This is a genomic window from Methylobacterium sp. D54C (assembly GCF_053345595.1).
Genome location: NZ_JBKFAK010000002.1, coordinates 715395 through 768192 on the forward strand (window position 1 = coordinate 715395; position 52798 = coordinate 768192).

Annotated in this window: 62 protein-coding genes and 2 tRNA genes; 47 read left to right on the forward strand and 17 right to left on the reverse strand. The window is 70.5% G+C overall.

Features of this window, described 5'->3' with window-relative positions; all coding sequences use genetic code 11:
- Nucleotides 1-94 precede the first annotated feature (94 nt).
- The 4 genes from aroA to ACLBYB_RS08745 all read left to right on the forward strand — a co-directional run bounded on the left by aroA (nucleotide 95) and on the right by ACLBYB_RS08745 (nucleotide 2660).
- Nucleotides 95-1444 carry a 3-phosphoshikimate 1-carboxyvinyltransferase gene (gene aroA, locus ACLBYB_RS08730; RefSeq protein ID WP_447698510.1) on the forward strand — a complete coding sequence of 450 codons (1350 nt, stop codon included), beginning with the start codon at nucleotides 95-97 and terminating at the stop codon, nucleotides 1442-1444.
- A 5-nt stretch (nucleotides 1445-1449) separates the two neighbouring features.
- Nucleotides 1450-2088, forward strand: a complete 639-nt coding sequence (cmk, locus tag ACLBYB_RS08735) for a (d)CMP kinase (RefSeq protein ID WP_051123743.1) — start codon at nucleotides 1450-1452, stop codon at nucleotides 2086-2088.
- A gap of 92 nt (nucleotides 2089-2180) precedes the next feature.
- Nucleotides 2181-2256: transfer RNA gene (locus tag ACLBYB_RS08740), tRNA-Lys, on the forward strand.
- Between the two features lie 116 nt (nucleotides 2257-2372).
- Nucleotides 2373-2660 carry a hypothetical protein gene (locus tag ACLBYB_RS08745; protein WP_012322505.1) on the forward strand — a complete coding sequence of 96 codons (288 nt, stop codon included), beginning with the start codon at nucleotides 2373-2375 and terminating at the stop codon, nucleotides 2658-2660.
- Between the two features lie 73 nt (nucleotides 2661-2733).
- On the opposite strand, the gene ACLBYB_RS08750 is transcribed toward ACLBYB_RS08745, so the two are convergent.
- Entirely contained in the window at nucleotides 2734-3672 is a 939-nt protein-coding gene (locus ACLBYB_RS08750) for an alginate O-acetyltransferase AlgX-related protein (RefSeq protein ID WP_447698511.1), read from the reverse strand.
- Between the two features lie 262 nt (nucleotides 3673-3934).
- Between ACLBYB_RS08750 and ACLBYB_RS08755 the strand changes: the two genes are divergently transcribed.
- Nucleotides 3935-4114, forward strand: a complete 180-nt coding sequence (locus tag ACLBYB_RS08755) for a hypothetical protein (protein WP_020092863.1) — start codon at nucleotides 3935-3937, stop codon at nucleotides 4112-4114.
- Nucleotides 4115-4132: 18 nt separating this feature from the next.
- Here the strand turns inward: ACLBYB_RS08755 and ACLBYB_RS08760 are convergent, their stop codons facing one another.
- A complete protein-coding gene (locus tag ACLBYB_RS08760; protein ID WP_020092862.1) occupies nucleotides 4133-4423 on the reverse strand; it encodes a PilZ domain-containing protein in 291 nt (96 codons plus the stop codon).
- Nucleotides 4424-4830: 407 nt separating this feature from the next.
- Here ACLBYB_RS08760 and ACLBYB_RS08765 point away from each other — a divergent pair, with 407 nt between their 5' ends.
- Entirely contained in the window at nucleotides 4831-5874 is a 1044-nt protein-coding gene (locus ACLBYB_RS08765; protein ID WP_447698512.1) for a hypothetical protein, read from the forward strand.
- Nucleotides 5875-5890: 16 nt separating this feature from the next.
- On the opposite strand, the gene ACLBYB_RS08770 is transcribed toward ACLBYB_RS08765, so the two are convergent.
- Together ACLBYB_RS08770 and ACLBYB_RS08775 are read right to left on the reverse strand one after the other, a co-directional pair.
- Nucleotides 5891-6232, reverse strand: coding sequence for a hypothetical protein (locus ACLBYB_RS08770; RefSeq protein ID WP_020092859.1), 342 nt, complete (start codon nucleotides 6230-6232; stop codon nucleotides 5891-5893).
- Nucleotides 6233-6314: 82 nt separating this feature from the next.
- Nucleotides 6315-7178, reverse strand: coding sequence for a formyltransferase family protein (locus ACLBYB_RS08775; protein WP_091681999.1), 864 nt, complete (start codon nucleotides 7176-7178; stop codon nucleotides 6315-6317).
- Between the two features lie 200 nt (nucleotides 7179-7378).
- On the opposite strand from ACLBYB_RS08775, the gene ACLBYB_RS08780 reads away from it, so the two are divergent.
- Nucleotides 7379-8977: a cryptochrome/photolyase family protein gene (locus ACLBYB_RS08780; protein WP_447698513.1), complete on the forward strand. Its 1599-nt coding sequence runs from the start codon at nucleotides 7379-7381 to the stop codon at nucleotides 8975-8977.
- Here the strand turns inward: ACLBYB_RS08780 and bcsS are convergent.
- Nucleotides 8944-9669 carry a cellulose biosynthesis protein BcsS gene (gene bcsS / locus ACLBYB_RS08785; protein ID WP_447698514.1) on the reverse strand — a complete coding sequence of 242 codons (726 nt, stop codon included), beginning with the start codon at nucleotides 9667-9669 and terminating at the stop codon, nucleotides 8944-8946. The two genes, ACLBYB_RS08780 and bcsS, sit on opposite strands and share 34 nt — an antisense overlap.
- A 293-nt stretch (nucleotides 9670-9962) precedes the next feature.
- Between bcsS and ACLBYB_RS08790 the strand changes: the two genes are divergently transcribed.
- Nucleotides 9963-10565 (forward strand): exopolysaccharide biosynthesis protein, encoded by a 603-nt coding sequence (locus tag ACLBYB_RS08790; RefSeq protein WP_267965786.1) that lies wholly within the window; start codon nucleotides 9963-9965, stop codon nucleotides 10563-10565.
- 9 nt (nucleotides 10566-10574) lie between these two features.
- Here ACLBYB_RS08790 and ldtR read toward each other — a convergent pair whose 3' ends face one another.
- Nucleotides 10575-11087, reverse strand: coding sequence for a transcriptional regulator LdtR (gene ldtR / locus ACLBYB_RS08795; RefSeq protein WP_447698515.1), 513 nt, complete (start codon nucleotides 11085-11087; stop codon nucleotides 10575-10577).
- Nucleotides 11088-11247: 160 nt separating this feature from the next.
- A complete protein-coding gene (locus ACLBYB_RS08800; RefSeq protein WP_026604878.1) occupies nucleotides 11248-11706 on the reverse strand; it encodes a DUF6163 family protein in 459 nt (152 codons plus the stop codon).
- Between the two features lie 211 nt (nucleotides 11707-11917).
- Here ACLBYB_RS08800 and hemB point away from each other — a divergent pair, with 211 nt between their 5' ends.
- The 9 genes from hemB (at nucleotide 11918) to ACLBYB_RS08845 (ending at nucleotide 20828) form a co-directional block, all read left to right on the forward strand.
- Nucleotides 11918-12976, forward strand: coding sequence for a porphobilinogen synthase (gene hemB, locus ACLBYB_RS08805; RefSeq protein ID WP_026604877.1), 1059 nt, complete (start codon nucleotides 11918-11920; stop codon nucleotides 12974-12976).
- Entirely contained in the window at nucleotides 12973-13341 is a 369-nt protein-coding gene (locus ACLBYB_RS08810; protein ID WP_020092850.1) for a hypothetical protein, read from the forward strand. The genes hemB and ACLBYB_RS08810 overlap by 4 nt, the downstream gene beginning before the upstream one ends.
- A 98-nt stretch (nucleotides 13342-13439) precedes the next feature.
- Entirely contained in the window at nucleotides 13440-13928 is a 489-nt protein-coding gene (locus ACLBYB_RS08815) for an RDD family protein (protein ID WP_042672022.1), read from the forward strand.
- 124 nt (nucleotides 13929-14052) lie between these two features.
- The gene (locus tag ACLBYB_RS08820; protein ID WP_091925038.1) at nucleotides 14053-14799 is read left to right on the forward strand and encodes an arginyltransferase; all 747 of its coding nucleotides are present in this window, start codon (nucleotides 14053-14055) and stop codon (nucleotides 14797-14799) included.
- A gap of 119 nt (nucleotides 14800-14918) precedes the next feature.
- Nucleotides 14919-16226: an adenylosuccinate lyase gene (gene purB / locus ACLBYB_RS08825; RefSeq protein WP_447698516.1), complete on the forward strand. Its 1308-nt coding sequence runs from the start codon at nucleotides 14919-14921 to the stop codon at nucleotides 16224-16226.
- Nucleotides 16227-16305: 79 nt separating this feature from the next.
- A complete protein-coding gene (locus ACLBYB_RS08830) occupies nucleotides 16306-17163 on the forward strand; it encodes a D-amino-acid transaminase (protein WP_447698517.1) in 858 nt (285 codons plus the stop codon).
- A gap of 112 nt (nucleotides 17164-17275) precedes the next feature.
- Nucleotides 17276-17572: a hypothetical protein gene (locus ACLBYB_RS08835; protein ID WP_091681985.1), complete on the forward strand. Its 297-nt coding sequence runs from the start codon at nucleotides 17276-17278 to the stop codon at nucleotides 17570-17572.
- A gap of 157 nt (nucleotides 17573-17729) precedes the next feature.
- The gene (locus tag ACLBYB_RS08840) at nucleotides 17730-19022 is read left to right on the forward strand and encodes an adenylosuccinate synthase (RefSeq protein WP_091925032.1); all 1293 of its coding nucleotides are present in this window, start codon (nucleotides 17730-17732) and stop codon (nucleotides 19020-19022) included.
- A gap of 279 nt (nucleotides 19023-19301) precedes the next feature.
- Entirely contained in the window at nucleotides 19302-20828 is a 1527-nt protein-coding gene (locus ACLBYB_RS08845) for a histidine kinase (protein WP_447698518.1), read from the forward strand.
- Nucleotides 20829-20903: 75 nt separating this feature from the next.
- Here ACLBYB_RS08845 and rpoH read toward each other — a convergent pair whose 3' ends face one another.
- Nucleotides 20904-21797, reverse strand: a complete 894-nt coding sequence (gene rpoH, locus ACLBYB_RS08850) for an RNA polymerase sigma factor RpoH (protein WP_042672026.1) — start codon at nucleotides 21795-21797, stop codon at nucleotides 20904-20906.
- Between the two features lie 237 nt (nucleotides 21798-22034).
- On the reverse strand, nucleotides 22035-23039 hold the full coding sequence (locus ACLBYB_RS08855; RefSeq protein WP_447698519.1) for an RluA family pseudouridine synthase: 1005 nt from the start codon (nucleotides 23037-23039) through the stop codon (nucleotides 22035-22037).
- Nucleotides 23040-23142: 103 nt separating this feature from the next.
- On the opposite strand from ACLBYB_RS08855, the gene ACLBYB_RS08860 reads away from it, so the two are divergent.
- Nucleotides 23143-23218, forward strand: a tRNA-Glu gene (locus ACLBYB_RS08860).
- Here ACLBYB_RS08860 and ACLBYB_RS08865 read toward each other — a convergent pair.
- From ACLBYB_RS08865 to ACLBYB_RS08875, 3 genes are all read right to left on the reverse strand, one after another.
- On the reverse strand, nucleotides 23178-23999 hold the full coding sequence (locus ACLBYB_RS08865) for a tyrosine-type recombinase/integrase (protein WP_447698570.1): 822 nt from the start codon (nucleotides 23997-23999) through the stop codon (nucleotides 23178-23180). The genes ACLBYB_RS08860 and ACLBYB_RS08865 overlap by 41 nt on opposite strands.
- 341 nt (nucleotides 24000-24340) lie before the next feature.
- The gene (locus tag ACLBYB_RS08870) at nucleotides 24341-24598 is read right to left on the reverse strand and encodes a helix-turn-helix transcriptional regulator (RefSeq protein WP_447698520.1); all 258 of its coding nucleotides are present in this window, start codon (nucleotides 24596-24598) and stop codon (nucleotides 24341-24343) included.
- Nucleotides 24588-24905, reverse strand: coding sequence for a hypothetical protein (locus ACLBYB_RS08875; RefSeq protein WP_447698521.1), 318 nt, complete (start codon nucleotides 24903-24905; stop codon nucleotides 24588-24590). The genes ACLBYB_RS08870 and ACLBYB_RS08875 overlap by 11 nt, the downstream gene beginning before the upstream one ends.
- Nucleotides 24906-25095: 190 nt before the next feature.
- Here ACLBYB_RS08875 and ACLBYB_RS08880 point away from each other — a divergent pair, with 190 nt between their 5' ends.
- Both ACLBYB_RS08880 and ACLBYB_RS08885 read left to right on the forward strand, forming a co-directional pair.
- The gene (locus tag ACLBYB_RS08880; protein WP_447698522.1) at nucleotides 25096-25641 is read left to right on the forward strand and encodes a hypothetical protein; all 546 of its coding nucleotides are present in this window, start codon (nucleotides 25096-25098) and stop codon (nucleotides 25639-25641) included.
- A gap of 117 nt (nucleotides 25642-25758) precedes the next feature.
- Nucleotides 25759-25965 carry a hypothetical protein gene (locus tag ACLBYB_RS08885; RefSeq protein WP_447698523.1) on the forward strand — a complete coding sequence of 69 codons (207 nt, stop codon included), beginning with the start codon at nucleotides 25759-25761 and terminating at the stop codon, nucleotides 25963-25965.
- 2 nt (nucleotides 25966-25967) lie between these two features.
- On the opposite strand, the gene ACLBYB_RS08890 is transcribed toward ACLBYB_RS08885, so the two are convergent.
- Entirely contained in the window at nucleotides 25968-26273 is a 306-nt protein-coding gene (locus ACLBYB_RS08890; protein WP_447698524.1) for a helix-turn-helix domain-containing protein, read from the reverse strand.
- An 87-nt stretch (nucleotides 26274-26360) separates the two neighbouring features.
- Between ACLBYB_RS08890 and ACLBYB_RS08895 the strand changes: the two genes are divergently transcribed.
- Nucleotides 26361-26618 carry a hypothetical protein gene (locus tag ACLBYB_RS08895; RefSeq protein ID WP_447698525.1) on the forward strand — a complete coding sequence of 86 codons (258 nt, stop codon included), beginning with the start codon at nucleotides 26361-26363 and terminating at the stop codon, nucleotides 26616-26618.
- A gap of 41 nt (nucleotides 26619-26659) precedes the next feature.
- Here the strand turns inward: ACLBYB_RS08895 and ACLBYB_RS08900 are convergent, their stop codons facing one another.
- Nucleotides 26660-26893, reverse strand: coding sequence for a hypothetical protein (locus ACLBYB_RS08900; RefSeq protein WP_447698526.1), 234 nt, complete (start codon nucleotides 26891-26893; stop codon nucleotides 26660-26662).
- Nucleotides 26894-26972: 79 nt separating this feature from the next.
- On the opposite strand from ACLBYB_RS08900, the gene ACLBYB_RS08905 reads away from it, so the two are divergent.
- From ACLBYB_RS08905 to ACLBYB_RS08960, 12 genes are all read left to right on the forward strand, one after another.
- On the forward strand, nucleotides 26973-27617 hold the full coding sequence (locus ACLBYB_RS08905) for a hypothetical protein (protein WP_447698527.1): 645 nt from the start codon (nucleotides 26973-26975) through the stop codon (nucleotides 27615-27617).
- Nucleotides 27614-27781 carry a hypothetical protein gene (locus tag ACLBYB_RS08910; protein ID WP_447698528.1) on the forward strand — a complete coding sequence of 56 codons (168 nt, stop codon included), beginning with the start codon at nucleotides 27614-27616 and terminating at the stop codon, nucleotides 27779-27781. The genes ACLBYB_RS08905 and ACLBYB_RS08910 overlap by 4 nt, the downstream gene beginning before the upstream one ends.
- 72 nt (nucleotides 27782-27853) lie before the next feature.
- Nucleotides 27854-29056: a DUF7146 domain-containing protein gene (locus ACLBYB_RS08915; RefSeq protein ID WP_447698529.1), complete on the forward strand. Its 1203-nt coding sequence runs from the start codon at nucleotides 27854-27856 to the stop codon at nucleotides 29054-29056.
- Nucleotides 29053-29253 carry a hypothetical protein gene (locus tag ACLBYB_RS08920; RefSeq protein ID WP_447698530.1) on the forward strand — a complete coding sequence of 67 codons (201 nt, stop codon included), beginning with the start codon at nucleotides 29053-29055 and terminating at the stop codon, nucleotides 29251-29253. The genes ACLBYB_RS08915 and ACLBYB_RS08920 overlap by 4 nt, the downstream gene beginning before the upstream one ends.
- Before the next feature lie 130 nt (nucleotides 29254-29383).
- Entirely contained in the window at nucleotides 29384-30844 is a 1461-nt protein-coding gene (locus ACLBYB_RS08925; protein ID WP_447698531.1) for a primase-helicase family protein, read from the forward strand.
- A 397-nt stretch (nucleotides 30845-31241) separates the two neighbouring features.
- Nucleotides 31242-31889: a transcription termination/antitermination protein NusG gene (nusG, locus tag ACLBYB_RS08930; protein WP_447698532.1), complete on the forward strand. Its 648-nt coding sequence runs from the start codon at nucleotides 31242-31244 to the stop codon at nucleotides 31887-31889.
- 130 nt (nucleotides 31890-32019) lie between these two features.
- Entirely contained in the window at nucleotides 32020-32343 is a 324-nt protein-coding gene (locus tag ACLBYB_RS08935) for an HNH endonuclease (protein WP_447698533.1), read from the forward strand.
- Between the two features lie 115 nt (nucleotides 32344-32458).
- Nucleotides 32459-33061: a phage terminase small subunit P27 family gene (locus ACLBYB_RS08940; protein ID WP_447698534.1), complete on the forward strand. Its 603-nt coding sequence runs from the start codon at nucleotides 32459-32461 to the stop codon at nucleotides 33059-33061.
- A complete protein-coding gene (locus ACLBYB_RS08945) occupies nucleotides 33061-34716 on the forward strand; it encodes a terminase large subunit (RefSeq protein ID WP_447698535.1) in 1656 nt (551 codons plus the stop codon). Before ACLBYB_RS08940 ends, ACLBYB_RS08945 begins: the two co-directional genes overlap by 1 nt.
- Nucleotides 34716-36029, forward strand: coding sequence for a phage portal protein (locus tag ACLBYB_RS08950; RefSeq protein WP_447698536.1), 1314 nt, complete (start codon nucleotides 34716-34718; stop codon nucleotides 36027-36029). Before ACLBYB_RS08945 ends, ACLBYB_RS08950 begins: the two co-directional genes overlap by 1 nt.
- 19 nt (nucleotides 36030-36048) lie before the next feature.
- Nucleotides 36049-36969 (forward strand): HK97 family phage prohead protease, encoded by a 921-nt coding sequence (locus ACLBYB_RS08955; RefSeq protein ID WP_447698537.1) that lies wholly within the window; start codon nucleotides 36049-36051, stop codon nucleotides 36967-36969.
- Nucleotides 36966-38270, forward strand: a complete 1305-nt coding sequence (locus ACLBYB_RS08960; RefSeq protein ID WP_447698538.1) for a phage major capsid protein — start codon at nucleotides 36966-36968, stop codon at nucleotides 38268-38270. Before ACLBYB_RS08955 ends, ACLBYB_RS08960 begins: the two co-directional genes overlap by 4 nt.
- A gap of 25 nt (nucleotides 38271-38295) precedes the next feature.
- Here the strand turns inward: ACLBYB_RS08960 and ACLBYB_RS08965 are convergent, their stop codons facing one another.
- Entirely contained in the window at nucleotides 38296-40368 is a 2073-nt protein-coding gene (locus tag ACLBYB_RS08965; RefSeq protein ID WP_447698539.1) for a protein kinase domain-containing protein, read from the reverse strand.
- A gap of 102 nt (nucleotides 40369-40470) precedes the next feature.
- Nucleotides 40471-40701: a hypothetical protein gene (locus tag ACLBYB_RS08970; protein ID WP_447698540.1), complete on the reverse strand. Its 231-nt coding sequence runs from the start codon at nucleotides 40699-40701 to the stop codon at nucleotides 40471-40473.
- An 87-nt stretch (nucleotides 40702-40788) separates the two neighbouring features.
- Here ACLBYB_RS08970 and ACLBYB_RS08975 point away from each other — a divergent pair, with 87 nt between their 5' ends.
- From ACLBYB_RS08975 to ACLBYB_RS09010, 8 genes are all read left to right on the forward strand, one after another.
- Nucleotides 40789-41064 carry a hypothetical protein gene (locus ACLBYB_RS08975; protein ID WP_447698541.1) on the forward strand — a complete coding sequence of 92 codons (276 nt, stop codon included), beginning with the start codon at nucleotides 40789-40791 and terminating at the stop codon, nucleotides 41062-41064.
- Nucleotides 41065-41076: 12 nt separating this feature from the next.
- Nucleotides 41077-41556 (forward strand): head-tail connector protein, encoded by a 480-nt coding sequence (locus ACLBYB_RS08980; protein ID WP_447698542.1) that lies wholly within the window; start codon nucleotides 41077-41079, stop codon nucleotides 41554-41556.
- Entirely contained in the window at nucleotides 41556-41888 is a 333-nt protein-coding gene (locus ACLBYB_RS08985) for a head-tail adaptor protein (protein WP_447698543.1), read from the forward strand. The genes ACLBYB_RS08980 and ACLBYB_RS08985 overlap by 1 nt, the downstream gene beginning before the upstream one ends.
- The gene (locus tag ACLBYB_RS08990; RefSeq protein ID WP_447698544.1) at nucleotides 41885-42472 is read left to right on the forward strand and encodes a hypothetical protein; all 588 of its coding nucleotides are present in this window, start codon (nucleotides 41885-41887) and stop codon (nucleotides 42470-42472) included. The genes ACLBYB_RS08985 and ACLBYB_RS08990 overlap by 4 nt, the downstream gene beginning before the upstream one ends.
- Nucleotides 42469-42930 carry a DUF3168 domain-containing protein gene (locus tag ACLBYB_RS08995; RefSeq protein WP_447698545.1) on the forward strand — a complete coding sequence of 154 codons (462 nt, stop codon included), beginning with the start codon at nucleotides 42469-42471 and terminating at the stop codon, nucleotides 42928-42930. The genes ACLBYB_RS08990 and ACLBYB_RS08995 overlap by 4 nt, the downstream gene beginning before the upstream one ends.
- Before the next feature lie 10 nt (nucleotides 42931-42940).
- On the forward strand, nucleotides 42941-43387 hold the full coding sequence (locus ACLBYB_RS09000; RefSeq protein ID WP_447698546.1) for a hypothetical protein: 447 nt from the start codon (nucleotides 42941-42943) through the stop codon (nucleotides 43385-43387).
- The gene (locus ACLBYB_RS09005) at nucleotides 43384-43830 is read left to right on the forward strand and encodes a gene transfer agent family protein (RefSeq protein WP_447698547.1); all 447 of its coding nucleotides are present in this window, start codon (nucleotides 43384-43386) and stop codon (nucleotides 43828-43830) included. The genes ACLBYB_RS09000 and ACLBYB_RS09005 overlap by 4 nt, the downstream gene beginning before the upstream one ends.
- A 350-nt stretch (nucleotides 43831-44180) precedes the next feature.
- Nucleotides 44181-45893 carry an amidohydrolase family protein gene (locus tag ACLBYB_RS09010; RefSeq protein WP_447698548.1) on the forward strand — a complete coding sequence of 571 codons (1713 nt, stop codon included), beginning with the start codon at nucleotides 44181-44183 and terminating at the stop codon, nucleotides 45891-45893.
- A gap of 57 nt (nucleotides 45894-45950) precedes the next feature.
- Here the strand turns inward: ACLBYB_RS09010 and ACLBYB_RS09015 are convergent, their stop codons facing one another.
- Nucleotides 45951-46799, reverse strand: coding sequence for a DUF6998 domain-containing protein (locus tag ACLBYB_RS09015; RefSeq protein WP_447698549.1), 849 nt, complete (start codon nucleotides 46797-46799; stop codon nucleotides 45951-45953).
- 317 nt (nucleotides 46800-47116) lie between these two features.
- Here ACLBYB_RS09015 and ACLBYB_RS09020 point away from each other — a divergent pair, with 317 nt between their 5' ends.
- The 6 genes from ACLBYB_RS09020 to ACLBYB_RS09045 all read left to right on the forward strand — a co-directional run.
- Nucleotides 47117-49369: a hypothetical protein gene (locus ACLBYB_RS09020; RefSeq protein WP_447698550.1), complete on the forward strand. Its 2253-nt coding sequence runs from the start codon at nucleotides 47117-47119 to the stop codon at nucleotides 49367-49369.
- A 15-nt stretch (nucleotides 49370-49384) separates the two neighbouring features.
- Nucleotides 49385-49966, forward strand: coding sequence for a hypothetical protein (locus ACLBYB_RS09025; RefSeq protein ID WP_447698551.1), 582 nt, complete (start codon nucleotides 49385-49387; stop codon nucleotides 49964-49966).
- Nucleotides 49936-50397, forward strand: coding sequence for a DUF6950 family protein (locus tag ACLBYB_RS09030; RefSeq protein WP_447698552.1), 462 nt, complete (start codon nucleotides 49936-49938; stop codon nucleotides 50395-50397). The genes ACLBYB_RS09025 and ACLBYB_RS09030 overlap by 31 nt, the downstream gene beginning before the upstream one ends.
- The gene (locus ACLBYB_RS09035; RefSeq protein WP_447698553.1) at nucleotides 50397-51833 is read left to right on the forward strand and encodes a hypothetical protein; all 1437 of its coding nucleotides are present in this window, start codon (nucleotides 50397-50399) and stop codon (nucleotides 51831-51833) included. The genes ACLBYB_RS09030 and ACLBYB_RS09035 overlap by 1 nt, the downstream gene beginning before the upstream one ends.
- A gap of 7 nt (nucleotides 51834-51840) precedes the next feature.
- Nucleotides 51841-52533, forward strand: coding sequence for a hypothetical protein (locus ACLBYB_RS09040; RefSeq protein ID WP_447698554.1), 693 nt, complete (start codon nucleotides 51841-51843; stop codon nucleotides 52531-52533).
- A gap of 45 nt (nucleotides 52534-52578) precedes the next feature.
- On the forward strand, nucleotides 52579-52798 hold a 220-nt coding region (locus ACLBYB_RS09045; RefSeq protein WP_447698555.1), incomplete at its 3' end, for a hypothetical protein.

The window sequence follows — 52798 nt, forward strand, 5'->3', positions numbered from 1 at the left end:
GCGCGGCGATTTCACCGTCCGATTGCAGCGCCGCGGCAGGGCCGCGCGACGCGCCGGATCCAGGCCCACGTCTCAGAGCCCGAACGGACGTCCCGTGTCGCACGATTCGACCCCCCAGCCCCTCACCGCCGCGCCGGGCGCCCCGCTGCGCGGACGCCTGCGCCCGCCCGGCGACAAGTCGATCTCGCACCGGTCGATGATCCTCGGCCTGCTCAGCCAGGGCGAGACGCGGGTCGAAGGCCTGCTGGAGGGCGACGACGTCCTGCGCACCGCCGCCGCCGCGAAGGCGCTCGGGGCACGGGTCGAGCGCCTCGGGGCCGGGAGCTGGCGGGTCCGGGGCGTCGGGATCGGCGGCCTCGGCGACCCGGCCGAGGTTCTCGATTTCGGCAATGCCGGCACCGGTTCGCGGCTGATGATGGGCGTGGTCGGCGGGCAGCCGGTGACCGCGACCTTCGACGGCGACGCCTCCCTGCGCTCGCGGCCGATGCGCCGCATCCTCGACCCGCTCACCCGGATGGGCACGCAGGTCCTGGCCGAGGCCGAGGGCGGCCGCGTGCCCCTGACCCTGCGGGGTCCCAGGGAGGCGATCCCGATCACCTACGAGACCCCGGCGGCCTCCGCGCAGATCAAGTCGGCGGTCCTGCTCGCCGGCCTCAACGCCCCCGGCGTCACGACCGTGATCGAGGCGGCTGCGACCCGCGACCACACCGAGCGGATGCTGCGCCTGTTCGGCGCCGCGGTCAGCGTCGAGCCGCACGGTCCGGGCGGCCACGGCCGCAAGGTCGCGCTGACGGGCCAGCCGACCCTGCGCGGCACCGACGTGGTGGTGCCGGCCGACCCGTCCTCGGCGGCGTTCCCGCTGGTGGCGGCGCTGATCGTGCCCGGCTCCGACGTGGTGATCGAGGGCGTGATGATGAACCCGCTGCGCATCGGGCTGATCACGACGCTCCTGGAGATGGGCGCGCAGATCGAGCGCGTGGCCGAGCGGGAGGAGGGCGGCGAGACCGTAGCCGACCTGCGCGTGCGCGCGAGCCGCCTGACCGGCGTCGACGTTCCGGCCGAGCGGGCGCCCGCGATGATCGACGAGTACCCGGTGCTGGCGGTGGCGGCGAGCTTCGCCGAGGGCCGGACCCGGATGAACGGCCTGCACGAGCTGCGGGTGAAGGAATCGGACCGCCTCGCGGCCGTGGCGGCCGGGCTCGCCGCCAACGGCGTCCGCCACGCGGTCGAGGGCGACGACCTCGTGGTCGAGGGCGACGGCACCGCGGCGCCGGGCGGCGGGACGGTGGCGACCCACCTCGACCACCGCATCGCCATGGCGTTCCTGGTGATGGGGCTCGCGGCGCGGAACCCGGTCACGGTGGATGACGGCGCGATGATCGCCACGAGCTTCCCGAGCTTCCTTCCGACCATGCAGGCCCTCGGCGGCCAGATCGGGGCGTGACCGACATGCCGCTCGTCATCGCGATCGACGGACCGGCCGCGTCCGGCAAGGGTACCCTCGCCAAGCGTCTGGCCGACCATTACGGCCTGCCGCATCTCGACACCGGGCTCCTCTACCGGGCGGTGGCGCTCGCCCTGATCGATGCCGGCCTGTCGCTGGACGATGCCGCCGCCGCGGCGCGGGCGGCCCAGGCCCTCGACGCCGGTCGGCTCGACGATCCGCGCCTGCGCGAGCGGGCGATGGGCGAGGCGGCCTCCCGCGTCTCGTCGGTGCCGGAGGTCCGCGCCGGACTGCTCGCGTGGCAGCGCCGCTTCGCCGCCGACCCGCAGGGGGCAGTGCTCGACGGGCGCGACATCGGCACGGTCGTGTGCCCCGAGGCCGCGGTGAAGCTGTTCATCACCGCCTCGTCCGAGGAGCGTGCCCGCCGTCGCCACCGCGAGCTGGCCGGCCGCGGCGAGGCGGCGACCTTCGCGGCGATCCTGGCCGACATCGAGGCCCGCGACGCCCGGGACGCGTCGCGCAGCGCCGCGCCCCTGCGCATGGCCGAGGACGCGGTCCGGCTCGACACCACCGAGCTCGACGCGGACGCGGCCTTCGACGAGGCCCGGGACATCGTGGAGCGGACCCGCGGCGACGCGGCCTGAGGGTTGTCCACCTCCGTCGTGTTGACCCCCCGGTCCCGCTCACCTATTGCGGACGCGCCGTCCCCGACGGGCCGCCGCGCGGCCCGGGACGCGAGCGCGTAGCTCAGCTGGTAGAGCAACGGACTTTTAATCTGTAGGTCCTGGGTTCGAGTCCCAGCGCGCTCACCACATTCTCGATTCTCACTTTTGACATCCGGCGCGGTCGGCGCCCTGCCCACATGAAAATCGGAACCCCTGGTTGCGCTTTGGGTTGGGGTCCCAACGCAACTGCGAAGGAGTCACCGATGCGCAAGCTCGCTCTCATCTCCGCCGTCACCCTGTCCCTCGGCGCGCTCGGCGCCACCGGCGCCCAGGCGCAGGGTTATGGCTACGGCTACGGCGGCCACCACGGCTACGGCTACGGCCGCGGCTACGATCGCGGCTACGGCCACCGGCGCGATTTCGGCTACCGCCGTCACCGCGGCCTGTCGACCGGGGCCGCCATCGGTCTCGGCATCGCGGGCGCGGCCGCCGGCGCCGCCGCGGCGGGCGCCTTCGACCGGGGCCCGGGCTATTACGGCCGCGGTTACTGAGCCGCCGCGCACCTGAGGGAGCAGAGCCCCGCCGCCACCGCGGCGGGGCTCTCGCTTTTAGAAGCGGCCGGGTTCAGCGCAGCCAGCGCCGGATCCGCTCCCGGAGCGTCGGGCGGACGGCCCGCCGCGCGCGCGACGCCGCGAAGCGATCGATGCGGATCCGGTCGTTCGGAACCTGCCGCAGGAACCGCTCGGCGATCTCGAAGACGACGATGTCGGGCCGGACATCCTCGACGTAGGCCCAGTCGATGTTCGCCGACCAGATCGCGTGCACCTCGGCGAAGGTCTCCGCCAGCATCGCCGTGAGCCGGGCGCCCGGGCTGTAGATGTAGGAATCGCCGAACAGCACCACGCGGCGCCGATCTGGCGCTTCCGGGTTCCTCAGGACGACGCGGGATCCGACGAACAGTCCGCGCGGCCGCACCGCCCGGCCGGATTCCCGCACGGCCACCAGGGCGTTCGCGTCGATCCGAGCCGCGCGGCGCGCGAAATCGTAGGCGACATACGCCTCGTCGACCGGCGGGACGAGCTTCTCGCCGAGGTCGAAGGTGAAGCGCTCGGTCGCGCCGGTCCCCGCGAAGACGTGCGCCGCCACCGGCGCGTCCAGGGCCTCGCAGAGCGCGCGGTACGCCGTCAGGTAGCCGCGGTAGGTCCAATGCGTGTCCGTCCGCAGGTAGACGGGCTCCTCGGCCCGCGCCGCCAGCAGCGGTGCCTGCAGGTCGACCATCGGGGCCCCGCTGTCCCCGGCGACCAGCCGGGCGAGCCGAACCCCGGGCGGATCGTCGAGCCCCGGGAAGGGGCGGCCGAGCAGGTCCGGATAGATCGCGAGCTTGTCGGGGACGACGGTGTGCACGTGCCGGATCCCGAGGTCGTCGAGGCGCCGCGCGCGCCGCCCGATGAGCCGCGTCCAGCGCTTCAGGATCCGCCGCGAGGTCGCGGTGTCGCCGTAGAAGGCTTCGACCTCGCGGGCGCGTCCGACCCAGTACAGCCAGCCATCGTGTCCGACGGCCACGCCGTTGCCGCTCGTCTTCAAAGCTTCCGGCCTCCCGCCGCCCGCGACAATCCCGTCGATGACGCTGGGCTCCCGCCTCGACGGATCCGCGCGGGATTGCAACCCCTTCGTCCCCGGGAGAGGCGGGAACGCGCCGGCGGCGTTCCCGGCGCGCCGTCGCTTTCGCCGGCGTATCCGCGCCGCGGTGAAACTTTATGGCCGCGCCGCGGGTACTCCCGCCAGGCGCATCACACGGCGCGGCGTTGCGAAGAAGGGTCGACCCATGTCCGCGCTTGTCACGTTCGTCGGCTGCGGCCTGGTCCTGTCCGGGTTCGCGGCCGAGAAGTTCGCCGAGCGTCGCTGGCTCGCGGCAAGCCGGCCCGCACCCCTCGACACCCTCGCGGTCCTGGCGCTGGCGCTGCCGGCCGTCGGGCTCACGCTGATGGCGACGCTCGCGGTCTGAGCCCGCAGGGTCGACCTCTCACACGGCCTCGCCGCAGAACAGGACGCCGACCGTCCGCTCCTTCCGCCAGACGAGCTGGACCGCGTAGCGCATCTCGGCGCTCGCCAGCACGAGGTCGAACACGTCCTCCAGCAGCACCGCCTGCGAACCCAGGAACTCCAGCATCGCGCCGCGATCGGAGATGTTCATGACCTGGCAGGGATAGCGCGCGCCGTCCCGTTGCTGGGCGAAGGCCAGCAGGGCGGTGGGTCTCCGCTCGGTCGCCCGGCGTTCCGCGACGGCGGCAGGGGTGCTGGCGTTGCGGGACACGGCCGAAGTTCCTGCCCTGGTCGGCCGGTATGGCGCGATATCAGTAAAAATGCGCCGGATTCGCTAACATGTTATTGATGATCGACATCCGAGCGTCAGAATAGAGAGTCGCGCTCTGTCTATCGGACCGGTCTCCGGTAATCACCGCCGGTCTCGTCTCGGCGGCCCTTCGCCGGCCTTGATGAACCGGCCGATCAGGAGGCCGAGCGGGATCGACACCAGGAACCAATTGCGCAGGAATCGCAGGGCGGTCATCGGCTCGCTCCCATGGCGCGGCGGGTGCCGCATCCGCGGGCGCCCGTGGCCGGCGTCGCCGATGCGATGCTGTAACCTATCTGGTCCCGCGGGCGGGTTCTGCCAGTGCGATCCTGGGCGAGGCCGCGCCGAGAGGATATCCGGAGACGATCATGCGCATCCGCCCCGGCACCGCCCTGATGGCGTGCTTCGCGATCGGCGTTCCGACGGTCGCGGCCGCCGAGGCGCCCGGACAGCCGCCGCGCGCCGCGCCGGCGACGGATCCGGCGTCCGCACCGCAGCCGTGGCCGCCGAATTTCTCCCGCAGCGTGCAGGGGACCGGGGTGATGGGCCTCGATGGCGGCCACGTCTTCCTCTGGAACCGGCCCCAAGGCTTCGATCCGGTCTCGACGCTGCGGGTCGACCGGCACGTGCCGGAGGGGTCGGGCGAGGCCACCCACACCTACAAGGCGCTCTGGGCGCTGGGCTCCACCGGCCCGCACAATGCCGGCTACGAGTGGACGATCACGGGCGAGCTGCACAACCGCGCCCTCGCGAGCACCGGCGCGCAGAACGTCGCGGTCAACGGCACGATCTTCAAGGAGCCCAACGGGCTGGGGCCGGTCGGGCCCTCCTGGGCCGGCAATTTCAACTGTGTCGACATGACCGACGAGGCCGATCCGGTCGCATCCTGCATCGGCGCCGAGATCGACGTCTCGGCGCAGTCGCCGACCACCGACCGCAACCGCCAGCGGGTCGGACTGCAGATCTCCACCGGCGGCGTTCCGGGCGCCCATACCGGCTACGGGATCCTGATGGGCAACCTCACCGGCTCCATCACCGACCGGGCGATCTCGTTCCAGGGGGAGGGGACCTACGGCATCGGCATCGACGCCGCCGCCGCGCGCTTCACCGGCGTCCCGATGCTGCTCGCGGCCGGGCAGGCGATCGGGCTCGACGGCAACCGCGAGGGCGGCTTCTCCCGCAGGCTCGGCTTCGACGGGCGCGATCTGGTCTACGGCACGGCGGCCGGGCCGGTCATGCGCGTGAGCGACAACGGGCAGATCGAGGCCGCTTCCCTCCGCGAGAGCCTGCCGCGACCGCCCGCGAGCAGCCGCGCGCCCTGCACCCCCGGCGACCACGCCTGGGACGAGGCCTACGAGTACCGCTGCGTCGCGCCCGACCGCTGGAAGCGCGCGGTGCTCAGCGACTGGTGAGCGCCGCCGCCGGCCGTCAGCGGTCCAGGATGCGCACCACCGCGCGGGTGTCGGGATCGACGACCACGATCTTGTCGCCCGGCGCCACGAAGTAGCCGAAGCGGCGCAGGCGCGGGTTCGGGGCCTCCGTGAAGGGCGCGAGCCGCACGTCGGGCGGCACGATGCTGCCGGGCCGCAGCGGGATCGATCCGACGATCGGGCCCGGACCCACCGGCCGGCGCACGATGTAGTCGCGCACCACGACGTCGTCGTCGGGGCCGAACTCGTCGGGCGTGACGATCACCGCCTGCGCGAGGGCAGAGCCGGTGAACAGCGCGGCGAATCCGAGGGCTGCGGCGAGGCTGGCGCGGGTCGACATGGCGGGCTCCCGTGGGGCCCCGGCGGAGTGCCCGGGCCGCCGGAAACATCGGGGTCGGCGTTCGGGTTCCCGGACGGGCCGGTCAGCGGCCGATCTGCCCGGCCTCCGCGAGGGGAACCGGCGACCAGCGGGTCAGCTGGACGTACCCGTCGAGGGCCGCCACCACGACGTGGCGGCGGTGGCGGTGTACCACCGCTCCGGGCGTGTGCGCGTGGCGCTCTTGCCACCCCTGCGCCTCCGCCACGTAGACCCGGGCATCGCCGAGCCGCGCGATCGTCTCGACCGTGCCGAAGGCCCGCACCCGGCGCAGGACCGTCTCGACGTCCTGCCGGAAGTCGAGCGTCCGGTCGGCGTCGGTCGCGCGCGGCCAGTAGGAGCCGTCACCCTGCGGCTCGGAGCGCCGCCAGCGGTTGGGCAGGTCGCGGCCCAGCGGGCCCGCGGCGAGTCGGCGCGCCGCCATCTGGCACTTGGCGAGCAGCGTCTCGTGGCTCTCGCGGGGGCTCAGGGCGAAGATCTCCTGCGCCAGGATATCGCCGGTGTCGAACCCGTCGGCGAGCACGTGCGCGGTGACGCCCCAGGTCTCGTAGCGGTCGAGGACGGCCCGGAACAGCGGGTAGGGGCCGCGGCCCGTCGGGAGCGGAGAGGGGTGGAAGTTGAGGCCGTAGGCGGCGCGGCCCTTCCAGCCCTTGATGAGCCAGGGATAGCCCGCCACCACGAGTGCCCAGTCGCGCCCGTGCTCGGCCTGGAGCGCCTCGATGTCCCGCTCGCGGATCCGCGAGAGCTGGATCGGCAGCCGCAGGGACCGGGCGCGGGCGACGACGACCTCGTTGTGGTCGTAGACCCCGTCGCAGGGGCGCGTGAACAGCTTCACCGGCGTCCAGCCGGCGTCCAGCAGACCCTCGAAGACCCCGCCGAGGAAGTCGATGCCGGCGAACGCGAACTTCATGCTTGCCGCCTGCGACCTTGTGCACGTGGAGGGCGCGGGTCCGCCGCCTGCCCGGCCGCGTCCCCGGGCCTACCTTGATTGGGCCGGCGGCGGTGGCAAGGGGGAACGGCGTGGTTCGGGTGATCTTCGACGGCGGGACCGGAGGGTTCGGCCGCGCCGCGGATGGCGGCCGCTCCGCCCCGGACGGGAAGGTCTGAGGCATGGCCGGGAAACGCCGCGCCGCCCCGTCCGGAACGCTGCGCTTCGTCCTCGGCGATCAGCTGACCCGCCGGGTGTCGAGCCTCGTCGGCCTCGACGCCGAGCGCGACGTCGTCCTGATCGTCGAGGTCCGCGACGAGGCGACGTATGTCCGCCACCACAAGCAGAAGATCGCCTTCCTGTTCGCCGCCATGCGCCACTTCGCGGCCGAGCTGGAGGCGGAGGGCATCACGGTCGCGTACGTGCGCCTGACCGACGCGGGCAACACCGGCAGCTTCACCGGCGAGCTGGAGCGCGCCGTGGCGCGCCACCGGCCGGAGCGGGTCGTGGTGACCGAGCCGGGCGAGTGGCGCGTCTGGGAGATGATGCAGGACTGGCGCGAGACCCTGGCGATCCCGGTCGAGATCCGCGCCGACAACCGCTTCCTGTGCCCGCGGGAGGATTTCGCCCGCTGGGCGGAGGGCCGGCATCACCTGCGGATGGAGACCTTCTACCGGGGCATGCGGCGCCGGACCGGCCTCCTGATGGACGACGGCGAGCCCGCGGGCGGCCGCTGGAACTACGACCCCGAGAACCGCAAGCGCCTGCCCAGGGGGCATCGTCCGCCGGACCGGATCGGTTTCCAGCCCGATTCCGTCACGCGCGCGGTCATCGCCCTCGTGGAGGCCGAGTTCAGAGACCATTTCGGTGATCTCACCGGCTTCTCCTGGCCGGTGACCCGGGCCGACGCCCTCGCGGCGCTCCGGCACTTCCTGGCCGACGCCCTGCCGACCTTCGGCGACTATCAGGACGCGATGAAGACCGGCGCGCCGTTCTTGTACCACGCGCTCCTGTCGCCCGCCCTCAACGCCGGGCTGCTCACCGCCGAGGAGGTGTGCTGGGCCGCCGAGCGCGCCTACCGCGACGGCGCGGCGCCACTCCACTGCGTCGAGGGCTTCATCCGGCAGATCCTCGGCTGGCGGGAATACGTGCGCGGCCTCTACTGGGCCCGGATGCCCGCCTACCGCGACAGCAACGCCCTCGGCGCGGACCGCGACCTGCCGTGGTTCTACTGGTCCGGCGAGACGGCGCTGAACTGCGTCGCGCAGGTCGTCGCCGAGACGCGCGCCCACGCCTACGCCCACCACATCCAGCGCCTGATGGTGACCGGCAACTTCGCCCTCATCGCCGGCCTCGACCCGGCTCAGGTCGAGGAATGGTACCTGATCGTGTTCGCGGACGCCTACGAGTGGGTCGAGCTGCCCAACGTCCACGGCATGGTGCTGTGGGCCGACGGCGGCGTCATGGGCTCCAAGCCCTACGCGGCCTCGGGCGCCTATATCGACCGGATGTCCGATTACTGCGCGTCCTGCGCGTACGACGTGAAGGTCAAGGCCGGGCCGGAGGCGTGTCCGTTCAACTATCTCTACTGGAACTTCCTCATCGAGAACGAGGACCGGCTGGCGGGCAATCAGCGGATGGCCATGCCGTACCGGACGCTCCGCGGGCTGGGCGACAGGCGCCGCGCCGAGATCCGCCGCGACGCGGCCGCGTTCCTCGACACCCTCGAGGCCCGGCCGGGCGCCGATCAGAGGGGCGACCAGACGGACAGGCTCAGGTAGGGGCAGGCGCGGCCCCGGCCGCTCTCGGACTGGAGGCCCGCCGACGCGCGGAAGCTGTACCGGCCGAGGGCGAAGTCGGTCCCGTGCAGGCCGAGGCTCCACTTCGCGTAGCCGGTTCCGTCCGTGTAGAGGGCGGCCTCGGGCCCCAGATAGGTCTCCCAGAGCCGGTAGCCCCAGGCGAGGCGCGCCCACAGGCTGTCGCGGGACGACCCCGCGATGGCGCTCGCCTGGAGCAGCGTCGCCTCGCTCGGGCGCGCCCAGACCTCGCCGTGGAGCCGGAGCCCGAAGCGCGTCGGCAGGGCGTCGAAGAGCGGCCCCGCGATCAGCATCTCCCGCGCGATCTCGGGCCCGGCAAAGGCCGCGACCGCGCCCCAGTCGAAGACCCACTGGTACCCGGCCAGGGCGGCGGCGGCGACCGTGTAGCGCGTGCGGGGGCCGTCCGGACCGGACTCCGCGTGCCGCCCGCCACCGACGCTCGCCAGCGCGGTGAACCCGTCCTGCGCGAGGGAGGTGAGGCCGGCCTTCGCCCCGACGGTCAGGAAGGTGTCGCCGCCGGCGTCGAGGCTGCCGAACAGCAGCGTGTCGATCTCGCTGCCGCCGGCGGGGTGCGAGACGGCCGCCTGTCCCGCGAGCAGAACCGCGAGAACGGGCGCGCGTCCAGCGATCTTCGGGCGAGGGCGCTGGTTCGGCACAGTCGAGCCTCCGACGTTTACGGACGAAGGTAAGAGAAAATTAACCGCGTTTCATCGCGATCCGCTCGCGATCCCCCGGAATTGTCGGATTCGCGCGCCGATCTTCGGGTCGCAGGGACGAGGTTGCTTCGGAAAGGTGCGTCGGCGCGCGCGCTGTGCTGGCCGGGACTTCGCGAGCCGTCCGCCGCGCGTCCGCCCGCGGGGCGCCATCGCGCTGTCGCGAATCTGCCGTGCTTGGCGTGCCAGATGTTCTCGGCTAGAGCCCCCGCGGGAAAGCGAAGGTTGGCAGATCCTTGACCTCCGGTGCACGAACGTCGGACGTCCTCACCGTGCTGGCGAGCCAGGAGGGCGAGCGCCTCACCGTGGGCGACATCGTCGCGGTCCTGCGGGACCGTGCCTTCGCGCTGCTCGTGGTCCTGCTCGGGCTGCCGAACTGCCTGCCCATGCCGCCGCCGATCCCGCTGATCTGCGGCCTGCTCCTGCTCCTCGTGGCGATCCAGATCGCCGCCGGGATGTCGGCGCCGTGGCTGCCGCGGATGCTCCTCGGCCGCTCGATCGCCCTGACGGATGTCCGGCGCGCCGTCACCCGCGCGGTGCCGATCCTGCGCCGCCTGGAGCGCTGGTCGCGCCCCCGCGTCAGCGTGTTCGAGACCGCGCTCGGCATGCGCGGCATGGGGATCGTCCTGCTCGCCCTGGCGCTGGCGCTGATCGTGGCCGCGCCCATCGTCGGGCAGATCCCGCTGGGTCTCGCCGTCTGCCTGGTCGGGCTCGGTCTCGTCGAGCGCGACGGTCTGGTCGTGCTGGGCGGTCTCGTGATCGGGATGTTCGGCGTCGCCATCAACGCCGGCTTCGCCTACGCGGTGATCGCCGGGATCATCGGCCTGCTGAACCTCTGAAGGCGCGCCTCAGAGGCGGTAACGGATCTGATCGGTCCAGAAGCGCTCCAGACGGGTGAGGGCCTGGTTCAGGCGAATGAAATCCTCCTCCGAGATCCCGCCGATCGGCGTGATCGTCCGGGCATGCTTGTCGTAGAGCCCCTGGATGATCTCGTGGACCTGGCGGCCCTTGTCGGTCAGGCTGATCCGGACGGCGCGCCGGTCGGTCTTCGAGCGGGCGTGGTGGAGATAGCCGGCCTCGACAAGCTTCTTCACGTTGTACGAGACGTTGGAGCCCAGGTAGTAGCCCTTGGTCCGCAGCTCGCTCGCGGTCAGCTCCTTGTCGCCGATGTTGTACAGGAGCAGCGCCTGGACGCTGTTGACGTCCTCGCGGCCGCGGCGCTCGAACTCGTCCTTGATCACGTCGAGCAGCCGGCGATGCAGACGCTCCACGAGGTGCAGCGCCTCGAGGTAGGAGCCCTTGGTGGAGGCGGCTTCCTCGGGGGCCTCGATCTGCGCGACTCGGGCGTTCTGGGTCTTCATCTCTGCCTCGCCATCCGATGATCCGGCACCCGTTGGATGCGGCGCCGTTGATGATGGCTAAGCTAGGGCTCGGGAATGAAAGGCGATTTAAGCGACAGGATGAATTCGCGATTTACTCTTCGCGGTAAAGACAAACTGAATGAAGACAAGAACGGTTCGTTCACCGTGCTTCCTGCGCGGCCAGCCAGGACAGCAGGAAGTACAACGTCACAACACAGCCTCCGAATACGAGCAGCGGCACCGATAACGGCAAGAGTTGCGGTGTCAGGACAGCGAGCGTCATCGCCGACGTGACGGCGAGCAACCAGATCACGCCGCCCCAGGCGCTCGTCAGCCACAATCCGATCGCCGCCGCGGCGTCGATCACCGCGAAGTAGACGATCGCGGATTGGCGGCCGAACGGCTCGGCCTCGAAGGGGCGCACGCCCGGCAGGACGTCGAGGATGGTCGCCCAGGCGAAGACGCTCTTCAGCAGCCAGACGAGGGCCGTGAGCCGCATGAACCAGATCAGCACCGTGTCCCACGTGCCGGACGCGGGGCCCTGCGCCCGCTCGATGCGGTCGCTCGGGATGCCGCCCGGCCGCGGCGTCCTGCGCCGGATCGGAAAGTAGCTGGGCACTATCGAGCGCTCGCGGATGGTGGGGGCCGGTTCATGGCGAAGGGCCGGGATCCTGATCGATCGGGCGGGGGTCGCCGGGTTGAAGCGGTTCCGCCGTCCGGCGTCAACGGTCGGGTTTCGTTGCGCCGGCCCGGTGTGGTAGTCGATCGCCTCCGGCGCACGGGCGCCGCGCGATCCGCGGCGTGGTCCGCGCGAACGGTAGCGAAGCCGCATGTCAGACACCCTGCCAGAGCCGCGCCCTCTCGCCGTGGAGGCCGCCCGCGAGGGCGCCCGCGTGGAGGGTCTGAAGATCACCCAGCGCCCGCGCCGGAACCGGAAGGCCGACTGGTCGCGCCGCCTCGTCCGCGAGCACACCCTGACTGTCGACGACCTGATCTGGCCGATGTTCGTGATCGACGGCGAGGGCCGCCGCGAGCCGGTCGCCTCGATGCCGGGCGTCGAGCGCCTCTCGGTGGACGAGATCGTCCGCGACGCGGAGCGCGCCGCGAAGCTCGGCATCCCGGCGGTGTCGTTCTTCCCCTACACGGAGGTGTCGCTGCGCGACCCGACCGGCTCGGAGGCGCTGAACGCCAACAACCTCGTCTGCCGGGCGGTCCGCGCCGTGAAGCGGGCCGTGCCCGAGATCGGGATCATGACCGACGTGGCGCTCGATCCCTACACGAGCCACGGCCACGACGGCCTGATGCGGGACGGCGCGATCCTCAACGACGAGACGGTCGCGGTCCTCGTCGAGCAGAGCCTGATCCAGGCCGAGGCCGGGACAGACATCATCGCGCCCTCCGACATGATGGACGGGCGCGTCGGCGCGATCCGCGCGGGCCTCGACAAGGCCGGCTTCCTCGACGTGCAGATCATGGCCTACGCGGCGAAATACGCCAGCGCCTTCTACGGGCCGTTCCGGGACGCGATCGGCACCAAGGCGGCGCTGGTCGGCGACAAGCGCACCTACCAGATGGATCCCGGCAACTCGGCCGAGGCCCTGCGCGAGGTCCGGCTCGACCTCGACGAGGGCGCGGATTCGGTGATGGTGAAGCCGGGCCTGCCCTATCTCGACATCATCCGCCGGGTGCGGGACGAGTTCCAGGTGCCGACCTTCGCCTACCAGGTGTCGGGCGAATACGCGATGATCGAGGCGGCCGCCCGCAACGGCTGGCTCGACGGCGACCGCGCGATGGTCGAGGCGCTCCTCGCCTTCAAGCGGGCCGGCGCCGACGGCGTCCTCACCTATCACGCGCCGCGGGTCGCGGAGCGCCTGCGCAACCATCCGTGAAGCGCGGGCACCGCTGGCTCCTCGGGGCCGCGGTCGTGGTCGGCTTCCTCGGGGGGCTCGTCGCCTGCCAGGACACCCTGCGCCGGGATCGCGTCGCCACCTGCCGCCGGGCGCTCCCGGCGGTCGCGCCGCAGGACGGGATCCGGCTCCTGCGCGCGGCGCCGGGGCCGTCGGCGAATTCGGTGCGCGTCGACTACGCCGACGGGAACCGGCAGCACTGGCTGACCTGCCGCTTCGATGCCGGCACGACCCTGGTCGCCCTCGCCACCGAGGCCAGCACCCTGTCGGGCCCGTCCCTCTACATGCTCAAGCGCTTCTACCTCGACACGCCCGACGCCGCGGCCGGAGACCCGGCCGGGCGCTGAGGCGCGCCCACGCCCGCGTCTCCTCGCGGATCCCCTTGCGGCATCAGGCGTGCGCACCCACCTTCACGTCCGCAGCCTCGCTTGCAGGACGCGACACCATGCAGAACCCACAACCCGGATACGCGCAGCGCTTCGAAGCGCCCGGCTACGCCACCGCGTTGCCGATCCCGTTCGTGCGGGCGAGCCTGGGTGGCCGGACGGTCGCCTATCTCCTCGACATCCTGTTCATCTTCGGCTTCACGGCCCTGCTGACCCTCGCGATCACCGTGATCGGGGTGGTCACCTTCGGCCTCGGCTGGACGCTGTTCGCGGTCCTTCCGGCGAGCGGCATCATCTACAGCGCGATCACGGTGGGCGGGCCGAAGCAGAGCACGATCGGCCAGCGGATGATGGGCCTGCGGACGGTCGCGCCCGAGAGCGGGGCGCGGGTCGACGTCATCACGGCCGCGGTCCACGCGCTGCTGTTCTACGTGGCGATCTCGACCTTCCTGCTCTGGTGCGTCGACATCGCGTTCGGGCTCATGCGCTCCGACCGCCGCCTCGGGCACGACCTGCTCCTCGGCCTCGCCGTCGTCCACGCGCGCTGAGCCGCGATTCCGCTGATGAAAATCTGACGGTGCGACCGGCCGGGCCATTGAGCCCCGGCCGGTCGCCTGTACACTGTCACGCCGGCGCCGCGAGGATGAACCCGGCGCAGGGTCTGTGAGAAGCGTGACCAGCCACCCGCGCGACACACCGCAATTCTACCTCACCGCCCCCTCGCCGTGCCCCTACCTGCCGGGGCAGGAGGAGCGGAAGGTCTTCACCCACCTGGTCGGACGGCGCGCCCGCGACCTGAACGAGATCCTGACGCAGGGCGGTTTCCGCCGCTCGCAGACCATCGCGTACCGGCCGGCCTGCGAGACGTGCCGGGCCTGCGTCTCGGTCCGCGTGGTGGTCGACGAGTTCGAGCCGAGCGCCAGCCAGCGGCGCATCCTGGCGCGCAGCGCCGACTGGGTCGGCACGCCGGAGCCGAACCGGCCCGCCTCCGAGCAGTACGCCCTGTTCCGCCGCTACCTCGACGCCCGGCACGGCGACGGCGGCATGGTCGACATGACCGTGCTCGACTACGCCATGATGGTCGAGGACAGCCACGTCGACACGCACCTCGTGTCTTATCGCCGGCACGGGCCGGACACGGCGATCACCGGCCGCGGCTCCGGACCGCCGCTCGCATTCTGCCTGACGGACGTCCTCTCGGACGGCCTGTCGATGGTCTACTCGTTCTACGATCCCGCGGAGGCCGCGCGCTCCCCCGGGACCTTCATGATCCTCGACCATATCCGCCGGGCTCGCGGGCTCGGGCTGCCGTACCTCTATCTCGGCTACTGGGTCGAGGGCTCGCGCAAGATGGACTACAAGTCCCGCTTCCGGCCGCAGGAACGGCTGATGGGCCAGGGCTGGGTGCGGATCGACTGAGCCCGGTGCGGCGCGCGTTTCACGTCGGTTGCCGTCCCGGCATGCCCGATGCGCATTGAGCGGCCGGCCCGGCGCATGCTACCGGCCACGCACGCAATCCGGACCGTGCCGAGGCTTCCATGATCCCCCGCTATAGCCGCCCCGCGATGACGGCGATCTGGTCGCCCGAGAGCCGCTTCCGGATCTGGTTCGAGATCGAGGCCCACGCCACCACGGCGCTCGCCGAGATCGGTGTCGTGCCGCAGGCGGCGGCCGAGACGATCTGGACCAAGGGCAAGGACGCGGTCTTCGACGTCACCCGCATCGACGCGATCGAGGCGGTGACGAAGCACGACGTCATCGCCTTCCTGACCCACCTCGCCGAGATCGTCGGTCCCGAGGCGCGCTTCGTCCACCAGGGCATGACCTCCTCGGACGTGCTCGACACCTGCCTCAACGTGCAGTTGGTGCGGGCCGCCGATATCCTGATCGCCGACGTCGACTCGCTGCTCTCCGCCCTGAAGACCCGGGCCCTGGAGCACAAGCTCACCCCGACCATCGGCCGGTCGCACGGCATCCACGCCGAGCCGGTCACCTTCGGTCTGAAGCTCGCCCAGGCTTACGCCGAGTTCGAGCGCAACCGCCGCCGCCTCGTCGCGGCCCGCGAGGAGGTCGCCACCTGCGCGATCTCGGGCGCGGTCGGCACGTTCGCCAACATCGACCCGCGGGTGGAGCAGTACGTCGCCGAGAAGATGGGCCTGACCGCCGAGCCGGTCTCGACCCAGGTGATCCCGCGCGACCGGCACGCGATGTTCTTCGCCACCCTCGGCGTCGTCGCCTCGTCGCTGGAGCGGCTGGCGATCGAGATCCGGCACCTCCAGCGCACCGAGGTCCTCGAGGCGGAGGAGTTCTTCTCCGAGGGGCAGAAGGGCTCCTCGGCGATGCCGCACAAGCGCAACCCGGTCCTCACCGAGAACATCACGGGCCTCGCCCGGATGGTGCGCGGCTACGTCACCCCGGCCCTGGAGAACGTCGCCCTCTGGCACGAGCGCGACATCTCCCACTCGTCGGTGGAGCGGATGATCGGCCCCGACGCCACCGTCACCCTCGACTTCGCCCTGGCGCGGATGACCGGGGTGATGGAGAAGCTGCTGGTCTACCCGGCCAACATGCAGAAGAATCTCGACCGGCTCGGCGGCCTGATCCACTCGCAGCGCGTGCTGCTGGCGCTGACCCAGGCCGGGGTCTCCCGCGAGGATTCCTACCGGCTGGTCCAGCGCAACGCGATGCCGGTCTGGCGCGGCGAGGGCGATTTCCTGGCGCTGCTCAAGGCGGACCCCGAGGTCGCCGCGGCGCTCCCGGCCGAGCAGATCGAGGCGTGCTTCGATCTCGGCTACCACTTCAAGCACGTGGACACGATCTTCGGGCGGGTCTTCGGCGACCGCTGAGATCCCGCACGATTCCTGCTTCGACCCGCGCTCGCGGGCCCGCGTTTCCGGGCCCGCGCCGAACACAGGACAGCTCCCCGTGACCGCTCCCCGCATCGTCTACCTCAACGGCCAGTTCCTCCCCTACGAGGAGGCGCGCGTGCCGATCATGGACCGCGGCTTCCTGTTCGCCGACGGCATCTACGAGGTCTCGGCGATCATCGACGGCAAGCTCGTCGACAACGCCGCGCACCTCGCGCGCCTCGACCGCTCGCTCGGCGAGATCGGCATCCGCAACCCGCACGACGCGGCGGGCTGGGAGCGCCTGCAGACCGAGCTCGTCGCCCGCAACGGCGTCACCGAGGGGCTCGTCTACATGCAGGTGACCCGCGGGGTGGCCGAGCGCGACTTCGCCTTCCCGAAGGCCGGCACCGAGCCCACCGTGGTGATGTTCACGCAGGCCAAGACCGTGCTCGCCAACCCGCTCGCCGAGAGCGGCGCCCGGGTGATCACCGTCGAGGACCTGCGCTGGAAGCGGCGGGACATCAAGTCGGTGGCCCTGCTGGCGCAGGTGCTCGCCAAGCAGCAGGCGGCCGAGGCCGGCGTCGCCGAGGCCTGGATGGTCGAGGACGGCGCGGTCACCGAGGGCTCCTCCTCGACCGCGTTCATCATCGGCCGCGACCGCGTGCTCGTGACCCGGCCGCTCTCCACGGCGCTCCTGCCGGGCATCACCCGGGCCTCGGTGTTGCGCCTCGCGCAGGAGGCCGACCTGCGGATCGAGGAGCGGCTGATCCCCGTGGACGAGGTCTACGCGGCGCAGGAGGCCTTCTACACCAGCGCCTCGGCCTTCGTGATGCCGGTGGTCGAGATCGACGGGCGCGCGATCGGCGAGGGGCGGCCGGGCGCGCTGACCCGGCGCCTGCGCGAGCTCTACATCGAAGCCGCCCGCCAGGGTTGAGACCGCTCTATCCCGTCCACAGGACGGGACATCGGACCCCGCCGCGGACAGGAACGGATCCCGTCCCCGGCTGTTCCTCCCCGAATTCGTGAATCGAATCGGGGAGGCCCTCGTGCCGAACAAGACCCTGCTCGCCGCCCTCGCGACGACCCTAGCGGCCGCCGTCGCGGCGGCGCCCGCCCGCGCCCAGACGACCAGCCCGGCGCCGCCCGAGCGCGTGCGCCCGAACGCGGACGCGCCGCCGCAGGACCAGTCGCTCAGCGACAAGCTCCAGAAGAACGACGGCGTGATCAAGCCGCCGGATTCCGGCACGACCGGCACCGTGGTGAAGCCCGACCAGTCCGGCTCCATGCCGGTGATCAAGCCGCACGAACTGCCCGGTCGGGACCCCGGCACCGAGGCCAAGTAGGCCGGTCGCGGCGAGGCCGAGAAGACCGCCATGCGGTCCGATCATGCGGCCCCTTGCTTGATTTCGCTGGCCGGATCGCGGAAACGGCTCACGACGTGCGCCGCCTGCACCCGTGGGCCGCGCCGTCCCGGTTTCCGTCGCGGGTAAGCAGGCAGGCATGGCCAACGTCGTCGTTGTGGGCGCCCAGTGGGGCGACGAGGGCAAGGGCAAGATCGTCGACTGGCTCTCCGAGCAGGCCGACATCGTGGTCCGTTTCCAGGGCGGCCATAATGCCGGCCACACGCTCGTCATCGACGGCGTGACCTACAAGCTGGCGCTGCTGCCGTCGGGCGTGGTCCGCGGCGGCAAGCTCTCGGTCATCGGTAACGGCGTCGTCGTCGATCCCTGGCACCTGATCGACGAGATCGAGCGGATCAAGGCGCAGGGCGTGGACGTCTCGCCGTCCTCCCTGCGGATCGCCGACAACGCCACGCTGATCCTGCCGCTCCACCGCGAGCTGGATCATTTCCGCGAGACGGCCAATGCCGGACTGAAGATCGGCACGACCAAGCGCGGCATCGGGCCGGCCTACGAGGACAAGGTCGGCCGCCGCGCGATCCGGGTCGTCGACCTCGCCGACCCCGACGCGCTGCCGGCCAAGATCGAGCGCGTGCTCACCCACCACAACGCCCTTCGGCGCGGCCTCGGGATCGACGAGGTGAATGCCGAGGCGCTGCTGACCGAGCTGAAGGCGATCGCGCCGAAGATCCTGCCCTTCGCCGACACCGTGTGGTCGCTGCTCGACGAGGAGCGCCGGGCCGGCAAGCGCATCCTGTTCGAGGGCGCGCAGGGCGCGCTGCTCGACGTCGACCACGGCACCTACCCGTTCGTGACCTCCTCCAACATCGTAGCCGCGCAGGCGGCGACGGGCTCGGGCCTCGGCCCGGGCGCGATCGGCTACGTCCTGGGCATCGCCAAGGCGTACACGACCCGCGTCGGCGAGGGACCGTTCCCCACCGAGCTGTTCGACGAGATCGGCGAGACCATCGGCAGCCGCGGGCGCGAGTTCGGTGTCAACACCGGGCGCAAGCGCCGCTGCGGCTGGTTCGACGCCGTGCTGGTGCGCCAGACGGTCCGGACCTCCGGCATCCACGGTATCGCGCTGACCAAGCTCGACATCCTCGACGGCTTCGAGGAGATCCGCGTCTGCACCGGCTACATGCTGGACGGCCAGCCGATCGACCATCTGCCGGCGAGCCAGGCCGCGCAGGCCCGGATCGAGCCGGTCTACGAGGTGATCCCGGGCTGGTCGGAGACGACCGCGGGGGCCCGGTCCTGGGCTGACCTGCCCGCGCAGGCGATCAAGTACGTGCGCCGGATCGAGGAGCTGATCGGGGCGCCGGTGGCGCTGCTGTCGACCTCGCCTGAGCGCGACGACACGATCCTCATGCACAACCCGTTCGAGGATTGACCCTTCGCGCGCTATCCCGTTGACGACGCGTGTTTTCGGCGGCCCTGCCTGTATCCAGTCCGCGCGGGCTTGATCTAGAACGGGCGGGCGGCCGGGCGGCCCGTATCGCGATCCGCCCGCCGTCTCGAAGGCAACCGGCGCGCGGGCCCTGATCCGCGCGGCGGGATACGACAAACCGGCCGACGGCCGCGACCGGACCTGTCGGGCGGGCGCGGACCTCGGTCCCCGGCCTCCGACCGGCTTTGCCGGACGGCGGCCGAAGGGGCGGACCAGAGTATCATGGCCGATTACTACCCGCTTCTGGCCCGCGCGCTCGACGCGCTGCCGGACCGAACGCCCGCCCTGCGCAAGGCGGTCTACGACCGCGCGCGCAACGCCCTGATCAGCCAGTTGCGCTCCCTCGATCCGCCGCTGTCGGAGGCCGATATCGATCTCGAGCGTCGGGCGCTCGACGCCGCGATCGAGCGGCTCGAGGTCGATCACGGCGGCCTCCCGGCCCCCGCCAACGATTCCGCGCAGGCGCCCGGGACGCCCGCTCCGGCCCCGGCCCCGGCCACTGTTTCGGCGCCGGCACCAGCACCGGCCGTCTCCGCACCCGCCGCGCCAGAACCCGCCGTCCCCGAGCCGATCGTCCCCGCGGCGACGGAGCCGGAGATCCCGGAGCCGTCCCCGCCGGAGCCGGGATCCGGTCCCGCGCTGGCGCCCATCCTCCCGTCGGCGAAGCCGCCCTTCGCGGTGGCGACCCGCGACGGGGATCGGGAGGCCGAGGACGGGCCGCGCGAGGCACCGATCCCGATCGCGCCGCCGCGCCCGGGCACGCCGCAGACGGCCGCGCCCGACACGGCCCCGCCGGTTGCCGAGACGTCCGGCGCTGGGACGTTTGCCGCCGAGGCGCCCGCCGTCGACGACCCTGACGCCGAGGCGGCCGAGGGCGCGGGCGGGCGTCAGCGTCCGCGGATCGAGGTGGTCCCCCCGCGCACCGGTCGGTCGCGCGTGCTGCGCAACGTCTTCGTGGGCGGTGTCCTGGCTGTGGTGATCGGCCTGATCGCCGTCGCGGCCTTCCTGCTGCGCGACCGGCCGCAGAACCTGCCGTCGAACGGCACGGAGACCGCGGACACGCAGCAGCCGGAAGGTGAGACCAAGTTCGGCGACCGGGTCGGCGGCGACGCCGCCCCGGCCCCCAAGGCCCCGACGCGCGTCGAGAACGGCGCGCCGGCACGGGCCGCGGCCACGCCCGCGCCGGCCGACGCGGGCGTCGCGGTCGCGCAGAGGGCGGAACTCGTCGAGGAGGCGACGGGGGCCGAGGGCGGTCAGCCGACCGTGACGCCGGGGCGGGTGACGTGGCGGCTCGAGACCGTCAACGGGGATCAGGGGCAGCCGGTCCAGAACGCCGTCGTCGCCACCGTGACCATCCCGGATGCCGGCCTGACGCTGGTGATGACCATCCAGCGCAATCTCGATGCGACCCTGCCGGCCTCCCACACGGTGAGCTTGGCCTTCAGCCAGAGCGGCAGCAACGCCGCGTCCAGAACCGTCCAGGATGTCGGGTTGCTCCAGGCCAAGGACGAGCAGAGCGCCCGCGGCTCGCCGGTCTCGGGCCTGCCGGTTCGGGTCCGCGACAACCTGTTCCTGATCGGCCTGTCGTCGCTGCAGAACGACGTCGAGCGCAACACCGACCTGCTCCTGCACCGGAACTGGTTCGATATCGCGCTGCGCTACACGTCCGGCCGCCGGGCGGTGCTGACCTTCGAGAAGGGCGCCGCCGGCGCCCAGGTGATGCAGAACGCCTTCGACGCCTGGCAGTGATCGGTCGACGGCGCCCGCCGTCCGAGCCCTGACCCGAACCGGCGCGCCCGGCGCGTCGCGCGCCGGGCGCGCGGCTCAGCGGGCCTCGATGCCGGTCCGGGGCAGCTCGCGGCTCGCGATGTTGCGCTTGACCGCTTCCTGCACCTTCTCGAAGGCGCGGACCTCGATCTGCCGGACGCGTTCGCGAGACACGCCGAACTCGCCGGAGAGGTCCTCCAGGGTGATCGGGTCCTCGGCGAGGCGCCGGGCCTCGAAGATGCGGCGCTCGCGCGGATTGAGCACACCGAGAGCGTCCTTGAGCGCGGAGAGGCGGTTCTGACCCTCCTGCTCCCGCGCCAGCACGGTCTCCTGGCTCGGGCTGTTGTCCACGAGCCAGTCCTGCCACTCGCCCTCGCCCTCCTCGCGCAGGGGCGCGTTGAGCGACGTGTCGCCGGACAGGCGCCGGTTCATGTCGATCACGTCCTGCTCGGGCACGCCGAGACGGGTGGCGATCTGCTTTACCTGATCGGGCTTGAGGTCACCCTCGTCGAGGGCCGAGATCTTGCCCTTGGCCTTGCGCAGGTTGAAGAACAGCTTCTTCTGGTTCGCGGTCGTGCCCATCTTCACGAGCGACCACGAGCGCAGGATGTATTCCTGGATCGCCGCCTTGATCCACCACATCGCGTAGGTGGCCAGGCGGAAGCCCTTGTCGGGATCGAAGCGCTTGACCGCCTGCATGAGGCCGACATTGCCCTCCGACACGACTTCGCCGATCGGCAGGCCGTAGCCGCGGTAGCCCATGGCGATCTTGGCGACCAGGCGCAGGTGCGACGTCACGAGGCGATGCGCGGCCTCGCGGTCGCCGGCGTCGCGCCAGGCCTTCGCCAGCGTGAACTCTTCCGACGGCTCCAGCATCGGGAACTTGCGAATCTCGTCGAGGTAGCGCGAGAGGCCACCTTCGTTGGCGAGCACGGGCAGCGTACCGGCCATGGCATTCTCCTGGACCTTATGTCCCCCTGTCGGGCGGACGCGACGGACAACAGTGCCGTCCACTCGGGCCGCTCTTGAGCCGACCCTGCCGGCCCCCCATCTCGTACGGGACGCCGGGGAGCCGGTCGCGGTCGATGACACCCACGTCGTCAACAACGCGCCACCGGCGATTTTGGTCGTACCATGTCACGATGTGACGCGGTACGGCGTGATCTTTCGCACGCCGCGACGCGGCGGTTACGGGCGCGGCGGCCCGTCCTCTTCCGCCCTCAGGGCCTGCACCAGCGCGGCCATATCGGGCGGTAGCGGGCTCTCGAACCGCAGCGTCGCGCCGGTCCGCGGGTGGCTGAAGCCGAGCAGTTCCGCGTGGAGTGCTTGGCGCCCGAGCGCCGCGAGGGCGGCGCGGGCCTCCGGCGTCAGGCGGGCCGCCTTGGTCCGGAAGGCGCCGCCGTAGACCGTGTCCCCGAGCAGGGGGTGTCCGCGATGGGCGAGATGCACGCGGATCTGGTGGGTGCGGCCCGTCTCCAGGCGGCAGCGCACGAGGGCGGCCTCGCGATACGCCTCGGCCACGGCGTAGTGGGTGACGGCGTGGCGCCCGCTCGCGTCCGAGACGACGGCGATCTTCTCCCGGTGGAAGCGCGACCGCGCGAGGCTGGCCTGGATCGTCCCGGCCCGTGGCTGGGGCAGGCCCCAGACCACGGCGGCGTAGGCGCGTTCCAGCGGTCCGGACCGGCCGTGATCGGCGAACTGGGCGGTGAGGCCCTGGTGGGCCACGTCGTTCTTGGCGACGACGATCAGGCCACTGGTATCCTTGTCGAGGCGGTGGACGATGCCGGGCCGGCGGACGCCGCCGATGCCCGACAGGCTGGCCCCGCAATGAGCGATCAGGGCGTTGACCAGCGTGCCGCTCTCGTGGCCCGGGGCGGGATGGACCACGAGGCCGGCGGGCTTGTCGATGACGATCAGGTCGTCGTCCTCGTGGACGATCGGAAGATCCGCGGCCTCGGCCACCGGCTCCGCCGGGGCTGCGGGGGGCACCGTGACCACGATGCGCGCGCCCGCGGCGACCTTGGCGGCCGGGTCGAGCGCCGGGAGACCGTCCCGCTGAACCTGGCCGGTGCGGATCAGATCCTGCAGCCGGGCCCGGGACAGATCCGGGAACAGCGCGACCAGCGCCCGGTCGAGCCGCACGCCTCCCTCGGCCACGATCCCGGCCCGCTCGTCCTGCACGTTGTCCACCACGACCGCTATTCGCCCCCGATCTGACCCGCCGCGGCGGATTTCCTGACGAAGGCACTTGCTCCCCCGCCGAGTGGTGGCTATAGCAGCCCCGCGCCGCCGGAAAGCTCCCATCGTCTAGCGGTCTAGGACGTCGCCCTCTCACGGCGAAAACAGGGGTTCGATTCCCCTTGGGAGCGCCACCGGCGCAGTTTTAACAAGCTCTGCAAGTACCTTATCGGAAGTGGGACCCGAACCCGCTTCCGCGGTGGGACCACGCCGTCCCTCGGCGAAGCGTTTCCAGGCCTTGTCGGCGAGCCCCGGACGCTGCGCCTCGCGCGTGTAGCGCTCCACTTCCTCCAGCGTCTGATGGCCCGTGACGGCCATGATCTCGTGAGGCGTGCAGCCGCGTTCGGCGAGGCGTGCCGCCGTCGCTTTCCGCAACCCGTGCGCCGAGCAGTGCGGCAAGCCGGCCTGATCGCACCACGCGCGGAAGCGGTTGCCGAATCCCGCCACCGAGAACGGCTTGCCGTAGTCCGTGACTAGGAAGGTCAGGTGCGCGGCGGGCAGGGCGGCGATCGCCTCGGCGAGATCCGGGAACACCGGCACGTCGACCGAGATGGGCTTGCGGTGCTCGTTCTTGGCCTGGACGTAGCGCAGGCGGCCGTCGCGGATGTGCTGCGGGCCGAGGCGCGTCGCGTCCTCGCGTCGGCAGGCCGTGTAGAGCAGCAGCGCGAACGCGAGCCGCGGCTTCGAGCCGAGCGGGTGCCGGCGCTCGAACCGCTCGACCTCGTCCAGCGTCCAGGTGTGGTGCCCCTTGGTGACGTATTGGGCGCGCTTCACGTCCCGGGTCGGGTCCGCGTCGACGATGTCCTCCTCCATGGCCCACTGGAACAGAGCCCGCAGCGCCTTCAGCATCGTGTTGGCGGCGGCCGGTGTGTCGGCCTTCTCATCTCGCAGGCGCCGCACGTGGCGCGGCTGCATCAGGGCCAGCGGCGCCGTACCCTTGTCGCTCGCGGCGATCGCGTTCAGGGCGCGCTTCTGCCAGCCCTGCGTCGAGGCATCGAGCTTCCTGAACGGCGCGCTCGCGAGGTAACGTTGCGACACGTCGATGAAGGACCCGATGACTGGGCGGCTGCCCTTTTTCGGCGACGCCTCCGGAGCGCGGTCTCGGGCCGCTTCGTAGGCCTTCTGAAACTCGGCTGAGCCGGGCTTGCCGTGGAGCCGCACCTTCTTCTCGGGCCGCCGGCGGAAGTAATACCGCACGTTGCCGTACCGATCCGTATCGGCCACCACGAACGGCAGATCGATGCTGACCACGGCGCTCAGTCCCACGGATTCGGCGTTCCATCATCGCCGCCGAGGGCGTCCCATGCCAAGTCGAGGCGGCGCAGGTCCCAGACGACGCAGCCGTCGATGCGCTTCGGCTTCGGCATCCGTCCGTCGCTCACCAGCGCGTCGAATTTCGACGGGCTGACCCCGACATAGCGCGCCGCCTCCCCGCGTCGCAGGCCGCGCCGAGGGCTCACCTCGATCCGGGCCGCCGGTAGGAGGGCGCTGTCCTCCTCGCGACTACGTGGCACCGCCATCTCCCGAACAATCCTCCATCCGGCAGCGCTTCGCCTGGGCCTCCTGCACCAGCGCGCGTCCCACCGCGTGCTCGCCTGCCGGGGTCAGGGCGCGTTGGAGAGCATGACCGAAAAGCGCACAGGCCGGGTCGCGATAGACCGCGATCTCGGCCCGGGTGAAGCCGGCCGCGTACGCCACCGCCTCGGTCAGCCCCTCGCTCAATCCACCCCCATGCTCGCGCATCAGCTCGGCCAGCGCCCGGATGCGCGCGGCACGATTCGGCGCCCTGCGAGCGGCCTGCAGCTCGGATCGGGATGGCATGACGGCTCCGACGCGGTTCACGTCGCTACGCTATCCACAATACGTGGAAGTATCAAGCCGCTATGCCACGTATCGTGGAGGGCTCGGCCCGGCCTTTCCGCGGGCAGAGCGATCTGGGATCCTGCTGTCCGGGGTGCGCGAGTCGCCGCCGAGGCGACGGCCGGCATCAGCGAGAACGAGGGGCGCGGGCATGCCCAGGCTACAGGTGATCGCCGGCGCCGCCGGGAAGGGCGAGGCGGTCTACGAGGCCGGCGCGCTGCAATTGCCGAATGCGGCAACGTGGTATGCCGAAGCCTTCACGGCCATCACCGTCCTGGGCGGCGTCGACGAGCAGGAGCACTGGAGCGAGCGCGTCTTCGGGGGCCTCAAGGGCGGCCTGGCCCTCGCGTCGAACCTCGACCTTTCGCCGGCCCTCGGGCTCGCCGCCTCCGTTCTCGGGGCCGGCGCCGGCGCTCTGGCCCGTGAGGCGAGAGCCAACGTCATCGTCGAGATCGAGGCGGGATCGCAGGGCGCGATCGTCGCCCTCGCGGCGCCCGGGCTGACGGCCCTCATGCTCCACGATCGCGAGACGTGCCGGCGCGCGGTGATGCGCGGGTCCGCGGGGGTGGTTGAGCGCGTCGCGCCGGAAAATCCCGAGGCCGGAGGCCTGCTCGAACGCTCGCGGCGGGTGCTCACCGGCGCCCTCGATTCCGTGCCGGGCCTCGACCGGGTGTGGACGCGCGCCGGAGAGCCGTAGAGCGGGGCGGGGCGCCTCTCCAGCGCGCCCAGCGCCGAATGCAGAATCGCGCTCGAGAGGACCCTGGCGCCCTTCCATCGGCCCTACTAAGATGAATGGCCGACTTGGAGTTGCGTCATGCAGAATAGAAGGGCCCGGTCCGAGCGACGCGAGAAAGACCTGAAGACGATCGGCATGCAATTGGCGCTGCAATTGCCGCACGATCGGGTGAAAGCCCTTGAAATTCTCGATCACGCGCGATGGTTGATCGAGAATTACATGCACACGGCCGATCATGGGGCAGGGGGCACGATCCGCCCGCCCGCTCTCAAGGTCGTCCGCTGACCTCAGGCGGCACGGTCCGCGGCCCGTCGGGCGAGGATCCGTTGCGCGAAGTCATGGGCGGTGCCGCCGAGATCGCCGTGATAGATCCAGTTGAAATCGAGTTTGGCGGCCGGGAAGGCCCGGATGACCTGGACCGCCATCAGCGGCTTCATCAGCCTGCGGCCGGCCTCGTAGTTCTCCAGCTGCGTCCTCGAGAAGCCGACCAGCTCGGAGAATGCGCGCGGCGTGAGGGCGAGCGCCTCGCGCGTCTCGCGCAGGCGGCGGCCGATCGCCTCCTGGCTCTCCGGTAGATCGCGATCCTCTGACATGGGCGGAGAATGCCGCCATCCACAAAATGTGGCTACAAACGTTTTGTGGGGTTGAGACTTCCACGTATTGTGGATAAACACGGCTGCATGTGTGCGGCGATCCCCCCGTTCCGGACGACCGACGCGGTCATCGATTTCCTCGGCGGCAACGGGCCGACCGGCGCGATCGTCGGCGCGAAGGCGAAGTCCGTGTCCAATTGGCGGGGCGCCGCCCGCGGCCGCTTCCCGGCCGGGACGTTCCTGGCGCTCAATCACGCGCTCGGCCTGCGCGGGCGCCGGGCCGTGCCGCAGCTCTGGGGCATGATCGGGGACGAAGCCGCCCCCGCCTTTCCGGAGGCCTGCTGATGGACGCGCCCCGCTCGGCTCGACCGCTCTGTCGCGGTCCATCAGTGCGGCGCGCGCGTCTTGCCCTGGCGGGCCTGCTCATAGCTCTCGCGGCGATGGGTCAGCGCCTGTGCCAGCCGGTCCGCATCGTCCGGCGCCAGCGTGAGGACCGCGATCTCGGCCCCGGCCTGGCCGAGGACGAGGCGGCACTGGCCGCCGGGGCCGAGCTGGAGCTGGAAGCCGCTCGTCTCGGGCGTGGTCTCGGCAGGGCGGAAGGGCACGTCGTCGCCGGGCATGATCGGGTCCGTCCGTGTGATGGAGACGCGGCCGACTGGATCACCGTCCTGACGGCCGGGCAATCCACCGGGGTCGACCATGTTTGAGCGCCTGTCGCTGCCCGGTCTCACGGAGGCGGTTGACGGCGCCTGGGGGCTGCTGGAAGCCGGATCGCGCGCGGCCGGCGACGCCTGCTCGGCGGTCTCGGCCCTGGCCGGGGAGGCGGTGGCCGGCCTGCCCACGCCGTCCTTCGATTGGGTGCCCACCTTCGACTGGATGCCTGACACGTCGCCCCTCCCGCTGCTGGAATGGCTGTTCTCCGGCGGGACGGCGGCCCCGGAGACCGCCCCCGGCCCGGTGAGCGCAGGGTGCGCGGCGGCCGCGGGAATGTCCGGTGCCGGGCTGGACCATTTCTTCCCGAAGGACGGCCGGGACTGGTCGGCACAGGTCGACGGCGACGGGCTCGCCCGATTCCTGCGCGCCGCGCACCCGGCCAAGACCGCAATCCACGTCGCCGCCCGCACGCGGTTGCCGGCCGACACGGTCAAGAAATGGCTCGGCGGCGCCGCCCTGCCGAACGGGCGCGCCGTGCTGGTGCTGGCCTGCTGCTACGGGCCGGAGCTGCTCTGCGCGATGCTGCGCGATCCGCCGGGCTGGCTCGACGCCTCGGCGCGCGGCGCCGCCCAGGCGCGGATCGAGGCGCGGCTCGCCGCCCTGCAGGCTCAGCTCCGGCGGGCGCCGTGAGCGGGCTCCTGCGCCTCCTGTTCGCCGGCGGCGGCTGCGCCCTGCGGCGGGTCGCCGGCCTGCCGATCGGCGCAGGCGCCGTCCTGATTCGCGCCGCCGCCCTGTGCGAGCGCCGGGCCGCGCCCCGACGCGACGACGGGCCGAGCCGGGCGCCGCCCGGCTGACGCCGCGCCCCCGCTCGATCGTTCGCCGATTTACCGCGTGCGCCCCGCGCTCGCCCTCGCAGGAGCTTGTCCGTGTCGCTGGACCGTGACGACTGGATCGCCGAGGCCCGCTCAGTCCCGATCGCCTCGGTCCTGGACCGGCGCGGTGTCCGCCTCCAGGGGACCGGCGTCGAGCGCGCGGGGCCGTGTCCCGTCTGCGGCGGGGTGGACCGGTTCGCCGTCAATACCCGCAAGGGGCTGTTCCTCTGCCGCGGCTCGGGCGCCGGCGGGGACGTGATCGCCCTGACCCGCTACCTTGAGGCCTGCGATTTTGCCGTCGCCTGCGAGATCCTGACCGGCCGGCCGCCGCCGGGGCGCCAGGCTGGCGAGACGCCGGAGGCGCGCGCGGCCCGGGAGTACGCCCTGGCCAAACGCGCCGCGGCGCGCGCCCGGATGAATGCGGACAGGGAAGCCGCGCGGGCGCGGTTCCGCGAGCGGGAGCGGCGCCGATGCTGGGCGGCGTGGCAGGCGGCCGGTCCGGTGGCCGGCTCGCCGGCGGAAACCTACCTCGCCCGGCGCGGGCTGATCGTGCCGCCGGGTGCGGATCTGCGCTGCGCGCTCGACCATCCGCTCTACGCCGACGGCAGCGGCAAGGCTGCCATCGCGCATCGCGGGCCCGCGCTGCTCGGCCGGATCATCGGGCCGAACCGCAAGTTCGCGGGCGTGCACGCGACCTGGATCGACCTCGACGCCCCCGGCGGCAAGGCGCTGGTCGGGGATCCGGACACGGGCGCGCCGGTGCCGGCCAGGAAGGTGCGCGGCTCGGCCGGCGGCGGCCATATCACGCTCGTGCCGCGGGCGGACGCGACAGGCCTCTTCATCGGCGAGGGGATCGAGACGGTCTTGTCGGTGTGGCGCGCGCTGAGCGCGACGGCGTCGCCGCATCTGGCAGGAGCGGCGTTCTGGAGCGCCTACAGCCTCGGCAACATCGCCGGCCCTGCGACCGAGACCGTCTGGCATCCGACCCTGCGCTTCACCGACGCGCGCGGCCATGAGCGGGCGCGCCGCGTGCCCGGTCCGGTCCCGGATCTGAGCCGGCCCGGCCTGCCGATTCCTGAGACCGTCGCGCGGATCTGGCTGCTCGGCGACGGCGACAGCGACCGCTTCACCACCGAGACCGCCCTGACGCGCGCCAGACGCCGGCTCCTGGCCGGCCGGCCGGACCTCGACGTGCGGGTCTCCTGGGCGCCGGAGGGCGAGGATTTCAACGACGTGCTCCGGCAGGCCGCCGCATGACGACGCGCACACCTGCGCGGCTCGCCGCTCTGGCCCGACGCCGGCTGGACGACGCGCCCGGCCCGCGCGCCGCCGCCGCCCCGCGCGAGGCGGCGATCCGCGCCGGCGCGACGGACCTGCCCGTGCGCGTCGTGGCGGCCCAGCTCAGGGCGATGCCCCGCGCGCCTGTGCGCACGGTGCGGCGGGGGCGGCCGTGATCCCGTCCAACCGCCAACGGCGACCGACACGGTCCGCCGATCCGGAGCGGGTCGCGGCACCGGTCGACGCGCCGCTGCTCGACGGGCTCGACCGACCATCGGATCTCACAACCGTCACCGTCGAGCCGGCATGAGCGAAGATCCGCACCAGCGCATCGCCCGCCTGATCGACGAGGCGCAGCCGATCGGCGTCGAGGATGGGACCGACCTGGGGGAGGGGGATCTCGCCGCCGAGCCCGGGGACGGGACGGAACCGCCGCGGCCGCGGGCCTGGGGCTTCGACGCGCCGCGCATGAACCGGGAATGGGCCCTGGTGCTGATGGGCTCCAAGGCCGTCATCGTGCACGAACAGGCGACCGGGCCGATCGAGGATCGCGTCCGCGTGCTGACCCTCGACGCGTTCCGGGCCTGGTTCCTCAACACCCGGACCGAGTATGTCGGGGCGGACGGCAAGATCAAGGCCGTGACCTGGGCGACCGCGTGGCTGCAGAGCCGTCAGCGGCGGCAGTATCGCGGCATCGAGTTCAGGCCGGATCCGGACCACGTCGACGGCGCGGAGGGCTACCTCAACCTGTGGCGCGGCTTCGCGGTGGTGCCGCGGGCCAAGGTGAACGGCTACGCCGTGCTGCGCGACCACCTGTTCAACAATTGCTGCGGTGGCGATCCGGAGCTGTTCGCCTGGGTCTTCGCGTGGTTCGCCCATATCGTCCAGCGCCCGCGGGAGCGGATCGGCACCGCCCTGGTCATGCGGGGCCGGATGGGCACCGGCAAGACCAAGGTCGGCGAGGCGATCGGCAGCCTGTTCCCATCGCACTACTTCCTGGTCGACGATGCCCGGTACGTGACCGGCAACTTCAACGCCCACATGGCGAGCTGCCTGCTGCTGCAGGCGGAGGAGGCGGTCTGGGCCGGCGACAAGAACGCCGAGGGCCGGCTGAAGAGCCTCGTCACCGCCAAGACGCAGATGATCGAATCCAAGGGCGTCGATCCGATCCGCCTCGACAATTACGTCCGGTTGCTGATGACCTCCAACGAGGATTGGGTGATCCCGGCCGGCAAGGATGAGCGTCGGTTCTGCGTGCTCGATATCGACCCGCGCTGCGCCCAGAATCACGGCTATTTCCGGGACCTCGACGCCGAGCTCGACGACGGCGGGCGCGAGGCCCTGCTCTACGATCTGCTCAATGTCGACCTGTCCACGGTCAACCTGCGGCGCATACCCATGACCGACGCGCTGCTGGAGCAGAAGCTGCGCTCGCTCGACTCGGTCGAGAGCTGGTGGGTGCAGCGGCTCTATGCCGGCACGCCGACCAAGGCGCAGCAGGAGTGGGCCTCGGACGTGCCGTGCGAGGTGCTGTTCGACGATTACCTCAACGCGTCGGAGCGCATCGGCATCAAGCGCAAGGCCGAGGAGGTCGCCTTCGGCATGAAGATGCGCAAGCTCGTGCCCGCGCTGGGCCGGCAGAAGCGCTTCCAGGAGGACACCGCGCGCCGACGCTGGTGCTACATCCTGCCCGACCTCATGACATGCCGCGACGCCTTCGCCGACGCCGTCGGCCAGGACCCGGGTTGGCCCGACGACGAGGCCTGAGCGAGGCCACCTGTCCGCACGCGCGGTGAGCCGTGCCCCATCCAGCTGGGGCACGCGCCGGAGATGGGGCGGAAAAAGTCCAATCTGATCAACATCTTGCCCCATCTGCCCCAGCTGCCTCAGCTTTTCGCCTCGCGTGCGCGCGCGCGAGCGGCTGCCAATCCCGCGCTCGCCGGCCGAAGTCGCGCGTCGAGACGGGGCGGTTGGGGCAGATGGGGCACGTCGAGCCCGATCAACGGCTTGCCCGTGCCCCATCTTGTTCTTTCATCTCAAGAGAGATGGGGCAGATGGGGCACGCTATAGCCGCCGTGATCCTGGCGAAAGCTTCTGCGGGCGCGGTGATTTCCGAGTTTATCAAGGCTATGCTGTGGATCTGCTATCTGGATCGGGACGAACCATGCAGCGCCTGTCGCCTTCCGATTTCTCGCCCGCACAGGTCGCCGACTGGATCGAGGCCAGCAAGGCCGTCGAGCGTGCGGCCCCCGACCCGGCCGAGAGTGACGCCGCCGTGGCCGAGGCCGACACCTGGTTCGTCGCCTACACCAATCCGCGGCGAGAGGGCGCCGTGGAGGGCACGATCCGGCGGCGCCGGTTCCGCAGCTATGTTCCGGTGATGACGGTCACATGGCGGCGGCGAGACGTCCTGCGCCCGCTGTTCCCACGCTACGTCTTCGTCGGTCTGCGGCCGGGCCTGACGCTCTACGGGCTGCGCGACACGCCCGGGCTCGAGTCCCTGGTGCGGATGGCCGGCACCCCCGTCACCGTACCGGGCGACGTGGTGTCCGGCTTGCGGGACTACCAGAGCGCGGGCGTCTTCGATTTCACCGACGCGCGCATGGCCGCCGCTGCCGCCGCGGCCCGGGCGAAGGCGGCCCTGGCCTTCGAGCCGGGTCGGCCGGTGCGCGTGGTCGACGGTCCGTACCGGTCCTTCCGGGGCGTGGTGGTCCGCCTGCTGCCGGAGGAGCGGGTCTCCGTGTCGCTGACCCTGTTCGCGCGGACCTTCGACGTGCCGCTGCCGCTTGCTCACGTCGAGAAGGCGTGGTAGCCATTTTGTCCTAGCACGAGGCGTCTGTTGCATATTTGCAACCGTCCCTCGTGCGTTAGCTATCCTGGACAGCCCCGGCGCCCCGCGTGCGGGGCTTCGTCGTGTCCGGGGTATGGCGACCCGTCCCCGCATGTTTCGTCCGGCCTTCGGGCCGGGATCGGATGCCGATCGGCGGGCGCGGGCGCGCGCCTACGAGGCACGCCGCTTCGCCGAAAGCCGGACCAAGCGGTTGTACGGGACGGCCCGCTGGCTGGCGCTCCGCTCAGGTCAGCTTCGCGCCGAGCCCTTGTGCCGCCTCTGCCTCGCCGAGGGCCGCGTCACGCCGGCCGTGGTCTGCGACCACGTCGAGCCGCATCGCGGAGACGTGGATCTGTTCTGGGCCGGCCCGTTCCAGTCTCTCTGCAAGTCGTGCCACAGCTCGACGAAGCAAAAGGACGAGGCCAACCCGTCGTAGGGGGCGGGGGTGGGGGTGGGTCGAAAGTCACAGTGCTCTCATCAAAAGAACGGCTGTCTAACTCCGGGTTTTTTGCCGCGGAATTGGTGGGATATTTTGTTTTGCGAGGTCCGTGATGGCGCGAGGCCGGAAGCCGGATGGCCCGGCGCTCCAGGCGGCGAAGGGCAACCCCGGCAAGCGCGCCCGCCGCACCGAGGCCCGGGTGCGCGAGCTGGCGCTCCTCGACCCCCTCGACCCGCCGGCCTTCCTCGCCGGACGCGGCCCGAACCGGATGCCGGAGGCCGCCGCGATCTGGCAGGAGCTCGCGGGCGAGCTGCGCCGCCGCAACCTGCTCGACCGGCTCGACCGCTACGGATTCGCCCGCTGGTGCGTCTACCAGGCCGAGTGGATCGAGGCGACGCGCACGCTGCGCCGCGAGGGCATCACCCGCACGGTCACGACGGTGAGCGGCGACGAGATGCCCCGCCGCCACCCGGCCGCCGCGCACCGCGACCGCGTCGAGCTGGCGATGACCAAGCTGGAGGCGGCCTACGGCCTGACCCCGGCGGACCGCTACAAGGTGATCCGCGACCAGGCCGCGGCGCCGCTGGGCGGCCTGTTCGGCCAGGAGGAGCCCGAGCCCGGCCGGGGCGCCGCCCCGCCGCCGGCCGAGAGCCTCGACCCCGTCGGCTTCCTGGCCGACCGGGCGGCCGCGCCCCCGGGAACGCGCCCGAACTGATGGCCGAAATCCCCGACTGGGTCGCGGCGCTCAGCGACGACCCGGCCTTCGCCTTCGTCCCCCGCCACTGGGCGCGCTCCGCCGCCCAGCCCGGCGCGTGGTTCGACGCCGCCCTCGCGGAGGCCGCCGTGGCGGTGTGGCCGGCGTGGTTCCGGCACACGGAGGGGCGCTGGGCCGGCAAGCCGTTCCACCTCGTGCCCTGGCAGGCCGCGATCGTCCGCCTGCTCGTGGGCTGGCGCGCGGCGGACGGGTTCCGGCTGTTCCGCCGCCTGTTCCTCTGGATCGGCCGCAAGAACGGCAAGACCGAGTTCCTCGCCGCCCTCGCGGTGCTGTTCTGGCTCTGCGACCGGGAGATGGGCGGGCAGGCCTACGCCATGGCGCGCAACGAGAACCAGGCGCGCCTCGTCTTCGAGAAGGCCAAGACCATGATCCGGCTCTCGCCGGCCTTCGTGGAGCGGGTCCAGGCCTTCAAGAAGAGCCTCTACTGCGCCGAGCTCTGGGCCCGGTTCGAGGTCCTGTCCGGGGCCGCGGAGGGCAAGCACGGCCTGTCGGCCTCGGTCATCGTCGGCGACGAGATGCACGAGTGGCCCGACGGCGCGCTCTACACGACGCTGCACCAGTCGATCGCCGCCCGGGACCAGCCGATCGAGCTCTACGGCTCCACCGCGGGCTTCACCGGCCGCGGCTACGGCTGGACGCTCTGGCAGGAGGGGCAGGCGGTCGCGGCCGGCAGCCTCGACGACCCCGCCACGCTGGTGGCGATCTTCGCGGCCGATCCGCAGGACGACTGGACCGACGAGGCGGTCTGGACCAAGGCCAACCCGAATCTCGGCATCTCGCCCAAGCGCGAGTACCTGCGCGCCGAGTGCGCCAAGGCCCGGGACAACCCGCGGCTGGAGAACGATTTCCGGCGCTACCACCTCAACCAGTGGACCGAGCAGGTGGTCCGCTGGCTGTCCCTGACCCGCTGGGACGCCTGCGCGCCGGACCCGGGCACGTGGCGCGGCGCCCCGGAGGCCCTGCGCGGCCGGCGCTGCTTCGGCGGCCTCGACCTCTCGTCGGTCTCCGACATCACCGCCCTGGTCTGGGTCTTCCCGCCGGCGGAGCCGGACGAGGCCTGGAAGCTGGTGATCCGGGCGTGGTGCCCCGCCGCCTCGATCGCGCTGCGCGCCCGCCGCGACCGCGTCCCCTACGACCTCTGGGCCCGGGACGGCGCGCTGCGGCCGACCGACGGCGACGTCGTCGATTACGGGGCGATCGAGCGGCAGGTCCTGGCCGACGCGGCCCTGTTCGACGTCCGGGGCCTCGCCATCGACCGGTGGAACGCCACCGGCACGGCGATCCGCCTGCGCGAGGACGGCTGCCCGGTGGCGATGTTCGGCCAGGGCTTCGCCTCGATGTCGGCGCCGGCGAAGGAGTGGGAGCGCCTGGTCATGGCCGGGCGGCTCGACCACGGCGGCCACCCGGTGCTGCGCTGGATGGTCGGCCACGTGGCGATCCGGACCGACGACGCCGGCAACATCAAGCCGACCAAGGAGCGGTCGGCGGAGAAGATCGACATCGTCGTGGCCGGGATCATGGGCGTCGGCCTGGCCATCGCAGAGGAGCCGGAGGCCGACATGAGCGCCTTCATCGCGGACCCGATCTACGCCTGATGCGGCTCGCATCCCTGGCCCGGCGCCTCGCCGGCCGCGAGGCCCCGGAGACCAAGGCGGCCCCGCCTTCGCTGAACGCCGCGGACGCCAAGCTCGCGCGCCTGTGGGAGCGGGTCCTGGGCTTCGGGCCGACCGCCGCCGGCAAGCTCGTCACCCCCGACACGGCCCTGCAGGTCTCGGCCTTCTGGGCCTGCGTCAAGCTGCTGTCGGAGACGATCGCGACCCTGCCGCTGGCGCTCTACCGGCGGGCCGGCGACGGCGGACGGATGCCGGCGGCGGACCATCCGCTGGCGGCCCTGCTGCGGGTCTCGCCGGACGGCGAGCACACGGCGGTGGAGTTCTGGGAGGGCGCGGTCCTGTCGATGTGCCTGACCGGCGACGCCTTCGCCGAGAAGGTCCGGTCCGGCCGCCGCCTCGTGGCGCTCCAGCCCCTGCGGGCCGAGGCCGTGAGCGTGCGCCGGACCCCGGCCGGGCGGCTGGCCTACGATGTCGCCGACCCTCTGGGCGCCCGCACCCTCGACGAGACCGACGTGTTCCACCTGCGCGCCTTCGGCAATGCCGGCCTGCGCGGCTTCGCGCCCCTGGCCTTCGCCCGCCAGACGGTGGCGGCCTCGATCGCCGCCGACGAGGCGGCCAACAGCCTGTTCGCCAACGGCGTGCGCCCGAGCGGCGTGCTGCAGGTGGACCAGGTCCTGAAGCCCGACCAGCGCAAGGACCTGCGCGACAACGTCGTCGGCCCGCTGGCCGGGTCGAGCAACGCCGGCGGGGTCTTCGTCCTCGAGGGCGGGATGAAGTTCTCGGCCATCAGCCTGAGCCCGGCCGACAGCCAGCTCCTGGAATCGCGCCGCTGGCACGTCGAGGAGATCGCCCGCTGGTTCGGGATCCCGCCGATCCTGATCGGCCACGCCGCCGAGGGCCAGACGATGTGGGGCACCGGCGTCGAGCAGATCGTCCTGTCCTGGCTGACGCTCGGCCTGCGGGCGCAGCTGCGCCGGATCGAGGCGGCGATCCACCTGCGGCTCCTGGAGCCCGAGGAGCGGGCGAGCCTCTACGCCGAGTTCGGGGTCGAGGGCCTGCTGCGCGCCGACAGCGCCGCCCGGGCCAAGCTCTACGCGGCCTTCGCGCAGAACGGGATCATGGACCGCGACGAGATCCGCGAGAAGGAGAACCTCGCCCGGCGCGGCGGCGGCGCGGCCCGTCTGACCGTGCAGGCGAACTTCCTGCCGATCGACGATCTCGGCACCGTCGCGCTGCTGCCGCGGGAGCGGCCCCTCGGGCCGGGCGCGGCGGTCGCCGAGCCCCCGACACCCTGACGATCACGAGAGGCGCCGCATGCGGACGGACATCACGGTCGCGCCCCTGGAGCTGAAGTTCGGCGGCAGCCCGGACGCCGGCACGTTCGAGGGCTACGGCGCGTTCTTCGGCAACGTCGACCTCCACGGCGACCGGATCCTGCCCGGCGCCTTCGCGGCGACCCTGGCGGAGACCAAGGCCGGCGGCCGGCCGATCCCGATGCACGTCAACCACGGCCTGCCGATGCTCGGCGGCCAGCGCGCCGTCGGCATCTGGGACGAGATCGCCGAGGACGGCCGCGGCCTGCGGGTGAAGGGCCGGATCTCCGGCCTGAACACCGATGCCGGCCGCAACCTCTACGAGCGGGTGAAGGACGGCGCCTTCCCGGGCCTGTCGATCGGCTACCGGCTCGCCGCCGGCGGCACCGTCTACGGCACCCGGGCCGGCGAGCCGCGCCGCACCCTCAAGGCTCTGCACCTGCACGAGGTCAGCCTCGTCGACACGCCCTCCAACGGGGCGGCGCTGATCGACGGCGTCAAGGCGGCCTTCGCCCGCCCCGACGCCCTGTCGGCCGCCGCGTCGGTCGCCGCCGCGATGCGCCTGCACGACCGGCTGATGGAGGGCGACGGCTACGCGTCGGGCGCGGGGCGCGACCGGGCGCAGTTGATGAACCACCTGCGCGACGCCCACGAGGCCCTGACCGGCGACCGGGCGCCCGCCGACCTCGCGGCCTGGAAGGCCGCGCCCACGCTCCGCGACGTCGAGGCCCTGCTCCGGGAGGAGTGCGGCCTCGCGCCCGCGCAGGCCCGCGCCCTCGCCGAGCGCCGCTTCGAGGCCGCCGCGCCGGAGGGCGACCCCGCCCCGACGGACGTCGAGGCGCTCACGCCGGAGGATCGCGCGGCGCTCGCCGGACTGCTCACCGGCCTCACCCGCTCCATCGCCCGAGGACCCAGCGCATGACACCCTCTCGCCACGCCGCCGGCGGCATCCCGGCCTCGTTCCTCGCGGCCTGCCCGATCCCGGGCCTGCCGCGCGTCGCCCTCGATCGCCCGAACGAGGGCGGCGGCGACCTCGCCACCCTGATCAAGGGCCTCGGCGCGGCGACCGACGAGGTGAAGCGCTTCCACGACACCTGGGAGACCGAGAGCCGGAAGCTCGGCGCGGTCACCGAGGAGACCAAGGCCGGCGTCGACAAGGCGCTCACCGAGATGAACGGGCTCGCGGCCCGGATCGCCGAGATCGAGCAGAAGGCGGCCCGCCCCGGGCTGCCCGAGGCGGGGCCGGAGCCGCTCTCGGTCGGCTGGCGCGTGGCCGAGGACGCGGCCGTGAAGGCCGCCGGCCAGCGCGGCGACAGCTGGAAGGGCACGCTCGCCGTCGAGGTGAAGACCATCACGTCGGCGAGCGCCACCGGCACCTCGGCCACCACCGCCCTGGTCCCGGCCGACCGCGTGGCCGGGACCAGCCTGCCGCGCCGGCCCATGACGATCCGCGCCCTGCTGCAGCCCGGCCGGACCGGGTCGAGCATCATCGAGTACGCGCGCCAGACCGTGCGGACGCTCAACGCGCAGACGGTGGCGGAGAACCCCTCCGCGGCCAAGCCGCAATCGGACATCCAGTGGGACATCACCAACACCAAGGTCGCCACCATCGCCCACTGGATCCCGGCCTCGAAGCAGATCCTGGCCGACGCGCCGCAGCTCCAGAGCGAGATCGACGGCGAGCTGCGCTACGGGCTGGAATTCGCCGAGGAGCAGCAGCTCCTGCTCGGCGACGGCACCGGCACCAACCTGCTCGGCCTGCTGCCGCAGGCGACCGCCTACGCGCCGCCGTCGGGCGTGACGGTGGCGGAGGAGACGCGCCTCGACCGGCTGCGGCTCGCCATGCTCCAGGCGACGCTGGCGCTCTACCCGGCCACCGGCCACGTGCTGAACCCGACCGACTGGGCGGCGATCGAGCTGACCAAGGACGCCCAGGGCCGGTACATCTGGGCGAATCCGGCCGGGCTCGTGGGCCCGACCCTCTGGGGCCTGCCGGTGGCGGTGTCGCTCGCCATGCCGCCGAACACCTTCCTCACCGGCGCGCTCGCCTACGCGGCCCAGATCTTCGACCGCGAGGACGCCAGCGTGCTGATCTCCACCGAGGACCGGGACAACTTCGTGAAGAACATGGTCACGATCCTGGCCGAGGAGCGGCTGGCGCTGGTGGTGCGCCGGCCGCAGGCGCTGATCAAGGGGACGTTCGCGGGGCAGGGCGGGAAGTGATGACCTGCTTCAATTGTTAGTATAATCAATCCAACCTAATCTGATCCAGCGCTCTGTTCAGATCTGTTGCTGATTTATTTATATCTGACCTAAGTACATCGATCGGGATAGTTGCCAAGAGCTTAATTTCTCTGCCTCGCGAAGTTGTGCCTTCTTCGACGGACCAGCCGGAGGATAACAAGATACTTTGTGCATTACGGAGCTTGTCAGCCCAAAGCCGGCCCGCAGATCTATCAGTATATTCCGCTGCGGTGTTCGAATAATTTAATTCGACGTACTGACGCCTTTGACTACCTTTTGTAGTCAAAGTGCGACCAACTTTTAGTTCGCGCGAAAATGACTGCTCGTCACTATCAGTTTGGTATGGGGCCTGGACAGCGCGGCTCATCAATTCTTCGGCCCACACATCGGCAGTTATCGCGTCGTAATGCCCCTTCATCATGTTCTGAAGCATGTTGAGCTTAGTGCTTATTATACTTATGCTATCTCGCTGCTCATCGTCGGGACTAGTAGCCGAAATTATCATACGTTTTAGTCTTTCTGCAGAAGATCTCCATATATCGGTATGTAAAGGCCTGAACTTTTGATCGATTACTGTTTCCCAATCAGTTGACTTGCTCCCAGCGCTCGGGGGCGCCTGCTTGGTAAAGCAATAAAATAATGTCATTCCGACGCCATATGAGTCGATGTAAGTTCGTCTCGCGATCGACCCAAAACCGTTTTCGATTAGTTCTGGTGCATAAAATCCAGCCTCCTCGAGTTTCCCTGCTATAGTTTCTCCCTTCGCATTCACGTGCCAAGACATATCATAATTCAATAATATTGCCTGATATCTGTCAATTCCATAATCTATCGCCTCGATGTCAGACCATCCATATTCAGGTATCATTATATTCGATGGTCTAACATCTCTGTGAAGTACACCCTGAGGAAGATTATGACTGTATTTAAGATGATTGCACACATTTATTGCGATTGGCAGAGCATCCCTCCAAAATGAAAATTCTCTTTGCTGCACGATTTCCGACAGATTTTGCCCTTCTACGAAACTCATTACAAAAGAAGTGGGGATTTCTCTCGCCTCAATTAACTTTGGAGTGCCGGGAACTTCCGAGTTGGTGAGATATCTTAACGATTCAACCCCCCTTCTAAAACTATCTATTTGTGCGCCGGAATGAAGATTATCAATCTGGATTACTTTTAACGCAGCGTTGACTCCTTCCTTATTTCGAATTTTCCAAACATTGGAAAAATTCGATCGAGAAATTCTCTCTATGATTCGGTATCCGAAGAACGTATTATAGGGCTCATCTTCTGTGATATGCCATGACTGGTGAATTACCGGAGAATATTCTCGGAGAAAGGCTCTATAATCATCACTATTCGTATCATTTCCGTTTTTATCCAAGATGTTTTTAGCGTAAGAAGTCAATAGTGCTCTAGCTTCATCATCTTCCATCCCCCTTAGCTCGCGAACTGTCGGAATGGATATATTTGCATCCGCCGGAGGAACGACGGTTGGCGCTTTTTTATCTTTTGATACGTAGCTCTGTATATCGGAGAATATCTGAGCGAGTACCACCGAATGATTTTGTCGGCCACCGGGATCAAAATCAGGCTGATATCGAATTAGCTGTACACCGCTTCGCTGGGCCCAGCTGTGAGAACGCGCATCTCTTCGATCGGTGATCCAAAAATGGGGGCCAATATCTAGACCGGATGCAGTCAGATTCTCGAGAAAGCTTCCTGATGCAATATCATCCGCTGATATTCCAAGAAATATCACAGTCTTTGTCATAAAAATAAACTCGATAAATTTCTTGTAGTTATCTGTCTGAATAAGCGCCTCAATTTCATTTCTAGTAAAAACCCACGAAGCGGGGGCATCACGCTGTCCATGTAAATCAGCTATGAATGGCCGCCCATTGGATATAGCAGAGAAATACTCGTGTATATTCTTCCCCGTTGAATGTATTATTTCCTCATCGGATCTTATTTGTCGGTGAGATCTTGCGGAAAGTCCATCGATGTTAAATGAAAGAACTCCAGAAACATTTTTTAACGACCATATCATTCCGTATATATCAGGTATTTGCACCTGCCTTGTTGTGCCGAATACAGATTTTATAGACTCTCGGAAATCAGTATAACCAATTGCATCTTTGATATCTTGAAAAGCGTCCCATAAGTTCGATTTTATTTACGCTTGTTCAAGTCTTTGCTCTAATATCTTGCCGTTTTCCTCGTCCATAGTTGAGGCAGTTTCGAGCGCCTGAGCAATTATCTGTGTCTTTAATACTGGCCATACCGGCAGGCCGGCATCAGCGCTGGCTCCTGCTCCGACCCAAAACACGATCTCTCGCCTGCGCTCGGCATAGTGAGTGCGCAGATTTTGATACGATGGTTGGTCCAAATTGACGGGCAAATCCAAGCTCCAAACCTACCTAAGATAGTTGTGATACAAATCTTGAAGTTGCGCTAGCCCTCAAGAACCACCGCGTTGCAAGGAGGAGCCCTCATGTCCGATCGCATCGCCATGACGGCCAACACCGTCTTCCACAACCCACGCATCCAGAACGCGAAGGGCGGCCTCGTCGAGGCCGGCGACACGTTCGAGACCGACCTCGCCCACGCCCAGGACCTGGAGCGGCTCGGCCACGCGATCCCCCTGGCGGGCTCCGTCCTCGGGATCGCGCCCGCGCCCCTCGAACCGCACCACCAGGTCTCCGAATCCGCCCTGCGCGCCGACCGGGGGCGCCGCCGCCCGGCCGAGTCCGCGGCCGATCCGGCCTGACCGCTCCGCCCGATGGCCGTCACCGTGGTGACGCCGCCGGCGCCGATCGTCGCCCTCGACGACGCGAAGGCGCATCTGCGGGTCGATCACGCCGACGAGGACGCCCTGATCGGCGCCCTCGTAGAGACCGCGACGGCCTGGCTCGACGGTCCGGACGGCTGGCTCGGGCGGGCGCTGGGCGAGCAGGTGCTCGAGACCACTTTCCCGACCGAGCTGGACCCGGACGACCGGGTCTATCCGTGCCCGCCGGCAACCTGCCTGATCGACGAGACGCCGGACCCGGAATCCGGCACCGTCACGGTGCGCTACCGGGCCGGCTACCCGCTGCTCGACGGGCGCAGCACCGTCCCGGCACCGATCCGGCACGCGATCCTGCTGATGGTCGGGCACCTCTACGGCAGCCGCGACGCGGTCACGACCACGGCCGCGCAGCCGGCCGTCCTGCCCCTCGGGATCGAGGCGCTGCTCGCGCCCTACCGGGTCTGGGGCTGATGGATCCCGGCCGCCTCGACCGCCGGGTGACGTTCCGTCGCCGGACCGCCCTCGACGACGACCCGACCGGGCGGGGCGACTACGCCGACCTGTTCACCACCTGGGCGAATTACCGCCCGGCCGCCCTGCGCGAGGCGGTCCAGGGCGGCGGCGCCGTCAACGTCGCGAGCGGCACCCTGGCAATCCGCGACAGCGCCCGGGCGCGCGACCTCGTGACCACCGACCGCGTGACGCTCCAGGGCCAGGACTTCGACGTCAAGGGCGTCGGCCTGCCGGACCGGCGTACCGGCCTGATCCTCATGCAGATCGAGACGAGCCTGGGGGGCCAATGAGCGACGGACTCGGCGCGCCCCTCGGCCTCCTGGGCCAGGGACAGGCGGCCCTCGACCTCACCGGCGCGGCCCGCGGCTTCGACCGCGCGCCGGGCGCCCTGTCCGGCCTGCGCCTGATCGACACCGTCGCCGGAATCGTCGGCGTGGAGCGGATCTCCGGCCAGATCGCCCGCACCGCGGTGAAGCTCGCGCTCAGGAGCGACCACGCGAGCCGCGACGCCGCCGAGGCGATGGTCGACCTGATGCGCGGCCGCGCCCCGCAGGCGACCGGCCTGCTGCGCGCCGGGATCACGTACCGGCGCGAGGGCGGGTTCTACGTGGTCGAGGCCGCGGCCGACCGGGATGGCTACGACTACGCGCTCGCCGTGGAGGCCGGCCACCGCGCGGGCGGGCTCCACGCCGACGCGGACCTGTTCGCCGACACCACCGGCAGGGGCTTCACGCCGGCCCAGCCCGGTACGGGCGGCGACACGACGGTGCCGGCCGAGCCCTACTTCTACGATTCGGCCCGGGAGATCCTGGCCCAGTGGAGCGGCGCGCTCGGCGGCAGCTTCGGCGCGGCCGCCCGGGAGGAGGGGCTGTGACCGGCCCCGCATCGCCCCGGCCCCCGATCACTCCCGAGACCGCGTTCCTCGACGCGGTCCGGGCGCATCTGCGGGCCGACCCGGCCCTCGCCGCGCTGGTGGCCGGCCGGGTCTACGACGCCCTGCCGGGGGCCGAGCAGCGGATCGCGCCGCCCTACCTCTACGCCGGGCCGCTGCGCCGCCAGCGCCTCGACACGGCCTGCGGCGAGGCCTGGACGGTGCAGCTGCGCCTCTACGCGGTCTCGACCGCCTTCGGGCGGCACCAGGCCTGGGCGGTGATCGACGCCGCCGCGACGGCGCTGGCGGACCGCGAGCCGCCCGACTTCGCCCTGCCGCCGCCCTTCGCGGTCCAGCAGCCGCTGATCGTCACGCAGGCCGGCGACGTGGTCGACCCGCTGAACCCCCGTCAGGTCTTCCTCGACGTGACGACGATCGTCGCCCGCCTCGCCTCCGACTAGGGGAACCGCCATGTCCACGCCGAACTTCCTCGCGGGCAACCGCTACCGGGCCTACCGCAAGGGGCCGTCGGATGCCGAGTTCCGGTTCATCTGCCTCGCCGACACCAAGGAGCTGACCCGGACCAACGAGTTCGAGGACGCCACCGCGCCGGATTGCGACGATCCCACCGGGATCCCGAACCGCAAGAGCGTGGTGAAGTCCCGCTCCTGGACCGCGCGCCTGTCGGGCAAGGTCGACGCGCGGCGGATCCAGGCCCTGGTGCATGACGCCGACAGCGAGACGCCGATCCCCTACCAGTTCCTGATGGACCGGCCGGCCGCCCAGGGCGGCGGCACCTTCAGCGGCAACGTCTTCGTCGAGAACCTGCAGATCGGCTCGACCAATTTCGGGATCACGACCTTCTCGGCGCAGTTCCGCGGCGACGACGCGCTGGTCTGGACGCCGGCGGCGGCATGAGCGACGCGGACACCGCCCGCACCGTCGTGACCGCGCCCTTCGCGGGCCGCGAGCGGCGCTTCTGCCTGCGGCTCGGCGAGATCGCCGAGCTGGAGCGCCTGACCGGCACGGGCATCGGCGCGATCTTCATGCGGATCGGCGCCCACCAGTTCGGCCACCGGGACGTGTGGGACACGATCCGGCTGGGCCTGGAGGGCGGCGGCGAGGCCTCGGCCGCCGAGGCGACGGCACTGGTGATGCGCTACCACGGCGAGCCGCTGATGGACTTCCTGCCGCTCGCCGGCGTCATCGTGGCGGCCTGCGTCAACGGCGTGCCGCGGCGGGAGACGGATCCGGCGGGAAACGCACCGGCGGAGGGGCCGAGCGCCGACCCGGCGACCTCTCCGTCTTCGTCGCCACCGGGTCGGTCCTCGGCTGGACGCCGGAGGCGGTCCGGCGCCTGACCCTGGCGGAATGGTACGCGGCCCTGGACGGCTACAGCGCCGCCCACAATCCCGGCCGGCCGGCGGCCGAGATCGCGGACGCGGAATTTCTGCGGGTGCTGATGGAGGAGCAGGCGGCGGGGAGAGCCTAGCCAAACCATGCGGTGCAGTGTGCTGTAACGCGCCGGTATCGGCCAAAGCCGTCGAGGCCTGATCGCCACGATCGTGACCAAGTCAAAACATTTTATCCACGATCTTCGCTGAATAAGTTCATATTCGATACCACGAAAACAGCAATCCGTTGCTTTTCTGCCACCATCTGCCGCGCCAATGGAGATAGCATTCGCTAAAACCGCGTCGACGGGGGGCGAATGATGAATCGGCGGGGATTGCTGTCCGGCTTATCAGCGACAGGAGCCGGTGCCCTACTAACGAGCTGTCAGTCGATCGGTCCGATAGCCTTCTGCCCTGAAGATCCGCTGATCTCAGACCCGCTGACACCGCTGACCATCGACATCCATACGCACGTCTTCAACGGCAGCGACCTTCAGGTGAGTGCCTTCCTTCAAGACGTCGTTGCGCCCGACAACGAAGCCGCAAGATCGCTCGGTCCGCTCCTGCAGGAACTTGCCTGGACGCTGGCACCCTCAGGACGGGACGAAATAGCGCGCCTTGAACAGGTGAGCGCTGCTCTCAGAGCCTGCGGAACAGGAAGGAGTATATCCGATCTCGTCGCGGCCGATGGCCAGCAGCAATATGAGAAGGGCGTCATCGCGCTTCAGACAGCGAAACGAGCGCTCGTCGGCAGGTCGCGGGCTCTACGCGGTGAACGAATCAGCTCGGGTCTTCTACAAGAGATCGACAAGCTGCCACCAACCTTCGTTGAATTTAAGCGCACGTACCGCGGCGGCAATAGAGCACGCGATTTCGCGATCAACCCGCAAGGCGCCATGGATTTCATCATACAGAATTTTCAGTATCGGTATGTCACCACTTTTGACTATCTTCAAGAGTATTCAACCGGACGCGATCGCAAGATTGATCTTATGATCGCTCATTTGGTGGATTACGATTGGCCGCTCGGTCAGAGCGCCGGGACGATTACATCATTCCCTGATCAGTTCGCTGTGATGGAACGGATCTCGATTCTGACCGGTGGCAGGATCCACTACTTCGCCCCCTTCTGTCCTTTCAGAGAATCCGCCTTTCGCCTGGGCCTCTCGACGACGTCGTCTCTGGCTCTTGTCAAGGAGGCGATCGGCCGGCGCGGCGCGGTTGGCGTGAAGCTCTATCCCCCAATGGGCTTTGCGCCACTCGGAAACGCGCGGAAGGAGAATGAGGGTACGTGGACCGGCTCGGTCCCACTCGATAGCCGGTTGCAGCGCGCCGACATTGGCCAACTGCTCGATGAGTCGCTCGCATCGCTCTACGAATGGTGTCGGGCCGAGCAGGTTCCGATCATGGCCCATACATCGCCAACAAACCTCGCGAGCGCGAACTATGAAAAACTACTCGATGCGCGGTGGTGGGAACTCGCGCTCAACACTTATCGCGGCTTGCAGATCAACTTCGGCCATTTTGGCCAGACTAATCCGTCTGAAAGCGCCGACAGCCTGACGCGGGAGATGCAGTTCGCGAGCCTGATGAGTGCAGCACCCGGATCCCCCGGCCAATTCGCCTTCGCGGACTCTGCCTATTTTGCTGACATTCTTTCGCAACCGGTGGCGCTACGCGAAAATCTTCGGACAATCTTCAGACGGACCGCAGGGAAAGGGAACGCGGCGCTGGCTCAGCGCCTGATGTATGGAACAGATTGGGAAATCGTCCTCATCGAAGGTACCGCTCAGAAAGCCTACCTTTCGAAATTTCAAGCTGTCATCAATGAACTTTCAAAAGACCCAAATCTCGGAGTAACAGGTCGGCTGAGCGAGAATTTCTTCGGTCGAAACGCCGCGCGATTCCTGGGCCTATCGAAGGGCGCAGGCGGCTCCCGTTCCCGCATCGATGCGCTCTATGCGGGCCAAGGCGTTCCGATCCCGAATTGGATGAAGAAGGTAGACGCTCTAGCAATGAGCTCGACCTAGGACGAAGCCGCGGGTCCGCCGATTTTGTACGGCGTGCAGAACGCCATCGGTGAGAGTTCAGATTCGTGTGGCCGCGACAGCGATCTCAGCAGTCACATCCCGGATGCCGGCCTCTCGCCACAGTTTGTCTTCAAGGAAGAAAATCCAACTGTTGGTATGTTCGGAACGCCGCGCGCGAGCCTGTACAAGAGCGTGAGGGATTATTATAGCGCGAAAGACTTTGAAATTTGAGTCAAATAGCACAGCGGCCAGAAAATCGAAGGTGTGTTCATTGATTTTTCGAAACGCGCTGAGCTGTCGAGATGCTGCAGGGTTCTGAATTCTTCGGCCCTTGATCTGATAGCGTTGGCCTTGCGTGTCCTTCGCATCGTGTCCCGAGGCAGAGTTTTGCTCCAACGACCAATCGAAGGCCTTGGCGAACAGGAGTTCGGCATAGTCCCCGACGGGTGAGTTTCCGGTCCTGATAACCCCGCGTTTGCGAAGTTCGCTCATCACATCGCCATAGATTGCCAGCAGTTCCACTACCGAGCTTCGAAGGATGAAATCCTTCTGCGCCTGTGCCTCCAGTTCGAGTGGCTGAACTGCAAGAGAACTCGCTTCGGTCCGTGCGGGCTGTTCTGCGGGCCGTATGTCAGGCGCGGCCCGCCCGGTAGGATGATGGATGTTGCCGCCGTCGAGCGTTGCGTAGGCTCTCATGGCCGAAGCGCAATTGCTAACGCTGTTCTGTGCAACGCCGATCAGGCGCAAGCGCTGGACGATATTCGATATGCCCGGCGGCGTCAGATCACTGAAATCTAAATTGATGTTTAGTTCGCTCTCGACACGCCGGCAGTAAGCAACATAGCTATCGACTGATTTCGACGTCAGGCGCCCGTTGAGCGAGCGCCGGAATTCCGCCTCACGCATGCTTCAGGACCTTGCCACGTACGATGGATCCGCATCTACGAATGACATGGCGTAGCCGTTTCTGCCTATCTGTCATCCGCAGCGAGCGCCTAATCAATTGGACTTGGTCGCAGTCCGACTAAAGGCTGCAACAGGCCAAGGAGATGCGTCGGTTGTGGGCGTTTTCGAGGTTTTCGTCACTTGGTCCTGCGCGCGTCCACGAGTCAACAAGCCGGCCTCCAGGGCCGGACATCCCGGTATCCCGAGAGGACGCGTAGGCAAAGGCCGATCCCCTCGTCATCCGCTTCGCCGCCGACACGTCCCGCGCCCAGGACGCGATGGCGACGCTGGCGTCGCAGATCGTCGGCAACATGGCGTCGATCGGCGTGGCGATGTCGGGCGGGGCGGCCAACAGCAACGCCTTCGGCGGCGCGCTGGGCGGCCTCGCGCAGAATGCCGGCCGCGCCGCGGCCGCCGTCGGGCAGGACGTGCGGGCCATCGCCAGCGCCACGGCCGGCGCCGCCACCGCCGAGCGCGCCACGCTGGAGGGCGTCGTCCGCGCCATGGTCGGCGCGGCCGCCGGCTCGCAGACCGCCGGCGCCGCCGTCCGCTCCGGCCTCACCGCGACGGGCTCGACCATCACCGGCGTCGCCGCGCAGGTCCCGTCGCTCAACACCCTGCTCGCCGCCTTCCTCGGGTTCGAGGCGGCCAAGCTCGTCTTCGACAGCGTCGCGGCCTCGATCGACGCCGCCCGGGAGCACATCGAGGCCTATGTCCGGATCGGCCGCGAGGCCGAGCGCGTCGGCGTCGGCACCGACTTCTTCCAGCGGGCGACCCTGAACGCCGAGAAGCTCGGCCTGGAGACCCGCCAGGTGGTCGCCGCCCTGGAGCGCGCCCGCGAGGCGGCGTCGGTCCGGATCGGCGAGGGCGAGCACGGCGCCAACGGCTCCGCCTTCGACCGGCGGCTGGAGCAGAACGTCCGGGCCGGCAATCTCGGCCGCGCCGACCGGGAGGCCTACGACGGGGCCGGCGATCAGGAGGCCCGGATCCGGGTGGTGCTCGGCCTGATCGACAAGCTCCGGGCCGACCAGCGCGACCTCGCGGCCTTCGACCTCGCCGGCGCGTTCTTCGGCGGCGATTTCGAGCGCCGCCTGCGCGACGGCGTCGACATGACCAAGGCCCTGCGCGAGACCCTCGACAGCACCGCGACCACCGTCGCCGGCGTGCGCATCGTCGGCGCCGACGAGGTCGAGCGCGCCGCCCAGCTCGACGCCAGGGCCAAGGACATCGCCGACACCTTCGCCACCGCCCTGGCGCCCCTGCAGCGGGACTTCTCGAACGCGGTGCTCGACACCTACAGCGCCTTCCTCGACGTGGAGCGCGTCATCGCCCGCGTCGTGACCATCGCCATGGACCTGTACAACCAGGTCAAAGGCATCGTCGGGCAGGTCCGCGGACTCGTCGCGTCGATCCCCGGCATCGGCAAGATCGTCACCGCCGGCAACCCGGTCAGCTTCCTGACGGAGCTGGGCCGCGCCACCGGCGCGGTCGAGCCCGAGGCCCAGGGACCGCCGGCCCCGCTCACCGTCCGCGTCCGGCCGCACGGCCCGGACCGCTCGGCCGCCCTGCCGGCCCTGACGCCGCACCGCGCCCGCGGCGGCGGCGGCGAGGCGCGCGAGAGCCTGGACGCGGTCGAGACCCTGATCAACCAGCTGGAGAAGGCCCGCGACACCGCCAAGGCCGAGCTCGACAACGTCGGCAAGACCAATGTCGAGCGCGAGAAGGCCGTGGCGCTGGCCAAGGCCGAGGCCGCCGCCCGGGAGGACGTGAAGCGCGGCCGGCGCGCCGACCCGAACCTCGACGCCGACGAGCGCGCCCGGGTGCTCGGCGCCGCCGAGGCGATGCAGCGTTTCCGCGACCGGACCGAGGACGCCCAGCAGCAGCTGCGTCAGACCGCCGAGGCGGCGCGCGGCTTCGCCGACGCGGTCTCCAACGGCCTCGCCGACGCGATCGTCAACGGCCGGTCGTTCTCGTCGGTCCTGTCGGACATCGCCAAGCAGATCGAGCGCGGGGCCCTGCAGGCGCTCCTCACCGGCCAGGGGCCGCTCGCCGGCCTGTTCGGGACGGCCCCGGCGGCGAGCGCCGGCGGCAACGCCCTCGGCGGCCTCGCGGGCCTCGCCACCGGCCTGTCGGGCGGGGCCGGGACCGGGAGCTCCGCCGGCGGCCTCATGGGTGGGCTCATGGGCGGCCTGCTGGGCGGATCGGGCGGCGGGGTCGGCGGCCTCTTCGCCAGCCTGTTCCGGGCCAATGGCGGCCCGGTCTCGGCCGGCACGCCCTACACGGTCGGCGAGATGGGGCGGGAGCTGTTCGTGCCGGGGCAGGACGGCCGGATCGTCCCGCTCGGCCCCGCCGGGGCCGGCGGCCCGCAGGCGGTGGACAACAGCCGCACCTACACGATCGACGCCCGCGGCGCGCAGGCCGGCGTCGCCGAGCAGATCGCGGCGGCGCTCACCACCTACGACCGCGGCCTCGACCGCGCCCTCTCGGGCCGGGTCGACCGGTCCCGCGCCCGCTACGGCCCAGCCCGGTAGACGGCGCCCCGCGCGATGGCCCTGTTCGACGCCGCCGGACCGGCGGCGCTCGCCGGCGACACGATCACCGCGGAGATCCTGGTGGCCTTCGACTTCGCCACCGGGCCGGTGCGCGTCCATGCCGGCCACGGGCCGGTCGTGGCCGGGGGCGAGGTCTGGCAGGGGCTCGGCGGCCTGGGCGCGGTCTCGGACATCGAGGCGGCGGTCGGCGGCGTCGCCCCGGTCGTCACCTTCACCCTGTCGGGCGTCGGGCCGGAGATCCGGCAGGACGTGGTCAGCGCCGCCGCCACCGTGAAGGGCCGCGCCTGCGCGGTCCATCTCCAGCTCTACGGCGCCGACCTCGCGCCGCTCGGCGGCCTCCACACCCTGTGGCGGGGCGTGATGGACCGGCTGATCCACCGGGCCGCCGACGCGCAGACCTGGACGGCGCAGCTCACCGCCGAGACCCTGTTCGCCCGCCGCGGCCTGCCGCCCTTCGGCAACCTCACCGACCGGGATCAGCAGCGCCGCTACCCGGGCGATGCCGGCCTGTTCGACATCGCCGCGATGATCAACCGGAGACGGCCGTGGAATCCCGAGATCCCCGAGAAGACCTGAGCCCGGACCCGAGCCCCGATCGGGGCGACGCCCTCGGCGCCTTCCTGCGCGCGGCCGCCCGGGCGCCTTTCGCCTGGGGCGCGCGCGACTGCGCCCTGACCATGGCCGACTGGTGCCGGGCGGAAGCCGGCATCGATCCCGCCGCGCCCCTGCGCGGCCGCTACCGGACCGCCCGCGGGGCTTCCCGCCACGCGCGCCGCCGCGGCGGCCTCGAGGCGCTGGGCCGAGACCTCATGGCCGAGGCGGGCTTCGCGCCCACCGACGCGCCGGCGCCGGGCGATGTCGGGATCGTGCGCCACCCCGCGGCCGGTCCAGCCTTCGCGATCCGCTGCGCCCTCGGCTGGGCCGTGAAGGCGCCGGCCGGGATCGCGGTCGGGCCCTACCCGACGCTGGCGGCCTGGCGCCTCGCGCCGCGCGGGGCGCCCCGCTGATGCCGGCGGCGATCGGCGCCGCGCTGATCGGCGAGCTGGCGCTCGGCGCCACCGCGGAGCTCGTCGTCGGCTACGCCGTCCTGTCGGTCGGGCTAATGGGGCTGCAATACGGCGCCCAGGCCCTGCAGGGCGACCAGAAGCGCGCCGACCACCAGGTCACGGTCCGGCAGCCGGTGGCCCCCCGCCGACGCCCCTACGGCCGGGTGAAGTACGGCGGCGTGATCTTCGCGCTGGAGACGCGGCCCTACGGCGAGTCGAACCGGATCCTGGTCCGCGGCGCGATCCACTGCGTCGGGCCGGTGGCGATCGAGCAGTACTGGTTCGGCGACGTGCGGACGGGCCTGCCGGAGGGCGCCGGCGGCGTCGTGCCGGACCGGGTCTACCAGGGCAAGGTCGTGATCGAGGGCCATGCCGGCACCGAGGATCAGGCCGCCTCGGCCGCGCTCCTGACCCTGCCGTACTGGACCGAGGCGATGCAGCTGCGGGGCCTCGCCTACACGGTGGTGGTCGCCACGCCGCTCAAGCACGGCACGCAGATCTTCCCCGAGGGCGCGCCCGACGTGCGCGTGCTGGTGCGCGGCGCCGCCTGCTACGATCCCCGCTCCGGAGCGACCGCCTACACCGAGAACGCCGCCCTGGTGATCCTCGACTACCTGACCCACGCGAGCGGCTACGGCCTGGCGCTGGCGGAGATCGACCTCGCGAGCTTCGCGGCCCTGGCCGACATCTGCGACGAGCCCGTGCCGCTGGTCGTGCCCGATCCGAACGGCTGGACCCACGAGCCGCGCTACCGGTCCTGGGGCAGCTACGGCTACGACGAGGCCCGGTCCGCGGTGCTGGCGCGGCTGCTCGCGGCCTGCGACGGCGAGCTGTCCCAGGACGGGGAGGGCCGGGTGGCGATCCGCGGCGGCCGCTGGCAGCCGCCGGCCTTCACGATCACGGAAGGCATGATCCTCGGCTGGGAGCAGCTGGAGGAGGGCGACGAGGCCTACACGGCCTTCACCCGGATCAAGCACACCTTCACGTCGCCGTTCCACGACTACCAGCCGGTCGAGGGCGACCCGTGGGACGACCGCGCGGCGCAGGCCGCCCAGGGCGTGGTCGACACCGAGCGGGACTTCCGGCAGGCGCCGTCGCACGGCCAGTCCCGGCGGCTCGCCAAGATCGCCATGCACAAGGGCAACCCGCGCTTCCGCCTCACCGGCCTGCGCCTCGCGCCGGCGGGGCTGCCGGCCTACGGCGCGCCCACCGTGGCGCTGGCGCTGCCGTCCTTCGGGATCGACGCCACCTTCGCGGTGACCCGCGGCGCCCTGGTCCTGGCCAACAACGCGCTCACCGGCGTGACCCTCGACCTGATCGCCCTCGACGCCGCGGCCTACGCCTGGGACCCGGCCGAGGAGGGCCAGCGGCCGCCGCTGCCGGACAGCTGGACGTGAGGCCCGGATGGCCGACGCGCTGCCCTGGCCGGAGAGCCTCGTGCCCGCCGCCGAGAGCTGGGTCCCGCGCGGCGGCACGCGCAGCGGCGGCCAGAGCTTCGAGGGCAGCGAGCAGGTGGTCGCCTCGCCGACCGCCCGCTGGAAGGCGACCCTGAGCGTCCCCTGCGTGACGCCCGCCGCGGTCCTCGCGATGCGCCGCGTCCTCGCCCTCGGCCGCGCCCAGGCCTGGCGCGTCGGGCCGCTGGAGGTGACGCGGGCGCCCTGGAACGTCGACCTCGTGGGCGGCCGGATCACCCCAGGCCGGGCGGCGCTGCGCCCGGACGTCTACCGCGGCGACCTCGCCCCGGACCTCGACTTCCGTCTCGCCGAACCGGCGGCGGCGAACGCCACGGCGCTGCGCCTCGCCCGCCGGCGCGGCGGCATCCTGCAGCCCGGCCACGTGCTGGCGATCGGCGGCCGGCTGCACGTCGTCGTCGAGCTGCCCGAGGGCGAGCTGGCGGCGCCGGGGCTGCAGGGCCCCGCCGGCACGGTCGCGGTGGCGATCCGCCCCTGGCTGCGCGCCGACCACGCCGCGGGCACGCCGGTCGAGTTCGGCCGGCCGCGCGGGACCATGCGCCTCGCCGCCGACGACACCGGCGCGCTGGAGCTGCAGCTGTCCCGGCTCGGCACCGTGTCGCTCGACCTCGTCGAGGTGTTCTGACGCCGCCCGCGCCGGACCGGCGACCCCGCACGCACAGAGGCCCCGATGGTCACACGCCCGGTCGCCGGCAACGCCGCCGCGACCCTCGACAGCATCAACGCCCTCTGCGACGCGGCCGACACCGCCGCGGCGCAGATCGCGGCGCTGCAGCAGGGCGCCGCCGGGCTCCAGGCGGCGCTCGCGGCCGAGCCGCCGCTGCGCGCGGCCGCGATCGCCGACGAGGCCCGGGCCCGGGCCGCGGCCGACGCCCGCGAGGTCGAGGCCC

Coding starts and splice junctions, on each gene's coding strand:
- cmk (WP_051123743.1), top strand. CDS start 1,450: ATGCCGCTCGTCATCGCGATCGACGGACCGGCCGCGTCCGGCAAGGGT.
- ACLBYB_RS08745 (WP_012322505.1), top strand. CDS start 2,373: ATGCGCAAGCTCGCTCTCATCTCCGCCGTCACCCTGTCCCTCGGCGCG.
- ACLBYB_RS08755 (WP_020092863.1), top strand. CDS start 3,935: ATGTCCGCGCTTGTCACGTTCGTCGGCTGCGGCCTGGTCCTGTCCGGG.
- ACLBYB_RS08765 (WP_447698512.1), top strand. CDS start 4,831: ATGCGCATCCGCCCCGGCACCGCCCTGATGGCGTGCTTCGCGATCGGC.
- ACLBYB_RS08770 (WP_020092859.1), bottom strand. CDS start 6,232: ATGTCGACCCGCGCCAGCCTCGCCGCAGCCCTCGGATTCGCCGCGCTG.
- ACLBYB_RS08775 (WP_091681999.1), bottom strand. CDS start 7,178: ATGAAGTTCGCGTTCGCCGGCATCGACTTCCTCGGCGGGGTCTTCGAG.
- ACLBYB_RS08780 (WP_447698513.1), top strand. CDS start 7,379: ATGGCCGGGAAACGCCGCGCCGCCCCGTCCGGAACGCTGCGCTTCGTC.
- ldtR (WP_447698515.1), bottom strand. CDS start 11,087: ATGAAGACCCAGAACGCCCGAGTCGCGCAGATCGAGGCCCCCGAGGAA.
- hemB (WP_026604877.1), top strand. CDS start 11,918: ATGTCAGACACCCTGCCAGAGCCGCGCCCTCTCGCCGTGGAGGCCGCC.
- ACLBYB_RS08815 (WP_042672022.1), top strand. CDS start 13,440: ATGCAGAACCCACAACCCGGATACGCGCAGCGCTTCGAAGCGCCCGGC.
- purB (WP_447698516.1), top strand. CDS start 14,919: ATGATCCCCCGCTATAGCCGCCCCGCGATGACGGCGATCTGGTCGCCC.
- ACLBYB_RS08840 (WP_091925032.1), top strand. CDS start 17,730: ATGGCCAACGTCGTCGTTGTGGGCGCCCAGTGGGGCGACGAGGGCAAG.
- ACLBYB_RS08845 (WP_447698518.1), top strand. CDS start 19,302: ATGGCCGATTACTACCCGCTTCTGGCCCGCGCGCTCGACGCGCTGCCG.
- rpoH (WP_042672026.1), bottom strand. CDS start 21,797: ATGGCCGGTACGCTGCCCGTGCTCGCCAACGAAGGTGGCCTCTCGCGC.
- ACLBYB_RS08865 (WP_447698570.1), bottom strand. CDS start 23,999: ATGCAGCCGCGCCACGTGCGGCGCCTGCGAGATGAGAAGGCCGACACA.
- ACLBYB_RS08875 (WP_447698521.1), bottom strand. CDS start 24,905: ATGCCATCCCGATCCGAGCTGCAGGCCGCTCGCAGGGCGCCGAATCGT.
- ACLBYB_RS08880 (WP_447698522.1), top strand. CDS start 25,096: ATGCCCAGGCTACAGGTGATCGCCGGCGCCGCCGGGAAGGGCGAGGCG.
- ACLBYB_RS08885 (WP_447698523.1), top strand. CDS start 25,759: ATGCAGAATAGAAGGGCCCGGTCCGAGCGACGCGAGAAAGACCTGAAG.
- ACLBYB_RS08890 (WP_447698524.1), bottom strand. CDS start 26,273: ATGTCAGAGGATCGCGATCTACCGGAGAGCCAGGAGGCGATCGGCCGC.
- ACLBYB_RS08895 (WP_447698525.1), top strand. CDS start 26,361: ATGTGTGCGGCGATCCCCCCGTTCCGGACGACCGACGCGGTCATCGAT.
- ACLBYB_RS08900 (WP_447698526.1), bottom strand. CDS start 26,893: ATGCCCGGCGACGACGTGCCCTTCCGCCCTGCCGAGACCACGCCCGAG.
- ACLBYB_RS08905 (WP_447698527.1), top strand. CDS start 26,973: ATGTTTGAGCGCCTGTCGCTGCCCGGTCTCACGGAGGCGGTTGACGGC.
- ACLBYB_RS08920 (WP_447698530.1), top strand. CDS start 29,053: ATGACGACGCGCACACCTGCGCGGCTCGCCGCTCTGGCCCGACGCCGG.
- ACLBYB_RS08925 (WP_447698531.1), top strand. CDS start 29,384: ATGAGCGAAGATCCGCACCAGCGCATCGCCCGCCTGATCGACGAGGCG.
- nusG (WP_447698532.1), top strand. CDS start 31,242: ATGCAGCGCCTGTCGCCTTCCGATTTCTCGCCCGCACAGGTCGCCGAC.
- ACLBYB_RS08935 (WP_447698533.1), top strand. CDS start 32,020: ATGTTTCGTCCGGCCTTCGGGCCGGGATCGGATGCCGATCGGCGGGCG.
- ACLBYB_RS08940 (WP_447698534.1), top strand. CDS start 32,459: ATGGCGCGAGGCCGGAAGCCGGATGGCCCGGCGCTCCAGGCGGCGAAG.
- ACLBYB_RS08945 (WP_447698535.1), top strand. CDS start 33,061: ATGGCCGAAATCCCCGACTGGGTCGCGGCGCTCAGCGACGACCCGGCC.
- ACLBYB_RS08950 (WP_447698536.1), top strand. CDS start 34,716: ATGCGGCTCGCATCCCTGGCCCGGCGCCTCGCCGGCCGCGAGGCCCCG.
- ACLBYB_RS08955 (WP_447698537.1), top strand. CDS start 36,049: ATGCGGACGGACATCACGGTCGCGCCCCTGGAGCTGAAGTTCGGCGGC.
- ACLBYB_RS08960 (WP_447698538.1), top strand. CDS start 36,966: ATGACACCCTCTCGCCACGCCGCCGGCGGCATCCCGGCCTCGTTCCTC.
- ACLBYB_RS08975 (WP_447698541.1), top strand. CDS start 40,789: ATGTCCGATCGCATCGCCATGACGGCCAACACCGTCTTCCACAACCCA.
- ACLBYB_RS08980 (WP_447698542.1), top strand. CDS start 41,077: ATGGCCGTCACCGTGGTGACGCCGCCGGCGCCGATCGTCGCCCTCGAC.
- ACLBYB_RS08985 (WP_447698543.1), top strand. CDS start 41,556: ATGGATCCCGGCCGCCTCGACCGCCGGGTGACGTTCCGTCGCCGGACC.
- ACLBYB_RS08990 (WP_447698544.1), top strand. CDS start 41,885: ATGAGCGACGGACTCGGCGCGCCCCTCGGCCTCCTGGGCCAGGGACAG.
- ACLBYB_RS09000 (WP_447698546.1), top strand. CDS start 42,941: ATGTCCACGCCGAACTTCCTCGCGGGCAACCGCTACCGGGCCTACCGC.
- ACLBYB_RS09005 (WP_447698547.1), top strand. CDS start 43,384: ATGAGCGACGCGGACACCGCCCGCACCGTCGTGACCGCGCCCTTCGCG.
- ACLBYB_RS09010 (WP_447698548.1), top strand. CDS start 44,181: ATGATGAATCGGCGGGGATTGCTGTCCGGCTTATCAGCGACAGGAGCC.
- ACLBYB_RS09015 (WP_447698549.1), bottom strand. CDS start 46,799: ATGCGTGAGGCGGAATTCCGGCGCTCGCTCAACGGGCGCCTGACGTCG.
- ACLBYB_RS09020 (WP_447698550.1), top strand. CDS start 47,117: ATGGCGACGCTGGCGTCGCAGATCGTCGGCAACATGGCGTCGATCGGC.
- ACLBYB_RS09025 (WP_447698551.1), top strand. CDS start 49,385: ATGGCCCTGTTCGACGCCGCCGGACCGGCGGCGCTCGCCGGCGACACG.
- ACLBYB_RS09035 (WP_447698553.1), top strand. CDS start 50,397: ATGCCGGCGGCGATCGGCGCCGCGCTGATCGGCGAGCTGGCGCTCGGC.
- ACLBYB_RS09040 (WP_447698554.1), top strand. CDS start 51,841: ATGGCCGACGCGCTGCCCTGGCCGGAGAGCCTCGTGCCCGCCGCCGAG.